General features: G+C 46.2%; 67 protein-coding genes (1 of these 67 cut by a window edge). 3 read left to right on the plus strand and 64 right to left on the minus strand.

From position 1 onward, the window contains the following. Positions 1-96 precede the first annotated feature (96 nt). From FS818_RS10250 to FS818_RS10285, 8 genes are all read right to left on the minus strand, one after another. Positions 97-1,074: a biotin--[acetyl-CoA-carboxylase] ligase gene (locus tag FS818_RS10250; RefSeq protein ID WP_145331717.1), complete on the minus strand. Its 978-nt coding sequence runs from the start codon at positions 1,072-1,074 to the stop codon at positions 97-99. Continuing rightward, positions 1,061-2,362: a CCA tRNA nucleotidyltransferase gene (locus tag FS818_RS10255; protein ID WP_260989824.1), complete on the minus strand. Its 1,302-nt coding sequence runs from the start codon at positions 2,360-2,362 to the stop codon at positions 1,061-1,063. Before FS818_RS10255 ends, FS818_RS10250 begins: the two co-directional genes overlap by 14 nt. 38 nt (positions 2,363-2,400) lie before the next feature. Next, a complete protein-coding gene (bshA, locus tag FS818_RS10260) occupies positions 2,401-3,561 on the minus strand; it encodes an N-acetyl-alpha-D-glucosaminyl L-malate synthase BshA (protein ID WP_145331718.1) in 1,161 nt (386 codons plus the stop codon). Between the two features lie 126 nt (positions 3,562-3,687). Beyond that, positions 3,688-4,377: a bacillithiol biosynthesis deacetylase BshB1 gene (bshB1, locus tag FS818_RS10265; RefSeq protein WP_145331719.1), complete on the minus strand. Its 690-nt coding sequence runs from the start codon at positions 4,375-4,377 to the stop codon at positions 3,688-3,690. Then, entirely contained in the window at positions 4,374-4,814 is a 441-nt protein-coding gene (gene mgsA, locus FS818_RS10270) for a methylglyoxal synthase (protein ID WP_145331720.1), read from the minus strand. The genes bshB1 and mgsA overlap by 4 nt, the downstream gene beginning before the upstream one ends. A gap of 18 nt (positions 4,815-4,832) precedes the next feature. Continuing rightward, the gene (gene dapB / locus FS818_RS10275) at positions 4,833-5,636 is read right to left on the minus strand and encodes a 4-hydroxy-tetrahydrodipicolinate reductase (protein WP_090917170.1); all 804 of its coding nucleotides are present in this window, start codon (positions 5,634-5,636) and stop codon (positions 4,833-4,835) included. Between the two features lie 98 nt (positions 5,637-5,734). Further along, positions 5,735-6,259 (minus strand): tetratricopeptide repeat protein, encoded by a 525-nt coding sequence (locus tag FS818_RS10280; protein WP_145331721.1) that lies wholly within the window; start codon positions 6,257-6,259, stop codon positions 5,735-5,737. 50 nt (positions 6,260-6,309) lie between these two features. Continuing rightward, positions 6,310-6,639: a nucleotide pyrophosphohydrolase gene (locus tag FS818_RS10285; RefSeq protein WP_090917174.1), complete on the minus strand. Its 330-nt coding sequence runs from the start codon at positions 6,637-6,639 to the stop codon at positions 6,310-6,312. A 197-nt stretch (positions 6,640-6,836) separates the two neighbouring features. Here FS818_RS10285 and FS818_RS10290 point away from each other — a divergent pair, with 197 nt between their 5' ends. Next, positions 6,837-7,706, plus strand: coding sequence for a YitT family protein (locus FS818_RS10290; protein ID WP_145331722.1), 870 nt, complete (start codon positions 6,837-6,839; stop codon positions 7,704-7,706). A gap of 136 nt (positions 7,707-7,842) precedes the next feature. On the opposite strand, the gene FS818_RS10295 is transcribed toward FS818_RS10290, so the two are convergent. The 33 genes from FS818_RS10295 to mtrB all read right to left on the minus strand — a co-directional run bounded on the left by FS818_RS10295 (position 7,843) and on the right by mtrB (position 35,823). Further along, positions 7,843-8,712 carry a sporulation protein YpjB gene (locus FS818_RS10295; RefSeq protein WP_186331628.1) on the minus strand — a complete coding sequence of 290 codons (870 nt, stop codon included), beginning with the start codon at positions 8,710-8,712 and terminating at the stop codon, positions 7,843-7,845. 66 nt (positions 8,713-8,778) lie between these two features. After that, on the minus strand, positions 8,779-9,405 hold the full coding sequence (locus tag FS818_RS10300; RefSeq protein WP_145331724.1) for a DUF1405 domain-containing protein: 627 nt from the start codon (positions 9,403-9,405) through the stop codon (positions 8,779-8,781). Between the two features lie 209 nt (positions 9,406-9,614). Next, positions 9,615-10,502, minus strand: coding sequence for a menaquinol-cytochrome c reductase cytochrome b/c subunit (locus FS818_RS10305; protein WP_145331725.1), 888 nt, complete (start codon positions 10,500-10,502; stop codon positions 9,615-9,617). Between the two features lie 22 nt (positions 10,503-10,524). Continuing rightward, complete coding sequence (qcrB, locus tag FS818_RS10310; RefSeq protein ID WP_017687726.1) at positions 10,525-11,196, minus strand: menaquinol-cytochrome c reductase cytochrome b subunit; 672 nt, start codon at positions 11,194-11,196, stop codon at positions 10,525-10,527. Between the two features lie 15 nt (positions 11,197-11,211). Beyond that, positions 11,212-11,754 (minus strand): QcrA and Rieske domain-containing protein, encoded by a 543-nt coding sequence (locus FS818_RS10315; protein ID WP_090917182.1) that lies wholly within the window; start codon positions 11,752-11,754, stop codon positions 11,212-11,214. Positions 11,755-11,947: 193 nt separating this feature from the next. Further along, positions 11,948-12,370 (minus strand): DUF2487 family protein, encoded by a 423-nt coding sequence (locus tag FS818_RS10320; protein ID WP_145331726.1) that lies wholly within the window; start codon positions 12,368-12,370, stop codon positions 11,948-11,950. Positions 12,371-12,544: 174 nt separating this feature from the next. Next, entirely contained in the window at positions 12,545-12,724 is a 180-nt protein-coding gene (locus FS818_RS10325; RefSeq protein WP_090917186.1) for an IDEAL domain-containing protein, read from the minus strand. Between the two features lie 24 nt (positions 12,725-12,748). Beyond that, positions 12,749-13,255: a gamma carbonic anhydrase family protein gene (locus FS818_RS10330; protein ID WP_145331727.1), complete on the minus strand. Its 507-nt coding sequence runs from the start codon at positions 13,253-13,255 to the stop codon at positions 12,749-12,751. A gap of 44 nt (positions 13,256-13,299) precedes the next feature. Continuing rightward, positions 13,300-14,418, minus strand: coding sequence for a hypothetical protein (locus tag FS818_RS10335; protein WP_145331728.1), 1,119 nt, complete (start codon positions 14,416-14,418; stop codon positions 13,300-13,302). Between the two features lie 234 nt (positions 14,419-14,652). Next, entirely contained in the window at positions 14,653-15,255 is a 603-nt protein-coding gene (locus FS818_RS10340; protein WP_145332842.1) for a histidine phosphatase family protein, read from the minus strand. A gap of 44 nt (positions 15,256-15,299) precedes the next feature. Next, the gene (locus FS818_RS10345; protein WP_090917192.1) at positions 15,300-15,935 is read right to left on the minus strand and encodes an anti-sigma factor family protein; all 636 of its coding nucleotides are present in this window, start codon (positions 15,933-15,935) and stop codon (positions 15,300-15,302) included. After that, on the minus strand, positions 15,932-16,525 hold the full coding sequence (locus FS818_RS10350) for an RNA polymerase sigma factor (RefSeq protein ID WP_090917194.1): 594 nt from the start codon (positions 16,523-16,525) through the stop codon (positions 15,932-15,934). Before FS818_RS10350 ends, FS818_RS10345 begins: the two co-directional genes overlap by 4 nt. A gap of 677 nt (positions 16,526-17,202) precedes the next feature. Continuing rightward, the gene (locus FS818_RS10355; RefSeq protein WP_145331729.1) at positions 17,203-18,297 is read right to left on the minus strand and encodes a prephenate dehydrogenase; all 1,095 of its coding nucleotides are present in this window, start codon (positions 18,295-18,297) and stop codon (positions 17,203-17,205) included. A 26-nt stretch (positions 18,298-18,323) separates the two neighbouring features. After that, positions 18,324-19,424, minus strand: a complete 1,101-nt coding sequence (gene hisC, locus FS818_RS10360; RefSeq protein WP_145331730.1) for a histidinol-phosphate transaminase — start codon at positions 19,422-19,424, stop codon at positions 18,324-18,326. A 60-nt stretch (positions 19,425-19,484) separates the two neighbouring features. Continuing rightward, positions 19,485-20,291, minus strand: a complete 807-nt coding sequence (gene trpA / locus FS818_RS10365) for a tryptophan synthase subunit alpha (protein WP_145331731.1) — start codon at positions 20,289-20,291, stop codon at positions 19,485-19,487. Continuing rightward, positions 20,291-21,487, minus strand: coding sequence for a tryptophan synthase subunit beta (gene trpB / locus FS818_RS10370; protein ID WP_145331732.1), 1,197 nt, complete (start codon positions 21,485-21,487; stop codon positions 20,291-20,293). The genes trpA and trpB overlap by 1 nt, the downstream gene beginning before the upstream one ends. Continuing rightward, on the minus strand, positions 21,484-22,167 hold the full coding sequence (locus FS818_RS10375) for a phosphoribosylanthranilate isomerase (protein ID WP_145332843.1): 684 nt from the start codon (positions 22,165-22,167) through the stop codon (positions 21,484-21,486). Before FS818_RS10375 ends, trpB begins: the two co-directional genes overlap by 4 nt. Before the next feature lie 53 nt (positions 22,168-22,220). Next, the gene (gene trpC / locus FS818_RS10380; RefSeq protein WP_145331733.1) at positions 22,221-23,009 is read right to left on the minus strand and encodes an indole-3-glycerol phosphate synthase TrpC; all 789 of its coding nucleotides are present in this window, start codon (positions 23,007-23,009) and stop codon (positions 22,221-22,223) included. Beyond that, positions 22,999-24,039: an anthranilate phosphoribosyltransferase gene (gene trpD / locus FS818_RS10385; RefSeq protein ID WP_145332844.1), complete on the minus strand. Its 1,041-nt coding sequence runs from the start codon at positions 24,037-24,039 to the stop codon at positions 22,999-23,001. Before trpD ends, trpC begins: the two co-directional genes overlap by 11 nt. 67 nt (positions 24,040-24,106) lie before the next feature. Next, positions 24,107-25,675, minus strand: a complete 1,569-nt coding sequence (trpE, locus tag FS818_RS10390) for an anthranilate synthase component I (RefSeq protein ID WP_145331734.1) — start codon at positions 25,673-25,675, stop codon at positions 24,107-24,109. Positions 25,676-26,193: 518 nt separating this feature from the next. Next, on the minus strand, positions 26,194-26,562 hold the full coding sequence (gene aroH / locus FS818_RS10395; RefSeq protein WP_123066021.1) for a chorismate mutase: 369 nt from the start codon (positions 26,560-26,562) through the stop codon (positions 26,194-26,196). A 4-nt stretch (positions 26,563-26,566) separates the two neighbouring features. Further along, on the minus strand, positions 26,567-27,661 hold the full coding sequence (gene aroB / locus FS818_RS10400; protein ID WP_145331735.1) for a 3-dehydroquinate synthase: 1,095 nt from the start codon (positions 27,659-27,661) through the stop codon (positions 26,567-26,569). Position 27,662: 1 nt separating this feature from the next. Continuing rightward, positions 27,663-28,832 carry a chorismate synthase gene (aroC, locus tag FS818_RS10405; RefSeq protein WP_145331736.1) on the minus strand — a complete coding sequence of 390 codons (1,170 nt, stop codon included), beginning with the start codon at positions 28,830-28,832 and terminating at the stop codon, positions 27,663-27,665. A gap of 168 nt (positions 28,833-29,000) precedes the next feature. Then, positions 29,001-29,792 (minus strand): CheR family methyltransferase, encoded by a 792-nt coding sequence (locus FS818_RS10410; protein ID WP_145331737.1) that lies wholly within the window; start codon positions 29,790-29,792, stop codon positions 29,001-29,003. 24 nt (positions 29,793-29,816) lie between these two features. Continuing rightward, the gene (gene ndk, locus FS818_RS10415; protein WP_145331738.1) at positions 29,817-30,260 is read right to left on the minus strand and encodes a nucleoside-diphosphate kinase; all 444 of its coding nucleotides are present in this window, start codon (positions 30,258-30,260) and stop codon (positions 29,817-29,819) included. A 132-nt stretch (positions 30,261-30,392) separates the two neighbouring features. After that, positions 30,393-31,367 (minus strand): polyprenyl synthetase family protein, encoded by a 975-nt coding sequence (locus FS818_RS10420; protein WP_145331739.1) that lies wholly within the window; start codon positions 31,365-31,367, stop codon positions 30,393-30,395. Between the two features lie 142 nt (positions 31,368-31,509). Continuing rightward, positions 31,510-31,713, minus strand: a complete 204-nt coding sequence (locus FS818_RS10425; RefSeq protein ID WP_145331740.1) for a hypothetical protein — start codon at positions 31,711-31,713, stop codon at positions 31,510-31,512. A gap of 5 nt (positions 31,714-31,718) precedes the next feature. Further along, entirely contained in the window at positions 31,719-32,339 is a 621-nt protein-coding gene (locus FS818_RS10430) for a UbiX family flavin prenyltransferase (RefSeq protein ID WP_186331626.1), read from the minus strand. After that, positions 32,339-33,205: a UbiA-like polyprenyltransferase gene (locus FS818_RS10435; protein WP_145331741.1), complete on the minus strand. Its 867-nt coding sequence runs from the start codon at positions 33,203-33,205 to the stop codon at positions 32,339-32,341. The genes FS818_RS10430 and FS818_RS10435 overlap by 1 nt, the downstream gene beginning before the upstream one ends. Beyond that, on the minus strand, positions 33,198-33,926 hold the full coding sequence (locus tag FS818_RS10440; protein ID WP_090917226.1) for a demethylmenaquinone methyltransferase: 729 nt from the start codon (positions 33,924-33,926) through the stop codon (positions 33,198-33,200). The genes FS818_RS10435 and FS818_RS10440 overlap by 8 nt, the downstream gene beginning before the upstream one ends. 15 nt (positions 33,927-33,941) lie before the next feature. Continuing rightward, a complete protein-coding gene (locus tag FS818_RS10445) occupies positions 33,942-34,805 on the minus strand; it encodes a heptaprenyl diphosphate synthase component 1 (RefSeq protein WP_145331742.1) in 864 nt (287 codons plus the stop codon). Between the two features lie 105 nt (positions 34,806-34,910). Beyond that, on the minus strand, positions 34,911-35,456 hold the full coding sequence (locus FS818_RS10450; RefSeq protein WP_186331625.1) for a hypothetical protein: 546 nt from the start codon (positions 35,454-35,456) through the stop codon (positions 34,911-34,913). Between the two features lie 145 nt (positions 35,457-35,601). Beyond that, positions 35,602-35,823: a trp RNA-binding attenuation protein MtrB gene (gene mtrB / locus FS818_RS10455; protein WP_090917232.1), complete on the minus strand. Its 222-nt coding sequence runs from the start codon at positions 35,821-35,823 to the stop codon at positions 35,602-35,604. A 146-nt stretch (positions 35,824-35,969) separates the two neighbouring features. Between mtrB and FS818_RS28750 the strand changes: the two genes are divergently transcribed. Further along, entirely contained in the window at positions 35,970-36,122 is a 153-nt protein-coding gene (locus tag FS818_RS28750) for a hypothetical protein (protein ID WP_186331624.1), read from the plus strand. A 90-nt stretch (positions 36,123-36,212) separates the two neighbouring features. Here the strand turns inward: FS818_RS28750 and FS818_RS10460 are convergent, their stop codons facing one another. The 22 genes from FS818_RS10460 to FS818_RS10565 form a co-directional block, all read right to left on the minus strand. Further along, on the minus strand, positions 36,213-36,485 hold the full coding sequence (locus FS818_RS10460; protein WP_090917341.1) for an HU family DNA-binding protein: 273 nt from the start codon (positions 36,483-36,485) through the stop codon (positions 36,213-36,215). A gap of 216 nt (positions 36,486-36,701) precedes the next feature. Then, positions 36,702-37,688 (minus strand): ABC transporter permease, encoded by a 987-nt coding sequence (locus tag FS818_RS10465; protein WP_145331744.1) that lies wholly within the window; start codon positions 37,686-37,688, stop codon positions 36,702-36,704. Continuing rightward, entirely contained in the window at positions 37,685-39,205 is a 1,521-nt protein-coding gene (locus FS818_RS10470; RefSeq protein ID WP_145331745.1) for a sugar ABC transporter ATP-binding protein, read from the minus strand. The genes FS818_RS10465 and FS818_RS10470 overlap by 4 nt, the downstream gene beginning before the upstream one ends. A gap of 72 nt (positions 39,206-39,277) precedes the next feature. Then, on the minus strand, positions 39,278-40,375 hold the full coding sequence (locus FS818_RS10475) for a sugar ABC transporter substrate-binding protein (protein ID WP_145331746.1): 1,098 nt from the start codon (positions 40,373-40,375) through the stop codon (positions 39,278-39,280). 219 nt (positions 40,376-40,594) lie between these two features. Further along, positions 40,595-42,073: a stage IV sporulation protein A gene (gene spoIVA / locus FS818_RS10480; RefSeq protein WP_090917242.1), complete on the minus strand. Its 1,479-nt coding sequence runs from the start codon at positions 42,071-42,073 to the stop codon at positions 40,595-40,597. Positions 42,074-42,538: 465 nt separating this feature from the next. Then, the gene (locus FS818_RS10485) at positions 42,539-43,348 is read right to left on the minus strand and encodes a hypothetical protein (protein WP_260989825.1); all 810 of its coding nucleotides are present in this window, start codon (positions 43,346-43,348) and stop codon (positions 42,539-42,541) included. Positions 43,349-43,383: 35 nt separating this feature from the next. Then, positions 43,384-43,737: a 2Fe-2S iron-sulfur cluster-binding protein gene (locus FS818_RS10490; protein ID WP_145331747.1), complete on the minus strand. Its 354-nt coding sequence runs from the start codon at positions 43,735-43,737 to the stop codon at positions 43,384-43,386. Then, positions 43,737-44,372, minus strand: a complete 636-nt coding sequence (locus tag FS818_RS10495; RefSeq protein ID WP_145331748.1) for a hypothetical protein — start codon at positions 44,370-44,372, stop codon at positions 43,737-43,739. The genes FS818_RS10490 and FS818_RS10495 overlap by 1 nt, the downstream gene beginning before the upstream one ends. Positions 44,373-44,457: 85 nt before the next feature. Continuing rightward, positions 44,458-44,637 (minus strand): DUF2768 family protein, encoded by a 180-nt coding sequence (locus FS818_RS10500; protein WP_145331749.1) that lies wholly within the window; start codon positions 44,635-44,637, stop codon positions 44,458-44,460. A gap of 170 nt (positions 44,638-44,807) precedes the next feature. Next, the gene (locus tag FS818_RS10505) at positions 44,808-45,083 is read right to left on the minus strand and encodes a stage VI sporulation protein F (protein ID WP_111271427.1); all 276 of its coding nucleotides are present in this window, start codon (positions 45,081-45,083) and stop codon (positions 44,808-44,810) included. 114 nt (positions 45,084-45,197) lie between these two features. After that, positions 45,198-46,238 carry an NAD(P)H-dependent glycerol-3-phosphate dehydrogenase gene (locus FS818_RS10510; protein WP_145331750.1) on the minus strand — a complete coding sequence of 347 codons (1,041 nt, stop codon included), beginning with the start codon at positions 46,236-46,238 and terminating at the stop codon, positions 45,198-45,200. Beyond that, positions 46,231-46,854 carry a glycerol-3-phosphate 1-O-acyltransferase PlsY gene (plsY, locus tag FS818_RS10515; protein ID WP_145331751.1) on the minus strand — a complete coding sequence of 208 codons (624 nt, stop codon included), beginning with the start codon at positions 46,852-46,854 and terminating at the stop codon, positions 46,231-46,233. The genes FS818_RS10510 and plsY overlap by 8 nt, the downstream gene beginning before the upstream one ends. 11 nt (positions 46,855-46,865) lie before the next feature. Then, positions 46,866-48,188 carry a ribosome biogenesis GTPase Der gene (gene der / locus FS818_RS10520; protein ID WP_145331752.1) on the minus strand — a complete coding sequence of 441 codons (1,323 nt, stop codon included), beginning with the start codon at positions 48,186-48,188 and terminating at the stop codon, positions 46,866-46,868. A 194-nt stretch (positions 48,189-48,382) separates the two neighbouring features. Next, positions 48,383-49,597 carry a 30S ribosomal protein S1 gene (gene rpsA / locus FS818_RS10525; protein WP_145331753.1) on the minus strand — a complete coding sequence of 405 codons (1,215 nt, stop codon included), beginning with the start codon at positions 49,595-49,597 and terminating at the stop codon, positions 48,383-48,385. A gap of 136 nt (positions 49,598-49,733) precedes the next feature. Then, complete coding sequence (locus tag FS818_RS10530) at positions 49,734-50,321, minus strand: lysophospholipid acyltransferase family protein (protein ID WP_145331754.1); 588 nt, start codon at positions 50,319-50,321, stop codon at positions 49,734-49,736. Beyond that, positions 50,318-51,022 (minus strand): (d)CMP kinase, encoded by a 705-nt coding sequence (cmk, locus tag FS818_RS10535; protein ID WP_145331755.1) that lies wholly within the window; start codon positions 51,020-51,022, stop codon positions 50,318-50,320. Before cmk ends, FS818_RS10530 begins: the two co-directional genes overlap by 4 nt. A gap of 103 nt (positions 51,023-51,125) precedes the next feature. Beyond that, on the minus strand, positions 51,126-51,350 hold the full coding sequence (locus tag FS818_RS10540) for a hypothetical protein (RefSeq protein ID WP_145331756.1): 225 nt from the start codon (positions 51,348-51,350) through the stop codon (positions 51,126-51,128). A gap of 63 nt (positions 51,351-51,413) precedes the next feature. Continuing rightward, entirely contained in the window at positions 51,414-52,067 is a 654-nt protein-coding gene (locus tag FS818_RS10545; RefSeq protein WP_145331757.1) for a flagellar brake protein, read from the minus strand. 147 nt (positions 52,068-52,214) lie between these two features. Continuing rightward, positions 52,215-53,561, minus strand: coding sequence for a germination protein YpeB (ypeB, locus tag FS818_RS10550; protein WP_145331758.1), 1,347 nt, complete (start codon positions 53,559-53,561; stop codon positions 52,215-52,217). Between the two features lie 456 nt (positions 53,562-54,017). Further along, complete coding sequence (gene prsW, locus FS818_RS10555) at positions 54,018-54,704, minus strand: glutamic-type intramembrane protease PrsW (RefSeq protein WP_145331759.1); 687 nt, start codon at positions 54,702-54,704, stop codon at positions 54,018-54,020. 42 nt (positions 54,705-54,746) lie between these two features. Then, positions 54,747-55,361, minus strand: a complete 615-nt coding sequence (locus FS818_RS10560; protein WP_145331760.1) for a genetic competence negative regulator — start codon at positions 55,359-55,361, stop codon at positions 54,747-54,749. A 188-nt stretch (positions 55,362-55,549) separates the two neighbouring features. Further along, the gene (locus FS818_RS10565) at positions 55,550-55,900 is read right to left on the minus strand and encodes a hypothetical protein (RefSeq protein ID WP_145331761.1); all 351 of its coding nucleotides are present in this window, start codon (positions 55,898-55,900) and stop codon (positions 55,550-55,552) included. A gap of 382 nt (positions 55,901-56,282) precedes the next feature. Between FS818_RS10565 and FS818_RS10570 the strand changes: the two genes are divergently transcribed. Further along, the gene (locus FS818_RS10570; RefSeq protein ID WP_313960464.1) at positions 56,283-56,906 is read left to right on the plus strand and encodes a polysaccharide deacetylase family protein; all 624 of its coding nucleotides are present in this window, start codon (positions 56,283-56,285) and stop codon (positions 56,904-56,906) included. A gap of 68 nt (positions 56,907-56,974) precedes the next feature. Here FS818_RS10570 and FS818_RS10575 read toward each other — a convergent pair whose 3' ends face one another. Further along, positions 56,975-57,671, minus strand: partial view of a metallophosphoesterase gene (locus FS818_RS10575; protein WP_222128813.1) — the 3' portion only. 41 nt of this gene lie beyond the right edge of the window; the window shows 697 of its 738 coding nt (coding positions 42-738); the start codon falls outside the window, past its right edge; the stop codon is at positions 56,975-56,977.

A 57,671-nucleotide genomic window follows, 5' to 3' on the forward strand; every position in this document is an offset into this window, starting at 1 on the left:
TACAGCCCGATACCGCCTCACGAAAACAGTATACCAAAGTTCTGCTCAAAGTTCACGTCTTATGTTCGAGATGATCCAAGAAAATTCGACAAAACATCAGCTTTTCCAAGTCACTTCGCCAGATATGATCAGTTCGCGTACCCCATTCAGCGTCTCAACTACCAGTGCTCCCGAAGAGTCCAGCCCTACAGCTGTTCCCTCGATTACACCATGAGGATTCGTAACAGTCACCTTTCGATTCAACGAAACAGACAATGCTTCCCAGAGTGTAGAAATAACTCCAAATCCCTCTTTTTGATATATAAAATATAGATGTTCCATCTCCGTCAAAATAGCGGCTGCTAGCGCCGTCCGATCAATAGCTTGCCCTGTTTCAATCTGAAGCGAGGTGGCAATCTGTTGCAAGTCTTCTGGATAATCCTGAGAATCAAAGTTTACATCTACGCCAATGCCCGCAATGCAATATCGAACCTGATGATCCTCAACCGCAGATTCAAGTAAAATGCCACATATCTTACGGTCATTGATCAACAAGTCATTCGGCCATTTAATGCCAGCCTCTGCACCAGTATAAGCTCGAATCGCTCGACATACAGCTACTCCAGTCAGAAGGGTAAGCTGGGGCGTATGTTGCAAAGGTATTTCGGGGCGTAGCAGCACGCTCATCCAGATCCCTTTTCCCGGAGGAGAGAACCACTTGCGGCCGAAACGACCTCTGCCTCCCGTCTGTTCTTCCGCGAAGACTACCGCACCCTCACCCTCGCCCTCTTCCGCCAGCTTAAGTACATCGGCCTGTGTGGATGAGGTTGAGGACAGCATGACCGCTTTACGGCCAAATGTCTTGGTCTTCAGATTAAGTTGGAGAGCTGTCTCATCAATACTTTCCGGTCTGGTGACCAGACGGTATCCTTTACGGGAAACGGCTTCAAACTCATACCCCATCTCCCGCAATTTATTGACATGTTTCCATACCGCGGTTCGGCTGATGGACAGCTGCCGGCTAATCTCCTCGCCCGATACAAACTGTCCGTCAGCATGAAGTAACATATGTAATAAGTCCTCATGCTTGGTCATTCGCAGCCACCCGTTTCACTTCAGTACATAGTGCTTCATACTGATTCATTATATTTCCAATCGCCGTTTCCCTGAGCAGATGTTTCATGAGTTGCCCGAGCCAAGGTCCACCTTTGCGCCCCACTAATTGCAACACCTGTTCACCCGTGATTTCGAGTTCTTTTATTGCATGGACTGGCATGGATCGACTCCAGTCCGCCGCGAGAGTTTGAACTTTAACGAGTCGATCGTGTGTCTGTTCAGAACCTTCACGCCACTGTTTCGGTAATTGCTCTTGCAACAACAGCCAGTCGTTAGCCGCCTGAGCACCACAATGGAGTACAGACACAATCCAGTTTTCCCGTAGCCCTTGATCATCTTCACACTGCTCCACAAAATCGGACACGAGTTGCTCCATTTGAAGCACACCCGTAATTCGAACACGTTGCTCATTGGAAAATGTCCACAGCCGCAATAACTTGTCTGCTTCTTCCCGGTTGTATCCACCAGCCAGCAACACACATGACCATCGAAGCAATACATGTTCTCCTGCCAAAAGCTGCAAGCCAGTTAACAAATCTCTATTAAACCTGGAAGAATCCACTGGTGCTTTGACATACTCTAGCGCTCTGCTGCGAAATAACAATTCCAATCCCTTGAGCGGATGAGGACCTGCCATCATTTTTACCATCTCAGTACGGACCCGTTCCATGGCAATATGCTGGAGCAGTTCACGCCGATCTACCAGTCCCTTCCAGGTATTGTACGCAATCCTGAAATCAAAGACGGAAGCAAACCGAACGCAGCGCAACATACGCAAAGCGTCCTCACCAAAGCGTTCAACCGCCAACCCCACACAACGCACAAGCTCTTTCTTAATATCAACTTGCCCGCCAAAAGGGTCGACGATAGCTCCCTTCACATCCATTGCAAGAGCGTTCATGGTGAAATCTCGCCGCTGCAGATCTTCCTTGATATCCTGAACAAACTGCACTGCAGCAGGTCTGCGATTATCCTGATACTCCGACTCTGTCCGAAAGGTCGTCACTTCAAAGTAATGGCCTCCAGAACGCACCGTCACTGTCCCGTGCTGTAATCCCGTAGGAATACAGTCGTCAAACAGACCCATAACTTGCTCGGGAGAAGCAGAGGTCGTAATATCCATGTCGTCCACGGCACGCCCCAGCATTTCGTCACGAACACAACCGCCAACCCAATAGGCCTCGAAGCCATGTTCATTTAATCGAGTAAGGACAGCCTCACTTTGTTTTGCCATTTCATTGTCTGCTTGTGTCCATTGAACCACCACATCTCACCTCTTCTCCTGCCTGCTGTGGCTCCCCAAACTTAACCGCACACGGGATTGAGACTAGGGATTTCTCTTCCAAGCACACGATAATATATCTTTTCATACTCCTGACGAATGGAGTCGTTGCAGAAATCATGATGGGCACGATGAAGGCATGCCTCCCGCATATCCGCAGCCAAACGCTCATTCGTGAGTAGACGAATCGCATTCTCCGCCATAGATTGGGTATCCCCAATCGGAGAGAGAAATCCTGTTTTCCCATGCAAAACAAGTTCCGGAATACCGCCAGCCTGTGAACCAATCGTAGGTACCCCACATGCCATCGCTTCAAGGGCTACCAGACCAAAGCTCTCTTTCTCTGATGGAAGCATCAAAATGTCAGCCATGGATATTACTTGAGCAATATCATCCTGTCTACCCAGGAAATGAACCTTTTCGCTCAAGCCGAGTTCTTTGATTTTACACTGAATTTTGGGCAAGTCCGGTCCTTCACCTACAAACAACAACTTCGCGGGAACCTGCTCCTGAACTTGACGGAATACTTCCACGACGTCTTGTGTTCGCTTGACTGGACGAAAGTTCGAGATATGCATCAGTATTTTTTCATGAGGCGCAGCATAATCACGACGCAGACTCGCGGCATCCCTTGGATAATAGATACGTTTATCTATAAAATTATAGGTCAGATCAATCGGACGCTGGATATCCAGCAGTTCAACCGTTTCACGAATCAAATCCTGAGAAACGGCAGTTACCGCATCACTCTCATTGATGGCAAGACGAATCAGGTCTTTAAGCGATTCATCCTGAGCCAGAACGGTGATATCGGTTCCGTGCAGGGTTGTAACCACTTTCAGGTTGTCTCCAACCATCTGCTTGGCAAGAAATGCACATACCGCATGCGGTACTGCATAATGCACATGCAATAAATCAAGCTGTTGTGCCTTTGCCACCTGAGCCATTTTAGTCGCTAAAGACAAATCGTACGGAGGATATCGAAACACATAATAATCGTTAACCTCTACTTCATGATAAAAAATATTTTTCTGAAACTTTCCCAGTCTGAACGGAATGCTGTTCGCAATAAAATGAACCTGATGTCCCTGTTCGGCCAGCAATTTGCCGAGTTCCGTTGCGACAACCCCGGATCCTCCGAGGGACGGATAACAGGTGATTCCGATTTTTAGCTTTTGATCCATCCGGTTGGACGCTCCTTTGATCTCCCGCATATCGCAGGTTGATATCATGCAACGGAAATTAATTGATGTCATGATTTGTTCAAGTGTAAATGTATGGTTCTATCTATATACAGGTGTGGGCATAGATTAGACGCCAAACTGTTTCACTACATAAGGCGTTATCGTTGCAAATCCTTCTGCAAACGGGATTAAGCTGCGTTGTCCAAGTAAGGAATCACGTGCCCTCACCCGTTCGATATAACCTTGATTCAGCGGTGTAGATACGATGCCCGCACCCTGCTCGAACTGAGATCGATAACAGCGAAGCGAGGCTTCCTTTTGTTCATAGTGTTCCGTAATATCCACAATCAAATCCGTAGGACCGATATCGTTGATAAAGTAAAAATAAGTTTCCTTCACTTGTACAGCTGGCATGTCCGGCATATAATTTCGAAGCTTCGCATTAAATACCGCTTCTTGCACGAGTTTGCTGCACATAATATGATCGGGATGCCGATCCTCCCAGTAAGGTGCAAAAACAATTCGAGGTGCATGTCTGCGAATCTCAGCGGTAACCGCCTCTACATGTTCCGGTGTAACATACAGCCCACGGTCAGGTAATCCGAGATTTGTTCGACACGAAAGACCGAGGACGCGTGAGGCTTGCTCCGCTTCCTCGGTTCTGCGCTCCACGGTGCCATTGGAGGACATCTCGGCACGAGTCAGGTCACATACGCCTACCTTTAACCCAGTAGCCGTATGTTTAGCAATCGTTCCAGCCATGCCGATCTCGGCATCGTCTGCATGTGCACCGAAGATAAGAATATCGAGACTCATTGAGAGTCACCCGTATTCAAAACGCCCTCCGGCTTGTACTTATGTACGAGCTCTCTCCAAGCAAAATCGCCACGGTCGAGAGCTTTAACAAGAATCTCGGCTGTTGCAATATTGGTTGCTAGCGGAATACCCTGAACATCGCACAGGCGAAGCAGCGCATTAATGTCCGGCTCGTGGGGCTGTGCCATTAACGGATCACGAAGGAAAATGATCAGATCCATCTCGTTTTGTGCAACCAATGCTCCAATCTGTTGGTCTCCCCCAAGCGGCCCGGATTCAAAACGATGAATCTGCAGGGATGTACCTTCCATAATACGAAGACCTGTTGTGCCTGTGGAATATAATTGATGATCTGTGAACACAGGCTCATAAGCAGTAACGAAGTTTACCATCTCTTCTTTTTTGCGATCATGGGCAATAAATGCGATTTTCAACATGACAATCTTCAATCTCCTTTAGTCGATAAAGTGGTCAAAGCCGTAAACGAGTCCTGTATATTCCATCACCTTTTGTACGCCGATCTTGACTCCTGGCATATAACCAGCACGCTCGTATGAATCATGACGAATTTTCAGCGACTGTCCGTAATCGCCAAATACAACTTCCTGCTGTGCGAACACACCTGGCAAACGAACGCTGTGAATGCGGAATCCGTTATAATATCCACCACGTGCACCCTCAATCGTTTCTTCTTCGTTCGGATTGCCTTGACGAATTTCTTCACGATTGGCTGCAATCAATTCGGCTGTTTTGATCGCTGTTCCTGAAGGAGCGTCCAGCTTCTGATCACCGTGATATTCAATGATCTCTACGTTAGGCATATGTTTGGCTGCCTGTGCTGCAAAACGCATCATAAGGATAGCCCCAATGGAGAAATTAGGCGCAATCAGCCCGCCAATACCTTTCTCCTGGCATTGCTTGTCCAACTGTTCAATCTGCTCCGGCGTGAAGCCGGTAACACCCATGACAGGTCTTACGCCATGGCGGATTGCAATCTCTGTATGAGCAAAAGCAAATTGAGGCACTGTAAAGTCAACCATGACCTGTGGTTTGGTTTCAGCAAAAGCCATCTCAATATCATCGGTTACCAATACGCCACACTCTGGCAGTCCTACCAGCGTTCCTGCATCCGTGCCTGCTCCGGAGCGGTTAACAGCGGCTGCAAGCTCCAAATCCGGGTCTTGCAGTACCAGTTTTACAACTTCACGGCCCATTCGTCCAGCCGCTCCGATCACGGCAACTCGTATCACTTCACTCATCTTGGTTGCATCTCCTTCACTATGTTAGTTCATCTAATCGTTTTAACCCATGCATCTCATCCAGTTCTATTATTGTAATACTTGACTGTGATGATCACTTATTGCATCGATTTCAAACGTTGCTTCGTTTGTTGTAACATCTGATACAACTGCGCGTTTTGCGGATCAAGCAGAATTGCATCCTGTAACACCTGAAGGGCACTTTGATATTCATTCAGGTCACTGTAAGCCAGAGCCAGCATCACATGTGCCTCCACAGACAGTGGATCCAGCCTAATGGCTTCTTTAAGAAGCTGGGAAGCCTCGACATATGGCTTGCTTGATTCTGTTCCAGCCTGCTCAAGCAGTAATTTGGCTCTAACTATAAGTTGCTTCGCTTCCAGTGTCTGCAGATGAAGCACATATTCTTCGGCACCTTCGGATAGTTCCACCGCCTTGCGGGCATATTCAAGTGCAGGAAGCAAATGTTTGCTCCGGGCGTGCGTTATTGAACAGCGATAATATAACTCGGCATGTTCCGGGTGAGCATCTATAGCCGCTTCGAACCAGCGAATGGCTTGCTCAAAATCATTTTGCAATATACAGCGGTAAGCCTGCTGCATATAATCTTCCGGTTTCATCATCAAGCTGACCCTCCCCGTGCGGGTGATGGTACAGCATATGTAATCTACGCCTAATCGGTGTTTTTTGGAGTCCACCGATTTGCGTCGCGGGTATTAAATTTATGCATAACTTTGTCATGCGCTTCAGCCAAATCAATACCGAGCGAGTTTGCAAAGCAGATGGTGATAAATAAAATGTCACCAAGCTCAAGTTCAATTGAATTGGCAGCTTCGGAAGCTTTCTTCGGTTTTTCTCCGAACTCGTGATTCACTTCACGGGCAAGCTCTCCAACCTCTTCAGACATCCGGGCCAGCATGGCCAGAGGACTGAAATATCCCTCTTTAAATTGAGAAATATAGAGGTCAACCTCACGCTGCATTTCCGCCATACTTTTCTCCATGAGAGCAGGTTCTCCTTCTATTCTGATGTCGTGTTTGTTCCTAATAATATCAGTTATTGATGTTTACTTCCACCATCATACGGTACAAATCATGATTAATGTCTGGCATAAATCATTTTTAAAGACTACAGAAACAGGTATACTAAGATGGGAATGATGACTACTTCATTCTAATTTTAAGTACAGAGAGGGATCTTATGAGCACTACCAAAACGTGGGTTCAGCTAAAACTTGTGCTCCCAATACTGTTGGGTACAGCTTTATACGCCTTTGGGCTTCTTTATTTTATTATCCCCAATCAGTTGATGGAGGGCGGGCTTACCGGGGTTACCGTGTTGATTAACTATGCCTTCGGGGTTTCCCCATCCCTTACCACTCTTATTTTAAATGTTCCGCTATTTCTGATCGGGCTTAAAGTGCTCGGTAGCAGACAGATGATTTATACCGGAATCGGAATCGGCGCGCTGACCGTATTTCTGTGGCTGTTCGAGAAGATGATTCACCGAGGCTGGATCGAGCCGTTACATACCGAAAATGACCTTTTATTGGCCGCACTATATGCCGGGGTTACTTTGGGAGCCGGCCTTGGTATCGTTTTCCGCTGGGGTGGTACTACAGGTGGTTCTGACATTATCGCCCGTATCCTCAACCGAAAATACGGATGGAGTATGGGACGAGTGCTGTTAGGTATCGACTTTGTGATCATTGGTCTTTCTCTCATCTACATTCCCAAGGAAAAAATCCTGTATACCCTGGTCGCTGTGTTTATTGCATCGAAAGTGATCGATTTCATTCAGGAAGGTGCCTATTCAGCCCGTGCATTTATGATCATCAGCGATCATGCTCCCGAGATTGCCGATCAGATCACCAAAGATATGGATCGCGGCGTTACGCTCATTCCAGCCATCGGCGCTTACTCGAAACAAGCAAAACATATGGCCTACTGTGTCATTTCCAGGCAAGAATTTCGCAGGTTACAAACCATCGTACGTTCCATTGATCCCAGGGCATTTGTCATTATCAGTGATGTACACGATGTGCATGGGGAAGGTTTTAAAGAAAGCTGAGACTTTATTTTAACAATAGGAAATATACAAAAAAACCTCTTCCCACAGCAAGACGTCAGTCTGACAGCTGTCTGAGTGGCAAGAGGTTTTCGTTGTTCATTGAATATACATCTATCATGATAAATACGGAAAATGGCTAGCGGCGATATGTAAAAATATCCTGTTGCTCGGCACGATACTTACGGTACCCCGCATAACTCAGCGTAGCAACAATGACAGAACTGATCACTAGCCCTGCTGCCCGGCGGTCTGGCCCTTGTACATAAGGCACAAAGGCACTTTCATCCTTTTCACGTCCAAACAGTTGATTCACTAACTCCTCTCCATGTTCAGTCATGCTACGGAGCTGTGATCGATCAGACTGCTTTGCATGTGTCAGTCCTTTGAGATGGGATAACCAAGCATCCATTTGAGCGATCTGATACGGCTCAAGCCGAATGATCGCCGCTGGACGTATCGTTTCATAGTGCTCTTCAAGAACACTGAAGCGATTAGCCAGAATTGTTGCACTGTTGTTCTGATTAGCTTCCAGTGATAACGCATCCAGATCATTCTTCACAATTTTATAATATTGGAGCCAGAGCGGTTTAGCCGGATTGGCCAGACTGTCCGTAGCAAGTCTGAGTTTGGCTGAAGCCTGCTGAAGCAGACGTCTATCCCCTTTGAATTTAGCTGTAGCCTCCTTGACTTCTACGACCGTTTCGGATAACGCATGAATTCCCTCAACAGAGGTTTGACCCTCGAACGAGACATGAGCCAGACTATTTCCGATTCGCGCAACGCTTGCGCGTACTTCCTCCATATTATTTTCAAGCACCCTGCGATATAGTACAGTAGCCTCTTCATTCAATTGTGCAATGGTAAAAGTTGAGGACACTTCCTGATCCACATTTGGTTTGAGTTCACCACTTTGTGCGTATACCCGGTACGAAGCATTGGTCCAAAGCAGCAGAGCCAAGAGTGATACCGTCAACCATCCCGCTAGACTCCTGAATGTTCTCTTCATGGACATCCCTCCCATCATCAATGTATGGCGAGGGATGACCGGTTAGAACAAGCTACGCTGGTATAATCAGGCTCTTTTGGCCTGCTTTAATGCAAGCCAAGCCGCGAGAATGCTCACGATGGTCAGCGTGACTGTAAAATTACGAACAGCATGTACATGTTGGTACAGCGTTGCAGGCAACCATGGGTAAATATCGTATGTATAATCCATCGTATCATTCAACAATGTCCAGAGACCCGCCACAATTAATGACAACCAGCGGAAGCCGAAGAACCGTACATATATCAGCGCTTCAATTGCCATGGCACTATGGGAAGCGATCAGCATCCAGTCCTGCCAGTGCTGTGCTCCTCCTTGAGACCAGCCAGCAAAAATGATAGATACGGCCCAGACGCCATATTTAACAGAGGTAACTACAGCGAGCGCCTGGATAATATGTCCAATCCGTTGCAGGATTGCAGACTTTACCGGATACAGTACCCACAACAGCGCTAATGTAAAAAACAAGCTTGCTGTCGGGCTATCTGGTACAAATACGATCTGCCACGCTGGCTGGTGGGCAAGAGTCCATTTCATTTGTTCACCATACCAGATGTAGCCATATACCGTACCAAGCGCATTACACCAGAACAAAAGCCACAAGAAATACCGATTGGTTAAAAACTCCCTGCTCCAAAAAAACGATAAAGCCACGACCATTGCACCTTCTTTCTTTACTCATTCTTAACTCTTCATCTATATAAGTTGAACTGAAGATTTTACACAGCCCACTCCGGTGACAGAACAACCTGGAGAGTAAAGGATAGTTCAACTTATATAAGCAACCGAATATCAAGTTTACTCTAAAAAGACTTCAAAAAAACCTGACCGCATAACGATCAGGTTTTTTCATTAATTCGATTTTACTGTTCTGCCTTCTGTTTCGCAAGCCATTCGGCTAGATGAGTGATTTCCTCATCGGTAACACCTTGAGCTATAGCTTGGTCATACATTGCAGGCATTCCATTGTAACCCTCTTTAATAATCGTCACAATCTCTTCTTGACTGTGCTTGTCACCGACGCCACGAAGAGAAGGTGCGTTGCCTTGGCCTTTCATATCGGTTGCGTGGCAGCCAATACATCCAGCCTTTTTGTACGTTTCCATCGCAGAATCGTCCTTGTCAACAATCGCCACTTCCTCCTGCTGCTGTCCCGGTGCATTAGAAGTAGGCAAGCCCTGTTCATGTTTCTCCAGAGCCTCTTCCTCCCGCTGAATATGCTCCGGCTTCTGCCCGGACGCTTCAAGCTCATGCTTGTAGTGTGTCCATGCTACGTTTGTCAGATAGAATACCGAAATAACGGACAGTAGCATTAGGGCCGAAGCAATAGGACGTTTGTAGAAGCGACGCTCTTTGCCCGTATCCAGGAAAGGAGCCAGGAGCAGAGCTCCGAATGCAACACCGCTGACACCCAGTACACCTAGCAGGACATAATCTCCAGATGCATAAGGATATTTCAAGTATTGATACAGGAAAAGAAAGTACCAGTCTGGCATCGGGATAACCGATGCACTTGGATTAGCTGGATAACCGAGAGGTGCAGGTTCCGAGATGGTCAACACGAGAATGCCGACCAGAACAACAACCCCGACCATCCACTCTTTAAGCAAGAAGTTAGGAATAAATGCTTCCGATTTGCCGGGATATGCCGTGTAATCAGGTGGAGTTATGAACCCCGACCCTTTGCGGACGCGTGAATCACCGACAAAGATAACTTTTTCCTCGTCATTGCCCTTGTGCCCGTGAGCCATTACGTTTCCTCCCTTCTTTGTTTTATAGTGGTCCCGAAATGCCCTGTCTGCGGATCATGATAAAGTGTCCGACCAGAAGCACCAGAAGCACCGCAGGGAGGAAGAAGACGTGCAATGCGAAGAATCGTGTCAGTGTCTGCGCACCAACAATCGTTCCCCCTTGCAGGAATTCTTTGATAATTGGTCCAAGCCAAGGTACGGTGTTGGCAATCTCCAGCGTTACTTTTGTTGCGAAATACGCTTTGTTATCCCAAGGCAACAAATACCCTGTCAGACCGAGACCGAGCATAACGAAGAAAATCAACATGCCGACAACCCAGTTCATTTCACGCGGAGCCTTGTATGAGCCTGTAAAGAATACACGCATCGTATGTAGGAACATCATGACGATAACCAAACTGGCCCCCCAATGGTGCATACCGCGTACAATCTGACCAAAAGCTACTTTCGTCTGCAAATACTCAACACTTGCATACGCGTTAATAATATCTGGAACGTAGTACATCGTCAGGAACATACCTGACAGAATCTGAATAACTGTAATAAAGAACGTTAATCCGCCAAAACAGTATACGAATGCGGAAAAGTGATGCGCCGGGTTTACATGCTCTGGCACTTCATGATCCGCAACGTCCCGCCATATTGGCGTGATGTCAAGACGCTCGTCAATCCAGTCATAGACATTTTTAAACATCTGCGTTCACGCCTCCTATTTCACTCGGGTGTTCGGAACAATCTCGCCCAGATAAACCCAGCCTTGTTCCTCCTTAACCACATATTCATCCAATGGTTTCGGGGCTACGGCAAGATTCTTCCCTTCCTTGTCATAGTGCGCGCCGTGGCATGGGCAATGGTACTCATTCGGGTAATTTTTGTCACTGTTCCATCCGACTGTACATCCCAGATGTTTACAGATAGGTGAAAGCGCATAAATTTTCCCTTGTTCGTCCTTGCGAATCCAAGCCACCAACGAAGCATTACTCAAATACCAGCCATCCTGTTGTTTCAGTTCGAACGTAAATTCTTGAGGTTCATTTGTAATTTTGCTGATCTCAGCCACTTTGACAGAGGTTCCTTCTCCCTTGTGTTGCAAAATCGGGTCCACCGCAAAACGGACCATAGGAAGAATTGCACCGGCGGCCATGTAGGCTGTAGCTCCACCAAGCGTATACGTCAAAAACTGCCTGCGCGACATTTCCAATTTGCTTGGCGGTTTCATCGAGGCTTCGTGCTGGTCATGCTCACTGCTCATACTGTCTCCAACCCCCTTTTTCAGCCAACTCTCTCAATCGTTTTCATTATCATAAATTCCACGACTTACTAGAACATACATAATCATATAGTAGCCCTAGAACACCGTCAAGAATTTGTCACACATTTTTAAGGTTCAATTGTAAGCGTTGTTAAAAAACTGTTGGAAATTTGTCACATTTGTCGTCAGAATGTCACCTTTTCCATAGATCTCGAATGCATTCCCCGACATGTCGGGCAATTGTCCCTTCTTCGAGTTGCGCTGCTATATCCTTTTGACTCAAAAGTAAATCCGCGGCTGGAATGTCCATGTCCACAAAAGATCCATCTGCTGACATAATTACCACATACTTAAATCCAGAAGCCTTGAGTTCAGTCGACAAGGTATTTAATGTCATTGACATTTGCGAACTTGCGTAATGATAGGCTGGGTACGTCATAATTCTTCCTTTAAAAGGAATTTCCACCGTATCCAGAAAGTCTCTTAGCCGTTCCAGCGCTTCAGTCGCTTCAACCGGTGACTGTTTGCCGCTCATAGCCGTGAACGGAACAAGGCAGGTATCCAGATAGAGTTGCAGTTCAGCCCAGCTGTCTTGATTCATCTCACTGAATTTCAATTCCCTATATCCCCTTCCTATCCATTTTATTCCCATATTATATATGAGCATATGTTATAAAGCCAGATATTCATTCAATTTTTAAGTTTATATAAAAAATATTAAAAAAAGGAATGCGCCATTGCGCATTCCTTTTAATCCGACTATTCATTTAAATGGTACTATATTCATCCGTTAATTGATCGTCCTCAGTTCATCCGTCAGACTCCGGAAAGCTACTTCGTCTCCGGTAGCTAACGCTTTGTCGATTTCCAAATAAAGCTTTTCACTCTTCTGTTTGCGAAGCGCCTCGTCCCAAACCATCTCAGCCGCCAGCCCCAACATGACTTCATACGTAACTTTCATTTTATCCAATAGGATGCACCTCCAAAACGGAATTTAAGAGCTCCTATATTCTCTTCCTTTGATTACATAACCCAGTGAAGTTCTCGACATCCGCTGCAGATCAGCTTCAGTCAATTCACGTATCACTTTGGCAGGTGTCCCCAAAGCGAGAGTATAGGGCGGAATTTTACTATTTTCAGTGACTACAGAACCGGCTCCAATCAGAGAGTACTCACCGATTTCGCCACCATTAAGTACAATGGCTCCCATACCGATCAATGCCCCTGTTCCGATAGTACAACCATGAACGATTGCAGCATGTCCTACGGAGACATCATCTCCTAGGATAAGAGGTTGATCGGTGTTTACATGTCCTACAGCATTATCTTGAATATTGCAACGCTTTCCAATAATAATAGGTGCCAAATCGGCCCGCAGGACTGCATTGAACCAAACGGTAGAATCTTCGTCCATTTGCAGATCACCTATTAATTTTGAACCCTCGGCCATATATATGGAAGGGTGTAGCACTGGCTTTATACCTTTGTATGGAATTATCATTTGTATCACTCCTTAATTTGGGAGTGATTGTAGCAACTTGTCCTTCACTTGTCAAACAAAACAGGTGTAACATCTGCAGAGATGGAGCGGCAGGACGAGGCGAGCTTTAATCCCCAAGCCGTCATCTGCACAACTCTTCCTTGTTCATGCTTACCTGCACGAACCAAGCCTAGATGCATCATCATTTTAATGATCCGCTTATCATAGATATCTTCAGCAGTGTCGTAATAGAACGGCTGGATAAAAGGCCCGATTTGCTGAAAAAGCGATTCCATCGTGGACCAATTCTCGGCACATTCGCCTGTCCAGTACACAATCGAGGACAGGTTGGGAACAGCACCTTTATAAAGTCTTAACCAAAACCGAAACAGCTGTATCATTTCGGCTGTTTTCTCGGCCTCCAATTTCTCTTCACCAGACCCTGTCAGCCTAAGACACCCCTGCTCTTCACGAATCAATCGGTGATGAAATGCATAATCATACACCAATGCGAATCGATCCGGATAATCCTTAAACGAACGACCGTATCCGAAGCGCCAGCCGGCTTTGCCTACCAGTTCCTCAGAGATGTGCATATGCTCCATAAGTTGCTGCTGTGAGCGTCGGTACATCAACCCTTCGCCATTCACAGCGATCTCATGTTGTTGCACAAATTTCAGGAACAACTTCAAATCTTCTGCCATCAGATGATATTCTTCTCGATACATGGCTGGCTCTGTCGTTTTGATAATACCTGCTCGTAAATGGGCAGATAACACATCTCTGAACCTCAGTTTCAAATCTTTAGGCACTTGATAGAGATATCTGGTCTGTTGTGTAGTCCCATTGAATAGCCAGCCGCTTTTGGTAAAGCGAATAATGAGATCACGCGGACTTGAGCCTGCCTCACTCTCCTTTTTGTCCATCGATTGACGGGCTATGGCGATGAGCTCCTCCATACCATAAAATTGGCGGGGGTCAAATAACAGGTTGTTCAGAAACCGTTGATCGGCCTGGTTCAATTGACGTATCTGTTGCTCAAAGAAAGGTTTACTACCCAATGTTGTGAGGATGCTCTGGATGAGTTCATGTTTGGAATTAGGCTTGCATTCACATTGATAGTAGTCTGCTATTCGATTAAGCTGGCCAATATCAGCAAAAGTCAGCATATCTGCTAGATTCATGGATCCATCGCCTCACCCGTTCACTGCTTTAGGTTGCTGATCTGGCCTTCAACAGTGTGGTTTTGTAAACATGGTTGACGGATTCTCCACAATCTAAACCTCTTCTTGCCATTTTTTTTGTTTTATCTCATCTTATGCCTCAAAACAATCAATCAGAAGAGAAACAGTAGAGTTTATCCGCGGTACTGTTTAATCTCTTAGATGTAGACGGTATAAAAAAACAACCTGAGCTTATCACTCAGGTTGTTTAGCGGTATCCATAGACAGATGCTGTATGCAATTATATAAGAGTGGAGTCCAGTCATCTTCATGTTCTTTCTCCAGAATGGTCAGCGACAGATTACCAATGCGTTCGGTATATTTATCCTGATATAACGCCGTTAACAGGTTAGCAAGAAAAGCACCATGCGTTACAATAAGTACATTTTCTTTCGAGTGAGCAGACCATAAATCGTCCAAAAAAGCCAGCGCACGTACTTGAATATCCTCGATGTGCTCCTGTCCCAGATCAAGTGTATCCCAGGATTTCCCCCAACGCGCAACCCGCTCATCCGAAGTAAGGCCCTCAACCAGACCAAATGCTCGTTCTTTCAATCGTGCGTCCGGTTCAAGCATAGGCACATCCAGCATCCGTGAAAGAATCTCTCCCGTTTCCTGTGCCCTTGATAAACCACTCGTCACAATAAAATCCCACTGGTAGTCTTCAGACTGCAGACGTCTACCAAGACATGTTGCTTGCTTACGTCCTTCCTCATTCAAAGGAATATCCGTCTGCCCCTGTATGCGGCCAGCCGCATTCCAATCTGTCAGACCATGACGAACAAGTCCGATCCGCACATTCATCCCTCATTTCTCCACACAGCGAACGCCAGGTTGGAAACCTACGCACCCACACCTTGTTTACGTTTCGTTGTTGATCGATGCATACGTCCAAGTGAAAACAAAGCCATTCCTATGGCAAGCAGGGACAAAGCCATCCAGTATTGAGGATAAGCAGGCCCCATACTTACAACAAAAGGTTCAATGATACTGCCTTTATTCGCTCCAGGGATGTCATACTTATACAATCCCGAAGATGAAGATGTACTTCCAGCAACCCCAGTCTCAAGGATGCCTGTTGTAATTACATTGGACTTCTCAGCTTCTGAAACCTCTGGCTTGAACATCGCCATGTACAGAAAGCTGCATAAAAAAATAGCCAGGAACGCCGCAATCCACAAAGACATATGTTTACGGATTGCCGCAGAGAATCGATTAACCTTTGCCTCTTCTGGTAATAGCCATGGAGACTCCGCGTAAATCCGGTCCATTACGTTTCGGTTGACCCTCTCTGCCTGTTGCTCTGTCACTGGAACCGGGATGCTATGAAGCAGCATCTGGGCTTCCTCCCAGACTTCAAACTGCTCCGAACAATCTTCACAACCAGCGAGATGTGCTTGAAAAGCAATTCGCTGTGGATGAGATTCCGGTAAGTCCCAGACCAATGCAAACAGTTCCTGGGCTTCATTGCAATTCATCGGTTCTTCATCCCTTCATATGGCTCGTACATCGGCTCGAAGAAATAAGGCTCCAATTGTGTTTTTACGCTTGATCTTGCCCTGAATAACAGCGATTTAACAGAACTAACACTCTGCCCCAAAATACCCGCGATTTCTTGATAATCCAACTGATCATACTCACGAAGTATAATCGCGGAACGTTGCTTTTCTGGCAGATTGTTAATCGCATCTCTAACCAGCATCACCCGCTCGCTACGCAGAACAGCATGCTCAGGAGCATTCTCCATAGGAGCAACAGGAACTACGCCGCTCTCTTCAAGCGGAACATTCCCACTACGCTGTTTACGAAGCTCACTCAATACCGTATTTCTAGCGATGGTATACAGCCAGGTGGAGAATGAAGCATCCACCTCACGGAAAGAGTGTAAACTGCGGAACGCCTTGTAGAATGTCTCAGAACAGAGATCTTCCGCAAGCAACTCCATATTGGAACTTTTCAACATATGATATACGAAAGCCAGTATTTTACGCTGATAACGACTCATCAGCTCGGAATATAACTCAACGTTACCTTCCTTGATCTCTCGAATCAACTGGGAATCCGTCATTTGAGTGCGACCCCTCCTCGCCCATCCATGTGCTTCTCCCCGTTCGACTCTATCCATGTATTACCGAACAGGCGTAAAAAAGTTGCGGTTCAACCGCATAAAAAAAGCGTCCAGCACCGTTTTCGGCCCTTCCGCCAAATTCCCCTATGTAATGGCAATTTCCCCAACGTTTCTACATAACAGTAACATTGTACAACGGTCTGCATCATCCTGGCAAATCCATTGCTATCCACTTTTGTCCGACTTAACATTTATATGCCATCCAATTCGTTGTCATGACTTCTTAATACAGCAACTTGGAAAGCCTTGCATATTATAGACGTAGTATCTTCTAGAAAGGTTACAAAAATGAAATATTTTTTCCGAAAATTTTTTTGGGTCATTCTATCAACATCCTTTTTCGCACCTCACGAATGTTTTTGCTAAGATTAAAAGCCTTGATTGCACGGTTTTTCCTTGAAATCTAAGTTTTACAAATAATTTTGTCCAAAGTGTTGACAAAATGAAAACGTATACATATAATAAAAGTACAGTATGGTTTCTCTCCACTCCTATCCAATAACTGTATTGCTCCACGTGAGCAATGGCCGCTTATGTAAGCGGTCTTTTTTTTGTCTAAAAACGTAGTTCTCACACTGGTTACAAAAAAAAGAGAGCTCTCGCCCTCTTTTGCCACCCTAAATCCACACCTGATAACCTAAAGATGCTAGCAGAGTCTTCGCTCGTTCCATATCCTCTTCCTGACGGAATGATAAACGCATAATCCCCGGCACGTCCACCCGGTTTTCAATAATCTCAAGGTTACTCAAGTTGATATCATTTGTCCCGAGCTCTGTTGCTATTTTACCGATCATACCCGGAGCATCCTGCACATCTGTATACAGATCGAATAAAGGCGATATCATGCCCTTGCGTCGCTCAGGCAATACACTGCGGAATTCCCGCGCCTGACGAAATGCATCCTCAATGCCTTCCCCGTTCTTTTGCTCTAACATCGTTGTAAAGGACGACATTTGACTATTCCAGTCCTTAAGCAACTCCAGCAATACTTCTCGGTTACTCAGCAAAATATCCCTCCAGACAATAGCATCGCTGGACGCAATCCGCGTAATATCCCGAAAACCACCTGCTGCCAGCATTTTATACAGCGGATTGGATTCGTTATATTCACGTACTTGATTCACCAGAGCAACAGCAATAACATGGGGCAGATGACTGATCGCACCCACAATATCATCATGCAACAGAGGTTCTACCCGAACAATCTGTGCACGAGTATACGCTAAAAGCTCGGATAAGCGGCCGTAAGCCTCCTCAGGCACATGCATGGACGGGGTAAGAACATAATAGGCGTTCTCAAATAATACAGCTGACGCCGCGTCCACACCCGCCCGTTCCGATCCTGCCATCGGGTGCCCTCCGATAAAGTAAGCCTCTTTTAACCGGATATGTTCTGCACAAGCTGCAATGGAGGCTTTGGTACTACCAACATCTGTAATGATACAGCCTTTTTTCAGCGGCAGTCTGGACAGTTGTTCAAAATATGATTCAAGCAAACCGACAGGCACACACAAAAAAATGAAGTCGGCATCCTGCACCGCTTCTTCCAGAGAGAGCGTAGCAGCATCCACTACTCCGCTCGCTATGTACTTGTCTTTTAACTCTTCCAAGTGTGCGTATCCCATGACGGTAATCCCTGGCTTGCCTTTAAAGCAAAGCGCAAGTGAACCGCCGATGAGTCCGACACCAATCATTGCAATTTTTATGGTCATGGGTCCTCACTCTTTCATCGCCAGTATTAAGGGCGTGCTGCCACATTCTCCGCCAGTGTGTTCTGCAGCGCCGCTATAAACGCACGATTCTGCTCCGCTGTGCCCACTGATACACGAATGTATGTTGGATAGACGTGAAAGCCCGAGCGAACGATAATGCCCTGTTTCAACAAAGACTGAAACGCTTCGACAGATGGCATGTTCACATCAACCAAAATGAAGTTCCCTTGACTTGGGAAATAAGACAAACCCAGTCGTGAAAATTCATTTTGTAACCATTCCCGATCTTCAGTATTCCGTTTGGAACACTCCTGCACAAAAGTCTGATCCTGAAGTCCGGCCATTGCCGCAACCTGGCCAAGACGTGAAGTGTTAAACGGTTCCCGTACACGGTTAATCAGGTCAATGATCTCCGGACGCGCGATTCCGTAACCTATACGAAGTGATGCCAAACCATAAATTTTGGAGAAGGTCCGCAGAACAACCAAGTTCGGGTAACGATTAATCAGTGAAACGCTTTGCGGATAAGCTTCGTCCGTTACGAATTCGTAATAAGCCTCGTCCAGTACCACCATTACATTCGACGGGACCTGATCCATAAAGCTGATAAGCTCCTTTTCGGAAATGATCGTACCGGTAGGATTATTCGGATTGCACACCCAGACAGCTTTGGTTTTATCGTTGATTTGCGCCAGCATTGCTGGCAAGTCATGAGTTCCATTTTTCAAAGGGACCTCTACGGTCACAGCACCTTCGATGTCCGCATTGCTTTTATATACGGAGAAGGTCTGGTCTGCCATAATGGTCTCATCCCCGGGAAGAAAAAACGCACGTGTAATCAGTGCAATAATTTCATCCGATCCACAGCCAAAAATCAAATTGTCTCGCTCTACTCCCAAATGCTCGGCAAGCACCGCTGTGAGTTCTGCTGCACTTCCGTCGGGATAAATACTTACATTAGCCAATTCTCTCGTAATTGCCTCTAGTACAGCTGGAGAACTGCCATAGGGGTTCTCGTTGGAGGCCAGCTTGATGACGTGCTCCAGCCCCAGCTCACGTTTAACTTCTTCAATCGGTTTGCCCGGTTTATACACAGGCAGATTGACAATCTGGGATTTCGGTTTCAATTCGACCGCCTCCTGTTGCTCAAAATTGAGTAAAGTGGGAAAAAAGTTCAACTTATGCGATTATCCTTTTAATTGTGCCACAAAGTTGCGAATTTGCAACAGTCCGGCCTCACGGGTATTCGCATTTTCGAGTAGCGGGATTGCTTCTTCCACTTGCCGCACAATAGCGCTGCCTACAACGACACCGTCACAGATGCGGGAGAAATGAGCGACCTGCTCATGGCTCGAAATGCCGAAGCCTACTGCGACAGGAAGATCTGTCAGACCTTTTACCGTTTCAATAAAACTTTCTACACCGTTAAAAAAGGATGCACGCTCTCCGGTTACACCAAGTGAAGAAACACAATAGATAAATCCGCGCGCGCCAGTGACAATCCGCTCAATACGAGCATTGGATGTAGGAGCTACAAGCGGAACCAGATGAACCCCGGCCTGATCGGCACGTCGACGCATATCTTCTGCCTCTTCGATCGGTAAATCCGGGATAATCATGCCGCTGATATCATGTTTGATCAATTCGTCAAAGAAAGTATCCAGACCCGTTTGCAACACCGGATTGTAATACGTAAATAACACAAACGGTAACTTTACGCCCGCTTCACGAGCTTTAGCCGCCGTCTTCATCACCGTACGAATCGTGATTTGGCTTTTCAATGCACGCTCGGAAGCACGCTGAATAACAGGACCGTCTGCGAGCGGATCGGAATACGGAACACCAAGCTCCAAGATGTCTGCTCCTGCTTGTTCAAGCTCCTTGATAATGTCAATAGTGGTGTTCACATCCGGATCACCAACGGTAAGAAACGGAATAAGTGCCGTGCGTTTTTGTTCTTTTAATTGCTGGAAGGTTTGGTCCATCAGATTCATTACAAGTTACCTCCCGTATACTTCATAATGGATTCTACGTCTTTATCCCCGCGCCCAGACAGACAGATCACAATGATATCATCAGCAGTCAGTTCCGGCGCCAGCTTCACGACCTGAGCAACCGCATGGGCCGACTCCAGGGCAGGAATAATGCCTTCCGTGCGGCTTAACAATTGCAAAGCATCCAAGGCTTCCTGATCGGTAATTGGAACATATTTAGCCCGTTCAATATCTTTAAGATAAGAGTGTTCCGGTCCAACCCCTGGATAATCCAGACCTGCCGAGATGGAGTGTGCAGGTTGCACTTGCCCATATTCATCTTGTAGCAGATAACTCATCGAGCCCTGGAATACACCATGTGTCCCTTTGCTCATCGTTGCCGCATGGTACTCGGTATCCACACCTTTTCCTGCTGCTTCAACACCAACCAATTTAACATCCTGATCTCCGATAAAAGGGTAGAACATACCGATGGCGTTACTTCCGCCGCCAACAGCCGCTACAATAACATCCGGAAGGCGTCCTTCGATCTCTTGAATCTGACGACGAGTCTCGTCTCCGATCACGCGCTGGAAATTACGTACCATCATTGGATACGGGTGAGGTCCGACAACAGATCCCAGTACATAGAAAGTATCTTCTACATTACTGACCCAATAACGAAGCGCTTCGTTACCAGCATCTTTCAATGTACGTGTGCCAGACGTAACCGGAATGACTTCTGCTCCGAGCAATTTCATGCGGAATACATTTAGCTGTTGACGCTGGGTATCTTCCTCACCCATGAATACTTTGCACTCCAGTCCGAGCAATGCCGCAACGGTTGCTGTCGCAACCCCGTGCTGGCCTGCACCGGTTTCAGCAATGACTTTCTTTTTCCCCATCCGTTTAGCAAGGAGCCCTTGTCCAATCGCATTGTTGATTTTATGTGCACCTGTGTGATTCAGATCTTCACGTTTCAAATAAATTTTGGGACCACCCAGATGACGTGATAATTGCTCCGCGTGATAGAGAGGTGTCTCTCGTCCGGAATATTCACTGAGCAAATAATTCAATTCCTTGTTAAACTCTTCATCCTCAGAGAAGCGGCTGTAGGCTTCTTCTAGTTCAATCAGAGCGTTCATTAGTGTCTCGGGTACAAAACGGCCTCCGAAAAGACCGAAACGCCCATGTTCATCCGGCAATTGGTGTGTCATGCCTGCTTCACCCTTTCTACAAATGCTGTAATTTTGGATATATCTTTAAGACCTTGCGTCTCCACGCCACTTGATACGTCTACGCCATAAGGTCTGTACGTTTGAATTAAATGTTGTACATTATCCGTCTGAAGTCCGCCTGCGACAAACATGGCAATACCACGTTCAGCAGCCCATTCTGCGTATACAGGTATACGTTCCCAAGCAAATGTTTTGCCAGAACCGCCACCATACAATGGATCAAAGGTATCCAGCAAGATCGCGTCAACGAAGCCCACGTAATCATTTAACCGTTGCAAAGCGGCATGATCCGCATCCAGTTCTGTTTCGTCTTTGGGAAAAGAAACGACCTTGAACACATCTGCATGCCAGAGCTCTTTCACTTGTTGACAGAATGCTGCACTTTCCTGCCCATGCAACTGGATTACATCCAAAGACACGGTTTCCATCACATGCGTCAGTTCCTGCATTGACGGATTCACAAAAACACCAGCAAGTTTCGGCCGTTCATGTAAAGGCCATTCAAACAAAACCGATCTCAACTCCGCTGCCTTCTCAGGAGTAATTTGTCGTCGGGACTTGGCAAATACGACACCGATATAGTCCACAGGCAAGTTTATCATCGATTTTAGCACTTCAACGTCCTGAAGTCCACATATTTTTACGGCCGCCGGCAACAAGTCCCCTTGTATACGGGAACCTGCACCTGTATCGTCATATATCGAGTTATTCATTATTTCGGTCCCATCAGATCGTAAACAGCTGCTTCCACATCGTCTTTACGCATCAGATGCTCTCCAACGAGAATACCATGCACGCCAGCTTCAATCAGAGGTTTCGTCGATTCCGCACCGTCGATCCCGCTTTCGCTAATGAGCGTCACACCTGGTGGAATCAGTTCCATCAGATCGAGCGTGGTATTCAGACTGGTTTCGAACGTTTTCAGATTTCGGTTATTAATCCCAATGAGTGTCGCTTCAGGAATGTCTAATACCGTTTCCAGCTCTGCCCGATCATGAACTTCAATCAAAGCGTCCAGTCCAATACTTTTCGCAAACGTAAGAAATTGGCGAATCTGCCCCGGCGTGAGAATGCTGGCAATCAGCAAGATCGCATCTGCTCCCAGAAGTCTAGCTTCTGCAATCTGTGACTCATCGATCATAAAGTCCTTGCGCAAGAGCGGAATATTCACAGCCTGATGAATAGCCTGCAAATACTCGTTACTGCCCTGAAAATAGGAAACATCCGTCAGAACAGAGATACAATCAGCACCCGCACGTTCATAGGCAGAAGCAATCTCTACCGGATGAAAATCCGGACGAATTAATCCTTTGGACGGCGAGGCCTTCTTCACTTCGGCAATAAGCCCCAGCTTACGATTGCGTCTGCTTGACAGCGCCTGTTCAAACCCGCGTGCAGCCGGTAATTGTTCCATCTTTTTCATAGCTTCATCCATGTTAAAAGTCTGTGCAAGGGCCTGCACTTCTTTATGTTTTGTAGCAACGATTCGATCAAGATACATGATTGTACGCCTCCGTTGTATGAATTAACTGTCCAAGCTTACTGGCCGCTTTACCCGAGTCCACTGCTTCTGTAGCGATTTTTACGCCATCTGCAATGCTGTCCGCAAGGCCGGATACATAAATACATGCCCCGGCATTCAGCAGCACAACGTCACGGTAAGCACTGCGTTCACCCTGGAAGATCCGATGTATAATTTCGGCGTTCTGTGCCGCATCTCCTCCAAGCACCGCTTCGAGCGGATGCAAAGACAGCCCCATATCGCGTGGATCAATGTCATACGTGTTTACTACCCCGTTTCGCAACTCCGATACCTGTGTAGGTGCAGAGATACTAATTTCGTCCAAACCGTCGTGGCTGGCAACAACCAGCGCTCTTTTCAAACCGAGACGGTTAAGCACTTCTGCAATCATCGGCGTCCGGGAACGATCATACAATCCGAGCAATTGACGATCTGCACCGGCTGGGTTGGTTAATGGTCCAAGCATATTGAAAATCGTGCGCACACCCAGCTCTTTTCTCGGAGCAGCCGCATGACGCATGGATGGATGGTATACCTGAGCAAAACAGAAACAGATTCCTATCTCATCCAGACATTGTCTGGCCTGTTCTCCATTCAGATGAATATTAACGCCAAGCGCTTCCAACACATCCGCACTGCCTGCTTTGCCAGAAGCTGAACGATTGCCATGTTTGGCTACTCGAACCGAAACGGCCGAAGCAATGATTGCCGATGCGGTGGAGATGTTGAATTTATGAATTCCTGATCCGCCTGTGCCACACGTGTCCAACAAGCCTCTGCCATCCGTCAGAATCCGCCCCCCCTGTCCACGCATTGCCTGAGCAAAACCAGTGATCTCATCCACCGTTTCCCCCTTCATACGAAGAGCCATCAGCAACCCTCCGATTTGAGCCGGAGTAGCTTCACCTCGCATGATCGAATACATCAGTTCACGTGCCTCGTCCTGCTCCAGGTTACTGCCTTCGAGAATTTTAGCGAGCCCTTGCTTCATTCCTTCTTTCCCGGAAATCACTTCCTCGGGTAGCACCTGACTGTCATTCATCAATGGATTCAAGTTCATTTCCAGTCCTCCTCTCTCAGTTCGTTGCCGAAGTTGGTGTAACAAAATAATCAGCGTTAGCCAGGCTTAATTTTGGATCTGCAGCTTTTACCGGGAACATCGCTTCAGCCGTACGAATGGCCTTTAACAGTGCTTTGGCTTTGTTCACGGTCTCTTCATATTCCTTCTCAGGCACAGAATCCCATACAATTCCGGCTCCGGCTTGAACATATGCTTTTCCCTTTTTGAAAATAATCGTACGGATTGTAATACATGCATCCATATTTCCGGAGAATCCAAGGTAACCAATCGCTCCTGCATATGCACCCCGTGCTTCCTTTTCCAATTCCGCAATAATCTCCATCGCACGTAGCTTCGGCGCACCAGATACGGTTCCAGCTGGCAGACAGGAAAGGAACGCATCGAAGAAGTCCTTATCTTCTCTTAACTCGCCTGTAACGTTCGATACCATATGCATAACGTGAGAGTAACGCTCGATCTCCATGAACATGTCACACTTCACACTGCCAAAAGTGGATACTCGCCCCAGATCATTTCTTCCCAGATCCACCAGCATCAGATGCTCCGCGCGCTCCTTCTCATCCTGTAGCAAATCAGCCGCAAGCGCGCGATCTTCTGCCTCTGTCGCTCCTCTTGGACGTGTGCCTGCGATAGGACGTGTTTCTACACGATTGCCGTCAACTTTGACGAGCGCCTCAGGTGAGGTACCTACGATAATCTCATCGTCCATTTTCAAATAATACATATAAGGCGACGGATTCAATGTCCGCAATACGCGATATACATGTAACGGGGAAATTTCCGTATCAATGTGAAAACGTTGCGACAGCACTACCTGGAAAATGTCTCCTGCACGGATATACTCCTTGGCTTGCTCCACGTTGTCGATGAATTGCTCTTTCGTCAGATTGGAACGAATGTCTCCAAGCTCCACATCTCCAGGAATTGAACGCGGGTTCAGGTTTTCCCCTGGCCCTTGCTGTTGCAGACGCTCTGCCGCTTGTTCAAGCTTCTCGGAAGTGGCTGCATACGCCTGACGAATCTCTTCGTCTGTTGCCCCATCTTTAACGTGTACATTGCCAACGAGCAACATGTGCTGCTTCACATGGTCAAAAACAACAATTTGATCACAAAACATAAAGCGAATATCATCCATATTCAGATCATCCAGCGCATGAGCTGGAAGCTTCTCATAATACTGCAACAGGTCATATCCAAAAAATCCAATGGCTCCACCTGTAAAAGGGGGAAGTTCATCCAGCTTAGGGCTCCGATATTTGCGAAGCAATGCTTTCAGTTCTTCAATGGGTTTGCCCGGTAGTTCGCGGGTCTTTCCGGCTTCCTCAACGACAATACGACCTTTCTTCCCCGAAATCATCAGAAACGGATCTGTACCGATGAAGGAATATCTGGCCCATTGAATGCCACCCTCTACACTTTCAAGCAAAAACGCTCGGTCATTGTCCGCATAACGACGGAAGATACGAATTGGCGTCTCCATATCAGCCAAAATCCGTTTAACAACCGGAATCAGATTATATTCATTTGACATTTTCAGTACTTGATTAACGTTTGGCGTTATCATCAGATCACGTCCTTTCAGGTTTAGGTAGAAGAAAGATATTACGACAAAAAACCTCTACCATGAGGTAGAGGTTTGGTTATAAGCTGTATTCAAGTATGTTGCTCCATAAATAACAAGTCCCTATACTTTTGCGAAGGGCGAGTGACAGGCAACTGATCCATGTTAATCCATGTTTCAGATGTATGTAAGATGACATACACTTGGTAACATCTCGTTCGCATCATTTTCATCCATTGTAAAACTTAAATCTCCTCAATGGTAGATGCCGTGAAATGTTTGTCAGATATATGCGAATAAACGATGTCCTCTGACACGTCTACTCTCTTCTCCTGTACTTCTCCTTAGCAAGACGTACCGTGAATGCGTTGACCGATTTCGGATGCATCGGCTACCAAACACTGGACTCTGCTATATACTAGGCTCAACTCAGCTACTCTCAGCTCAATCTAAACTCTACTCAACTGCTTCTCACTATACATCATATTCACCGGTTTGACAACCACGACCATTCAAGAAACTTAACGGCCTGCCAGATCGGGACGTAATGCTTGTGCACCGTTAAGGTACACGTGATGAATTTCATTTTGTGCTTTGGTTGTGTTCACATGTACCATAAAACGAATACACTTCGCCAGAGCGCCTTTAACAGGAACCTCTAGTGCACACATCAAAGGCACAAGCTCCCATCCATCTAACTGACGAATCACTTTTGCTGGAAAAGCCGCATCCAGATCTCCGGTCATCGTAATCCATACGCTACAAATATCTTCCGGTACTATCTTGTTCCGGTCAACAATTTCCTGAAGAAGAACTGCTGTTTCTTTCAAAATCTCTTCTTCACTGTTCTGGGTGACCGTGGTCGCCCCGCGAATTCCCCGTGTAACCATGCTGTTATTCTCCCTTCCTAAGCAGTTCAATGACTTCACGAACAACCGTAACCGGCACATCCTTCACGATTCTGGCAGATCCAATCCGATCAGGAACGATAAAGACCATATGGCCCTCACGGAATTTCTTATCATGCATCATCGCTTCCATCAAAGCATCCGTACTTAGATGTGCAGGCAACGTCACGGGAAGTCGAAGAGAACGCAACATACGAACAGTATCCTCATACAGCCCTGCTGTGGCTCCGAGTTTCTCACCAATTAATGCCGATCCAGCCATGCCGATAGAAATGGCTTCTCCGTGCAGAAATTCACCGTATCCAGCAATCGCTTCAATCGCATGTCCAATCGTATGACCCAGATTCAGGAGTGCACGTTCTCCATTCTCCCTTTCATCGTTCGACACGATTTCGGCTTTGATGCTGCATCCACGTTCCAGTCCGTATCCAAGTTTCTCGGGATCAAGTGAAAGCAACGCTTGCGCATGTTCTTCGCACCAATGGGCAAAAGCTTCATCACGGATCAGTCCGTGCTTCAGCATCTCAGATAAACCGGCCGATACATCTCTTGGCGGTAACGATTGCAGTGTGTCCACATCATACAGTACAAGCTCCGGCTGATGGAAAGCACCAATCATATTTTTCGCAAGAGGATGATTGACCGCCACTTTACCGCCAACGCTACTGTCATGAGCAAGGATGGTTGTCGGGATCTGCACAAACTTCACCCCGCGCATATATGTAGCTGCGACAAAACCAGCCAGATCACCCACGACGCCTCCCCCTAAAGCGAGAATCGCCGAACTGCGGTCCAGTTTGCCTTCAATCGCTACTGTCATCATATCCTGATAAACCGCAAGTGATTTCGAAGTCTCACCTGATGGCACGACTGCGGATACGACGGAATATCCCGCCGCACGCAACGTTTGCTCTAATCCATGCAAGTATATCGGAGCTACATGATCATCTGTAATGATCAGAAGCGGACTTTTTTTAGTTAAACCATATTGTTCAAAATATTGCGGAGCTTGAGCCAGCAGGCCGCTGCCAATCAATATAGGATAAGAGCGCTCTTCAAGCTGTACTGTCAACTGACGCATATTAGTAATTCTCCAATTGGGCTTGGTAGCTGGCAACGTTTGCCCGAATTTCCTCCATGGAATCCCCGCCGAATTTCTCCAGGAATGCCTTGGCAACTTCCCATGCAACAACATGCTCCATAACGACGCTGGCAGCCGGAACCGCACAAGCATCAGAACGTTCAACCTGAGCCGAAAAAGCCTCTTTGGTATCGATATCTACGCTTTGCAACGGCTTGTACAACGTTGGGATAGGTTTCATTACTCCGCGCACCACAACCGGCATACCGTTGGTCATACCTCCCTCAAACCCGCCAAGACGATTGGTTGCACGGTGGTAACCACGATCTTCCGTATACAGGATCTCATCATGTACCTGAGAGCCACGAATCGTACCCGCTTCGAAGCCGATGCCGATCTCTACACCTTTGAACGCATTGATCGACATTACACCTTGAGCGATGCGAGCATCCAACTTGCGATCATACTGTACGTGGCTTCCTAGACCAATAGGAACACCCTCAACGATACATTCTACAATTCCGCCGATGGAGTCGCCTTCTTGCTTGATCTGATCAATGTAGGCTTCCATTTTCTTCTCTGTCTCCGCATCAGTCACACGAACCGAAGATGCTTCCGTCACTGCAATCAGTTCATCAATCGGAAGATCCTTATACGGCGCTTCAATCTCCCCGATGCGAATAACTCGTCCCGCCACTTTAATACCGAATTCAGCCAAGAACTGACGTGCAATGGCACCACATGCTACACGTACCGTTGTCTCACGCGCACTGGAGCGTTCCAGGACATTACGCAAGTCTTTGAGATTGTACTTCAAACCACCGTTCAGATCGGCATGTCCAGGGCGCGGACGATGAACACGACGTTTCTCTTCATCGCTGCCTTCAATCGGCTCAATGTTCATAATATTCTGCCAGTGCTTCCAGTCATTATTTTGAACAACGAGCGCTACCGGAGCACCTGTCGTATATCCATGACGAATTCCGCCAACAAAATTAGCTTGGTCTTTCTCAATCTGCATCCGGCGTCCGCGGCCATACCCTTTCTGACGGCGATGAAGCTGAAAGTTCAATTCTTCAAAATCAATATTCAAATTACTTGGCAGTCCTTCGATAATTGCGGTCAATTGGGGTCCGTGCGTTTCCCCTGCGGTTAAATAACGTAAACTCATAATACGTTCCCCCTTTAAACTGTTAAACTTCACATTGCTAAAATCCCATAATTTCTTTGCTTATTATAGTATAGCTGACCAGCTTTGACAAGAAAGCCGCTTTTTCTTATGCAAACAACCGCCTGAGCACATCTTCATGCACCCCAGGCGGTTGATCTATACACTGATTTATTTTTTCCGATAGAAAAACGTCTCTGCCGTCTCCAGCCCGTATTGTCCGGGGGAGAAAATCTGCTCTGTGCTGCCTACGAACAACATCCCACCTGGACGCAGACTGGCTGCGAATTTGTGATACAACAGGTTTTTCGCTTCCTCTGTAAAATAAATCATGACATTCCGGCATACGATCAGATCATATCCATCATCAAAACGGTCAACCAGCAAATTTTGCTTCTTGAAGTTGATCGAGCTTTTTAATTTCTCATCAATGCGATACATCATACCGTCTTGCTTGAAATATCGACTCGCCGTTTCTGGAGGCACGTCTTTCAGCGAACGTTCCATATAACGGCCTTCCTTCGCCTTGGCGAGCGCACCTTCATCCAGGTCACTTGCCGTAATGGAACTTTCTTTCAAAATACCTAGCGTATCCAAAATCATGGCAATCGTGTATGGCTCCTCACCAGTCGAACAAGCAGCACTCCATACCTTGACCTTGCGTTTGGAACCCACGAGCTCAGGCAGAATCTCATCACGCAACACTTCCCAGCGATTCGGGTTGCGCCAAAATTCCGATACGTTAATGGTCATGCGATCCAGAAACTCGTAAAATAACGACTTCTCCTTCTGCATCGCATCAAAAAAGAGTGAAAATGTATTAAACCCGTTTTTGTTACGTAGTGTGGTCAGCCTTCTTTTCATCTGGCCTTCCTTGTACTGAGCAAGATCAATGCCTGTGCTCTCTTTAATTTTACGAATGAATCCGGCATAATCCGGGTCTAGTTGTTCTTGCTCCAGCATCGTACATCACCCTTTGGCTAATAATTACAACCAGGCTGCGATGCTCTTCTCATAGGTTACCAGCTCGTCGGGACTAAAGAAATTGGCAGCTTCACGAGTAGCACTTTCCGGCGAATCTGCCCCGTGAATGAGATTATGCGGTGTATGGCTAGCGAAATCTCCGCGGATTGTACCTGGAGCCGCTTCCTTCACATTCGTTTTACCAATGACCATACGTGCAAGTGTCACAATATCGTCGCCCTCCCACACCATGGCAAATACAGGGCCAGAAGTGATAAAACGAACCAGATCATCAAAGAACGGCTTGCCCTCATGTTCAGCATAATGGCGCCTCGCCTGTTCTTCCGACATCTGCACCAGTTTCCCTGCTACCAGCTTAAATCCTTTGTCTTCCAGACGGCTGATAATACGGCCGATCAAACCACGCTGCACACCATCCGGTTTCACCATCAAAAATGTACGATCCATTACCAGTTCACTCCTCACTCACGGTTCAAAGTTAATCACTATGTAAACGCAATCCCTTTGATTGTAACATACAAGTCCAAATCCTCCCAATGAGGAATTTCACATCCGTGTAGAGCATTAAACCACACAAGCTTAATGTGTACGTTTAACGACAAAGTGAGCAATGTCTCGCAGATTTTTAGTGGTCTTGATATTAGGCAGCTGATCGAGAGCATCGAGCGCTTTCTTCATATATCGGTCAGCAAGGGCTTCTGCTTTAGCAATTCCTTGACTTTGGCGAATCATTCCAATTGCATCCGATGCACTTGCACGTCCTTCTTCCTGATGCACACGCGAAATTTCCTTGAGCAACGGTTCACGTAATTGCTCTTCTTCCAGAGCATACAGAACAGGGAGCGTGATGTTGCCTTGTTTCATATCACTTCCTGGAGGCTTGCCAAGTTGTTTCTCCGTACCTACCAAGTCCAGAACATCATCCTGAATCTGAAAAGCCATGCCCACATTGTATCCATAGGTATACAACAAAGATGAAATGTGCTCAGGTGCACGAGTAGCGAGCGCTCCGAGCTGGCAGCTCACTGCAATCAAAAGCGCAGTTTTGCGACGAATACGTAGCAGATAGTTACGCACACTCTGACCTGTATTAAAAAAGTCCCGAATCTGTTCCATCTCACCAATGGACATCTGTACCATCGCTTTGGCAAGGATTCGGTGAATAGCGGGATCAGAAAGTCCTGCCGTCATCTCTAGCGCTTTGCCGTAGATATAGTCACCTGTATACATCGCAATCCGATTGTCCCATTTAGACTTGACGGTAGGTTTGCCCCGGCGAGTCTCCGCATTATCAATGACATCATCATGAACGAGGGAAGCAGAATGAATAAGTTCCAATGGAACGGCTACGAGCTTCAAACGCTCGATATCGTATGTACCAAATTTGCCACCTAAAAGCACAAAAACAGGCCGCAGTCGTTTTCCACCTGCCTTAAGCAGATGAAGCGAAGTTTCACTCAGTAACTTTTGTTCGCCTTTTACGCTGCGATACAACTCTTTTTCAACGTAATCCATGTCCTTTTTTAACAATCCGAAAATGTCCAGTAGTTTCATTCGTTCACCCGTGTCAGCGTATTGTCAGTCCAAAATTCCATGCTTACCTTCCCCTCCAGCAAGCCCGAGCCTACAGGCAAAAAGCGTTCGCCCTAAGCTTGCCGTTCCTGCTTGTGTTCTTCTACAGCGCCCGTCATGATGCCTATTCGAATGCCAGTACCGACATTCGGGATTTAAACGCTGCGACCAATTCTGAATCAATCCAAAGCACAGAAGTTGCCGGAGCATGGGTCAAGACTGTGGGCACTCTTATATCGCCATCAGCACTCACCAATACCCCGGGAGTCAGGGGATATGTCCATAAGCTGTACTTTTCTGATCCGGTTACCAGAAAAGTATGGCTCATTTACATTATCCCCTTTCATCCGGTTCTCCCCATCTTGTAAACAGTTGATGCGGGATGCGCAAGCTATCCAGCACTTTACCTACTAAAAATAAAATTAAATCCTCCATACTTTGAGGTTTGTAATAAAAGGCAGGCATCGCGGGGATCATTCGCACACCAAGACGTGAAAGCTTTAACATATTTTCCAGATGAATGGCATGCAAAGGCGTCTCACGCGGCACAAGAATTAACGTTCTGCCTTCTTTCATCATCACATCTGCCGCACGCGACATCAGATTGTCTGAAGATCCGTTGGCAATCGATGAAAGAGTGCCCATGGAGCAAGGCATGATAATCATGCCTTCAGCCAGATAAGAACCGCTGGCAATTGATGCCCCAATGTCACTAACGGGATGATAGATTAACGATCCACCGCGATGACCGAATTTTTCTTGAAGCAGGCTCTCCCGGTTCGTTACATCCCAGTCCATTTCTTCTTTTAGTACGCGCCAGCCCGCATTGGAGATTACCAAGTGAACGGAATATCCCAGGTCAAGCAACGTTTCAATCAATCGGATACCATATATGCTGCCACTCGCTCCGGTGATTCCGACAACAAGTCGTTTATTCTCCGGTTGCTGCATCATTATTTCACCGCCAGATCAATAAGTGTAAACGTAAATACGACCAGACTCAGTACACTATTCATCGTAAAGAATGCCGTTTGTACCCGGCTCATATCATTAGGTGACACTATATAGTGCTCATAAAGAAGGATACCATACGTAATCAGCATACCTGCGCCATACCACCAGCTCAGATCGGTCATTAGCAACAAGGCAAGGAAACCAATCGCTGTAATGATATGAAAGAACTTGGCAATCTGCAATGATTTCACAAGTCCGAAGCGGGACGGAATGGAATGCAAACCTTCTCCCTGATCAAACTCCAGATCCTGACATGCATAAATAATGTCAAAACCGGCAGTCCAGAATACAATCGTAACGTACAGCACAATCGCTGTCCAATCCATGGTACCTGTTACAGCCACCCATCCTCCCAAAGGAGCAAGGCCAATGGTCATCCCCAATACGACATGACAAAGCCATGTGAACCGTTTGGTGTACGAATAAAGCACTAACATGAAGACCGCAATCGGCAACAACTGCATGGATAATACATTAAGATTGGATGATGCCCAGAATAATAAAATAAACGAGACGATGATAAAAATAATAACCTCGCCATTCTTCAGCAAGCCTGCTGGAATAGCTCTCATCGCCGTACGTGGGTTTTTTGCGTCAATCGCCTGGTCAATAATCCGGTTCAAACCAAATGCGGCACTCCGTGCACCAACCATAGCAAGCAGTACCCACATAATCTGCATCCAGCTCGGGAACGTGTTGTTAACAACCATCGATCCTAGGATGGCGCCCATAAAAGCAAAAGGTAAAGCAAAAAGCGTATGTTCAATCTTGATCATTTCTAAAAAGATGCGAATTTTCCTAAACATTCTGATTCTCCTTGGTTCCAATATGCAGTGCCGCGATGCCTCCGGTTAGGGGGTAGGCCTGCACCTGTTGCAATCCAGTTTCAACAAAAATGTCTGCCAGTTCCTTTCTACCCGGGAAAAGCGCCAGAGAGTCCGGCAGCCATTTATACTGCTCATAACGTTTGGCAAACAATTTCGCCATGTTTGGCAGCATATGCTCAAAATAAAAATAATAAATCCCTTTAAACGGCTGCCAAGTCGGTTTGGACAATTCCAGACAAACCACCATACCGCCGGGTTTTACAACACGTTTCATTTCAGACAAAACCTGTCTTAGATCAGGCACGTTACGTAGACCGAATCCAATCGTTACATAATCGAACGTATTGTCTTCAAAAGGCAACGACATCGCGTTCCCCTGAACGAGCGTAATCTGTTTTGAACGGTTTACCGCATCAATTTTCGTCTGGCCCACTTCCAGCATATTGCTACTGAAATCCAGTCCGTGCATGTGCCCCGTTTCACTTGCCTGTGCCATAGCGAGCGTCCAGTCGCATGTGCCGCAGCACAAATCCAGTCCAGTGTCTCCCTTAGACATATTCATCTTCTTCATCGTGAATTTGCGCCAAGCTTTATGCCTGCGGAAACTCAGAATATCATTCATAACGTCATACTTGCCGGCTATACTCTGAAAAACCGAATGGACAAATTCTTCTTTCGGTTTGGTCTCTCCGCTACCCATTCGTCTGTCTCCCCCTCAATCTTCCCTTACTGCCGCATGTGAAGGCTGCACATAGGACAGGTAAGGCTCAAGAATTGCATCGAACTCATGCATGCCTTGAAGACCTTCCTCATCTTGCAGCAAAAGCTGAATGCGGTGTGTGCACTCGCGAAGCTTGTCCAGCAACACCTCGCTTACGCTGTATTTAAGCACCATGGAACTCCATATACGTGGTTCGAGCTCCATCCGAGACAAATGACTGCGTTCCTCGTCATTGCCGTTCTCATACACATGCCAGAACGCATAGCTATGAAGCATCTGTTGCTCGTCATGCAGTCGCTTCATCTCTTCTGCGATGGTTTCGCAAGTGCTGAACTCCATCAGCAAGCTGTTCCATAACGGCTTATCCTCAACAGCCATCATGTCTGTAAATGAAAGAAACAGCTGCATTCTCAGCTGTACCGTTTCACGCAAATATTCATCAGCCGAAACGAGAAGTTTTTTCATCCGTTCATACAGCGTCATCTTGCGTGCGTTTACTTCGGAAACAGCACCGCTAAGCTTACCGATCATTTCTATTTTGCCTGCATGAGCAAGCAACTGATAGAAACGGCTACTCAGATAATCTCCAGCGAGAACATTTAATTGGCGTGAACGCATCTCCAGTTCTCCCCGATCACCGGAAATCGTATCGATTCGATCATGCGTATCCATAGCCAACTGAACGAGCGAGGTCGCAAGAGCGTAAAGTTCCTGATGACCCTTTTCGTCTGTTCGGCCCACAAATACCTGTAACAGACGCGCCCGGCTATCCGGAAATGACGGGATTTCCGTATGTTGTCGAATCATGTCGTAATCCGTATATTTCTTTGCAAGTTGGGGTACGCGATATGAATTCATTCTCATCCTCCGAGGCTTTGCTTTATCAAACCATTTCTGCACTACAATCTTATATATTATAGCATATGTTTATTCGGCACGCACTGAATCCTGCTATTGATTACCCTAACTTGTCTTTTCGAACTGCTTCTTCCACAGTTCTGTCTGCATCAGATTGAACCAGTCTTTTAAATCCTCCGAAAATGCCGCGCTGTTCCACGTCCGAAGCATGTCAATGGCGTACATCGGCCATTCTCCTCGCCGAATATCTGCCGCAAGTAGCAGATGGCGTCTATGCACCCATTCATCCTCGGCCATGACGCGAAGTAACACCTGCTCTACGTTGTCTACACTGCGAAAACTCAGATCGACGACTGCCGCCATATTTTCATAAATTTCAGTATAACTCGTATCCGTTCCTTTTACTTTGAGGTCGAGTGTCAAAATAGACTGCTTCCACTCCACTCTGGCAATCGGCGTAGACATATGCAGTGAACTCAGTACATCAACCAGATTATCATTGGTCAACTGAATCGTTTGATGAGAAGCGGTTACAGGCTCTGCCCGGTCCCCGCCCCATGTACGTGTATGTAAGCTTTGAAAAACCACGAGCACGATGACTGCCGCAATCGTTGACAGCATGGACGCAGTCACAATCATTCCCGGTTTCATAAGCGCCTCCCTGCCTTTACCTGTTAGTGTAGTCTGTCCGGTAAAGGCCCATACCTCATTGTACAATCAAAAAAAGCAGGCTATGCCTGCAATTTTCATCTAACCCATTCAACCTTTTAATGTACCTAGTCAAACTCTTTCAAGACTATTCCGATTCAATCTCTCCATGCTTCGTAATCAGCGTAGCTTTTCCCCGGATTTTAATGGCCGAAGTATGTGTTGTAAATTGAGCAATCATCACTTCGCCTTTGTCCAGCTTCTCCGTGTGATGAAAACGTGTGTCCTGCCCCCGGGTCAAGCCAATCACCTGTACACCGTTTTCTTCTGCTTTAATTACGATAAAGTCATTGCCCGTAGAGTGATCCATCGCTGCACGTCCCCTTTTCTAATTTCATAGCGTTAATGATGATCAAGATTGTTTCATTTGTCAACAAGTCCTGGAGGGAATATACCGCAAGAAACCATAATTACCGGGTCATACTATAACGGATCAGCCAGGAAAGGAGAGTTCGCATGAAGTACACCCCAGCTGTGCTCAAGGAAGAGCATGTGCAGCAGTTACAGGAGATTGAGCATCATCTGTCTGCTGTTACGGGCAAAGATCTGATTCTAATCGCTTACAGCGAACAACCGGAACTTTCAGAAAAAAGTAAGGAGCTTGAGTAGCAGATTACGAAAATTTCCCGTTTACAGGCAAAAGAAAAGGCCGTGAACAAGTCACGGTCTTTTTGTTGACATATGGAATATGTAGAAATCTTATTTAATTCCGTCTTTGAGCGCTTTACCTGGTTTGAACGCAGGAATTTTGCTCGCAGGAATTTCGATTTCTTCACCTGTTTGCGGGTTGCGTCCTTTACGTGCAGAGCGCTCGCGAACTTCGAAGTTCCCAAAACCAACCAATTGTACTTTGTCTCCGTTTTGAAGAGCCTCAGAGATCGCTTCGAATACGGCATCAACCGCTTTCGTTACATCTTTTTTGGACAGTTCAGTAGCCTCGGATACATGTGTAATCAAGTCTGATTTGTTCATTTGTTTTTCACCTCCTGAATCAATGTCCTGAATGTTATACTGTGTTTCCGTTTTATTAGGAAATATACGTTCATTCACAAAAAAACGTTGACCATTTTGAGCGATGAACATTCATCTCCGCCTGCGGCCCACAGTCATTTCTGGCAAAAGCCGCCAGAAACCACGCGTGTTTCTGACGCCGAACAAATTTTATACTAATACAGACAGCACACAATTTCAAGTGCGGCTACGGTTTAAAACGTAAAATGTAACTGCCAGAGCAAGCACAAGCACTCCACCTTTGACAATATCATGGGTAAAATACTGAACGTTCATCATCGTTAATCCATTGACCAGGACACCAATCAGAACTGAACCGATAAAGGTTCCGATCACATTCGGCTTCCCAGCCCCGAAGACAGAGAAACCAACAAATACCGCAGCTACGGATTCCATTAACAATGGAGATCCGGCATCAATCTGTCCCGACCCCACTTTGGATGCATAGATGATTCCTCCAATAGCCGCAAAGACTCCAGCTGCCACATAAGCAAGTGTTCGTACCTTTTTCACCTTGATCCCGGACAACCTTGCCGCCTCTTCATTTCCGCCTGTAATATACATTTGCCGGCCATATTTGGTGTATGTCAAAAAGATATGAACACCGATGACAGCAATAAGCAGCAGAATAACCGAGATCGGCATGCCCAGCCATTTTCCTTGTCCAATCAGCAGAAATGTCGGGTCCATCTCTCCGGCAGCTTTGCTTCCATCCGGGAACTGCATGTGATTGTAGATGGTATATCCCTGCGCATACGTTTTGTGGATACCTCCGATGATGTACATTGTTGCAAGCGTCGCAAGCAGATCCGGAATACGTAGCTTAACAATCAGCAGTGCGTTCAGCAGACCAATGACAGCCCCGATAACCAATGGCACGATAATAACGACAGCCAAAGGCTGCTGGTACCAGATCATTAGTGATGCTGTAACAACGGTTGTCAACGAGACGGTCGCTCCCACAGAGAGATCGAATCCATCGACAATAAGAGATAATGTTACACCAATCGCCACAAAGGTTACGATCGAGATCGAACCCAAAATATCCGTCAAATTGCTATACGTGAAGAAATAGGGCAGTTTTATGCCGAAAAAAGCAATAACGCCTATAATGACTATAATCGCTCCATACCGGAACGCAAAATCGAGTGATTTATCCTTCATGCTTCCACCTCTTGTCCACCGCTTGCATAGTAAAGCAGCTGTTCTTGGTTCGTCTCGCCACGCTGGAACTCTTTTACGATAACCCCTTCACACATGACCGCAATCCGATCTCCGATGCCCAGTCCTTCATCTAGTTCACATGTAAAATAGATGACCGCTTTACCGGCCAGCGCCAACTCATTAATGATGCGGAAAATGTCACTTTTCGCCCCGATATCCACACCTTTTGTCGGTTCGTCAAAAATAAATACATCTGCATCCGTACGCAACCATTTTCCTATGGCTACCTTTTGCTGATTACCACCGCTCAAATACTTCACTTCCTGTTTCACGGACGAAGTCTTGATGCCGAGTTGTTCTACTAGTGACTCTGCATGCTGACGCTCACGTTTGCGGTTAACAAAGCCCAGTCGACTAAGATTGGCTAGCAAGGGCAGGCTCAGATTACGTTCCACGTTCTCTTGAATGAGAATGCCTTGTTTACGCCGCTCCTCCGGCACAGATACAATGCCCAGAGCCGCTGCATCAGCAGGTTGAGACAGACGGATGTTCCGTCCGAGTAACCTTATCTCGCCTGCCTGCAATTGATCGGCACCAATCAGCAGACGAGAGCATTCCGTTTTTCCAGCACCCACGAGCCCGACCACAGCTAGCACTTCACCGCGGCGAACCTCAAGGTCCACTCCTTTTACCTTCAATCCGCGCCTAAGACCTCTTGCTTGCAGAAGCAGCTCTCCCACAGGTGCTTCGGTCTTGGGAAACTCTTCTTCGAACGGTTTACCTAACATTTGCGTAACCAGATCATTGATCGTCAGTCCATTTGTTTCACCGGTAAACACATGACGACCGTCCCTCATCACAGTAACCCGGTCACAGTGACTCGTTACTTCGGCAAGGCGATGGGTAATAAAGATGCAGGCTACCCCTCGATCCTTCAGCACATGTACAATACGAAAAAATGCATCGGTTTCCTCTTGACTGAGCGGTGCGGTTGGTTCATCGAAAATAATGACCTTGGCATCTTGAATCAGGATGCGTGCAAGCAGAATCATCTGTTTCTCCGCCAGCGTTAGCTCAGCCACTTTACGGTGAATCGATATTTGATCCGCACCCAACTGCTTCAGAGCGTCCTTGGCTCGTTGCTGTAGCGTTCTTGGACTTTTCCACCAACCTCCGGCAGATGAAGCTAACTGATCCAGCATAATGTTCTCGGCAGCAGTCAGCTGTGGCACAAGCGCAGCATCCACCTCCTGATACACGCAGTGAATGCCGCTGGCCTTCGCCTCTCGGGGTGAGCCAAGCTGGAGCTTATAACCATTCAGACGAATAGCCCCTTCATCCAGTTGATACGCTCCCGACAATATTTTCATTAACGTGCTTTTGCCAGCTCCGTTAGCTCCCAGCAACGCATGAATCTCTCCACCTCGGACAGAGAAATGTACGTCCTTCAACGCAGGTACGCCTGAAAACTGTTTAGAAATATGCTCCATGTCCAGCGATATCGGGTCCTTTGTCATGATGTTGCCTCCCATCTGCTGTAATACCTTTGTACTGAAAAAGCGCACCTTGCGGCGCGCCCGTAACGCAACTTACTTTGCAGTAATGCCGTATTCGCTCATCCAGTCCTTGATGCCTTGTGTACTGCCTCCCCAGCCTTTAACATACTCGGACAACTCTGACGTAGAGATTTGTTTATCAGGTAAAGCTTCGCGTTGTACATATACCGGATTAAGAACAACCGCATCTTCGGTTTGGTCACCATGCAACTTCTGATATGCATATCGAACTTGTACACGTCCAATGTCCGTTGGATCTACAGCGGCTGAAGCGACCCAAGGGTTTTTCGGGTCCTGAATCATTTGCAGATCCTCGTCACTCATATCAATTCCGTATACCTTGATCTCATCACGTCCAGCTTGCTGAATGGCACGCGCTGCCCCTTTGGCAAACTCGTCCCAGGCTGCCCAAACTGCTGTGATCTCACCTTTTGGATATTGCTTCAGAATTGCTTCCATTTTCGCTTGCGTATCCAGTGCCGGATTCTGAGCAGAACCAAATGTTGCAATTTCCTTGATATCTGGATTGGCTTTCAAAAATTCTCCATAGGCAATCTGACGACGTTCCATTGGAGCAAAGCCAGCCACCCAGACTTTCACGATGTTACCTTGACCATTGATATCTTTTTTCATCTGTTCCAGTGTGAGTTCAGCCATCTTCTGGTCATCTTGTGACAACACCGTAGCGCCTGGCACACTGATCGCAGCATCAAATACAACGACTGGTATCTTTTGCTCAACTGCTTTTTTCACCCCTGGTTCCAAGAGCGAATCCCCGTGGTCTGTCAAAATGACATCGAATTTCTGGTTGATTGCACTGTCGAGCAACGATACCATTTTTGCTTTATCATTATCTGCAACAAAGGTGGTGAGTTCACCGCCGAATTTGGCGATTTCCTCTTTTACACCTTGTACATACTGTTGTGAAAATGTCCCTGTATTAAATTCCATAATTAGCGCAACGCGTTTACCGCTCAAAGGTCCTGTAACGGCCTCCGTCTTCGGTGTTTCACCTGCTGATCCTGATGCAGAAGAGGCGGCTGGTTCTTTTTTAATTCCGCAAGCTGACAACGCCAGTACGAATACAAGTAAAACGCTTAATCCAACCCATTTGAAATTTCTTTTCTTCATCTCGTTCTCCCCCTGTTTCACTCGCTGTGACTTCAATCACAATATTTGTTTATTAATATAACGGCTAATTCCTAGTATGTAAATATGTTTTAGTGATTTAAAGCTGAAACTTACTACATTTTTCGAAAATAAATCATTCACACATCCATTTCATCCATATTCAAGAAATAAACTCAAAGAAAAAGACCATGAGATCAAGCCTCACGGTCTTTTGAATAGTTAAAGTATGATGGCGATCAATCCGCCTGAGCCTTCGTTAATGATTCTACCCAGTGTCTCTTGCAGTTTATATCTTGCATTATCCGGCATCATCGCGATTTTACCCTGAATGCCTTCACGCACAATGGAGTGTAACGAGCGACCAAACATATCTGAATCCCATACCTTGATCGGATCGTTTTCGAAATCCTGCATCAGATATCTCACCAGTTCCTCACTCTGTTTCTCCGTACCGATAATCGGTGCGAACTCCGACTCCACATCGACGCGAATCATGTGGATGGACGGTGCCGTCGCTTTCAGGCGAACGCCGAATTTCGTACCCTGACGAATCAGCTCCGGTTCATCCAGCGCCATCTCGGCAAGTGAAGGAGCAGCAATGCCATAACCTGTTGTTTTGACCATTTCGAGTGCCTCTGCGAAGCGGTCATATTCTCTCTTCGCATGGGAGAACTCCTGCATCAGTTGCAAGAGATGATCCTTGCCCCTGATTTCAATACCCACAACTTCCACGAGAATCTGGTCGTATAACTCATCCGGCGCGTAGAGATCGATCTCTGCTACACCTTGCCCCATATTCATGCCACTAAGACCCGCACGGTCGATAAACTCATATTCCATGAATTGTGACACGACACGATCCACGTCGCGCAACCTGCGAATATCTTTTACTGTATCCCGTACCGAATTCTCATAGTTGTTACGAAGCCAGTGTGTGTCATTCAGCACCATAACCCAGCTCGGGAGGTTCACATTGACTTCATGCACAGGGAATTCATACAATACTTCACGGAGTACACCAGTGACATCATCTTCCGTCATCGTGGCAGCACTTAGCGTCATGACCGGAATATCATACTTGGCAGCCAGCTCGCTACGAAGTTGCAACGCTTCTTCACTACGAGGCCGGGTGGAGTTGATGACCAGAACGAACGGTTTACCCACTTCTTTCAGCTCTGCAATCACTCGCTCTTCTGATTCCACATAGGAGCTGCGAGCGATTTCGGCAATGGTTCCGTCTGTTGTGACCACGACACCAAGCGTGGAGTGCTCCTGTATGACTTTACGGGTACCAATCTCGGCTGCTTCCTGGAATGGAATCGGCTCCTCGAACCAAGGTGTGGAGATCATACGCGGACCATTTTCATCCTCGTATCCCTTTGCGCCTTCCACGGCGTAACCCACACAATCCACCAAACGTACATTGACGTCCAGTCCTTCAGCCACTTTGATCTGAACTGCATTATTCGGTACAAATTTGGGCTCGGTTGTCATGATCGTTTTACCTGCAGCACTTTGTGGAAGTTCATCCACTGCACGGGCGCGATCAGCCTCACTTGCGATGTTAGGCAATACGATCGTTTCCATGAATCGTTTAATAAATGTTGATTTCCCCGTCCGGACTGCGCCGACAACCCCGAGATAAATATCCCCTCCGGTCCGCTCAGCTATGTCCTTAAAAATGTCCACTTTCTCCAATGAAATCCCCTCCTTAAATTACTCCGAAGGAAAAATGCTAAAGAGCATCCGCTTCGTTTTTTCAATCAGAAGACTGAAATCCCTGCAACGGTAGAGCCGCCTTTGTGAGTGCCCGGAAGTCGTCCGCCGCCGAACGTTGCATTCTGATGAAACCGGCGAGAGCGGCGTTAACTCGTACATGCAATTGGACTAGTATCATCTTATGTACCTGTATGCGGCAATATGACGTGTTTTTTTGTTTTTTTATCTCATGATGGTGACATGAAGAGCATCCTCCGATCCCGGACTGCGCGTCTTTATTTCAATCTACTTTATGAGAACCTCTCTCTGTTTATGACACCTCTCACATTTTGAATCCTATTCTTTTCAGAAAAAAAGAGATACACCACGGAACGCGGTATATCTCTTTCGGAGTCTATAGAGCCTTGAAATTGTACATTACTTCATAGTATGTCTGTTCTTCACTTACTTACTTTGGTTTTGAACGATCTGTGCGACAGGTGTGTTATTCTCCAGCGTATATGGAACAGATTTTACAGGTACGAAATAGGAGTGTGTCAGCAAATGATTACGTAAATCCGGGCCATCAGATACAGCATCCTCATCACCGGATGAACCATCTGTTTTTTCCAAAGCCTGCATGATATCAAAAGCATAGTCCACATACACCGTACCCTGTTCATCCAATATAAAAGGTAGTTCCTGACCCGAATATACACTTTTTAGCGTAATTGAAGGAGATCCTGCCTGTGCAGCCAAATTCATGTCCACCGCATGGAAGCCAGGGTACAACTCTTCACCCGCGGGCAATTGTTGGTTATGTACAGATTTGTACTGGTTCACCATGCGTTGCACATCATTTACTTTCTGCACCGTCTCCAGATCCATCACTTTCACTGTCGGTTTCACTTCCTCATTTTGTATCAAAAAGTAAGCGCTACCACCACTCTCAAAGGCCGTTCCAGGTATATCATCAAGATAACCAAGCTGCTTCAGTTTAGGTAGGTCTACTCTAAACTTTTCATACTTCGGCGTATCCGCGTCAGCGTTCAGAATTGGCAGTATACCCTCGTCCTTTTGAAACGCTTCAATCGCACTCTGAATACGGTTTACACTTTCGCGATAAGCTGTTTTGGGATCAGAATTACTCTGAGAAGGATACAAGCAACCACTCATTGTAAGCATGAGCAGAAGAAGCAAAGACAGACACTTCATCTGCTGTAACAAACCCAAAGGATGTCTTCCATCCGCGGTTTTATTCTTCTTTTTATTCATTCGCACCCTCCTAAACTCTATTTCTCTTCTTGGTATTATGCGAACCAATCATCATCTTGCTGCTGACGCTCAAGCTGTTTCCTTATGGCGGCTTTCAGCGGATCTTCCGGAACCTGCACGCTCAGTTGTCCGCATACTTTCGCCTGACACGAGAGTCTCGTTCCATCTTCAAGCATTAGTCCGAGCTTCCGTCTCTCCGCATCCGTAGGTGAAAGCAATGCATGCCGCTCCTCCGGCGCCACGTTAACTTTGCACATCAGACATGCCGCTTTGCCATCGCACCGGGTTGATATTCGAACGCCAGCCCGACGCGCAGCTTGTAAAAGGGTTGTGCCAGGTTGCACTTTGATGGATTTATTCATCGGTAAAAAAGTAACCATCTCTTGCATCATCGTTCCTCCCCAGCTTGATCCGACCAAGAAAACCCGACCAGTTCTTCCACTTCTGATCTGAAACGAGATCCCCATATGTTACGTTGACTTAATGCAATCATCGCAGGTCGGTGAGTCTCAGGTTCTTGACGAATTCGCGCTGCAATGGGTACATAGCGGTCTTCACGTCCGCGAAGCAGGTTGAAAAGCAATTCATGCGCAAGCGGCATTAGTCGCAATCGGTATGCATCCACCTGAGCTTCAGGAGCATAAAGAGCTAGCACATATTCGATCTGGATGCGATACCAACTTTCACGCGCCCAGACTTCAAATCCGCCTACCAATTCCAGTGAACATGCACCCACTTGGTAATGACTCAGAAGGGAAGCATAAGGCCCCGTCTTGTCTATTGCAGGCTCGTCCATCTTGTCCCCTGGAGCACAGATATGTAGCTTTTTGGCATCAGCGATATCAGCATACACATCAATATCTCTTGGTGCTTGCTGCAACTCCACCCCTTGAAGCAGTAAACCGCAACTGCCTCCCAGTAACCAGGTATGAGGCTGGCGATCCCAGGCTTTTGCCGTATCCAGCAAAGCTTTGTGTAATTCCGGATATCGCGCAGTCCAATCCTCCGTCTCATGCGGTTCCATAGCTACACACTCCTCCCATCCGTCTTTTCATTGTGTCCGTTCTTATGATGCGCTTATGCGGATGTTCTCTCTCCCTTGAGGAAATCTAAGTTAGAGAAGCGATTCCACCAAAAAATCCGATGAGCATAATTAAAAATGCTAAGATCGAAAGAATCCCCCGCACAAATCCTTTTGTCTTGGCACGAGCAAATGTAATCAAAAATACTGATAATCCCATAATGAGAATGGCAACTAATGATAGCCACATCTTGTCCATTGCGCTCATAAACCAGCAGTCTCCCCTTCAATCCGATATTCATCACGAAATTGTGACAATTGCAATTATTATAACATGAAATCGAACGTATTTTTCCTATAAAAAGACAAAAAAGCAAGCCAGCTTCTGCTGGCTTGCTTTCGTAATGCTCGATTCCTGTGTGAGCAGGCAACGAACTATTATTTTTTCATCATCATCTTCATTAACGATTCCATATTGCTTGGATTCAGCCCACTCTTCTTGACTGCACTCACAATATCCTGAACCGTATCCTCAGATACCGGTATTTTCGCCATGGCGGATACTTGTTTAATCAACTGGCGCAGCTGAGCCTCATTCTGCATCGTCGTTGGTTTCACTGTGCTTGCCAGCTTTTTGACAGCTCCTTCAGTGATCGTTTTGCCCGTCTTTTTGTTGATGGCTTTCAGCGCTTCTTTCGAAATGTTGTTACCCATTCGTCTCCCCTCCTCCGGCAATACTCATGTGTATAGTATGAGCGTGCCTGGGAAAAGGTGATTACGCTGCAGCATTTTAAACTAGGCCATTGAAACGATATTTAAACGATCAACTCAGGAATGCCATTGCTCCCAAGTTTCCAGCTTCATCACTTCCATCTCCGTCTTCGGATCACGTCCCATCAAAGCTTCAACGGCATCACGTGGCTGCCGATTCTGAAATAACACATGGTACAATTGATCCGCAATTGGCATCTGAACACCGTATTTTTGGGATATAAAATAGGCTGCCTGAGTCGTTCGAATACCTTCGACCACCATGCCCATGGATTGAAGCACATCTTCCAGCTTCTGTCCTTGTCCAAGCATGGACCCGGCTCTCCAGTTCCGACTGTGCTGACTTGTAGCTGTGACAACCAGGTCACCGATTCCCGCTAGTCCGGAAAACGTTAATGGATTAGCTCCCATCTCAACTCCGATTCGAGTAATCTCGGCAAGTCCACGGGTTAACAACGCCGCCTTGGCATTATCTCCAAACTGCAGACCATCCGACATGCCTGCACCGAGCGCGATGATATTTTTGAAAGCCCCCGCTAATTCAACTCCGAGCATATCCCGGTTGGTATACACACGAAAATAGGCATTCATAAACAATCCCTGAACTGCCTCCGCAGATGTTTTATCCAATGAAGCCACAACCACGGTGGTTGGACAGCGCTTCACCACTTCCTCAGCATGACTTGGACCAGACAATACAACAATCTGTCCTTCTTCACATTCAAGCTCTTCAGAGATCACGGTAGACATCCGTTTCAGACTTTCCGTTTCAAAGCCCTTCGTTGCATGAATAATCAGCATATCGGGTGTATAGAAAGGTTTAAACTGATGCGTAACCGCACGCATCGCAGACGAAGGCGCCACAATTAACACAGCTGCCGCATCTGCAACCGCAGCTTCCATATCGCTGGTTGCGCGAATACGAGGAGACAGCTCTGTACCCGGTAGATAACGTGTATTCGTGTGCTGGGTATTAATCTCCGTTGCTTGTTCTTCGCTACGTGTCCACATTACCACATCCAGTTCGTTCGCGGCGAGGACACTGGCCAAGGCAGTTCCCCAACTGCCTGCGACCAGTACGGCAACTTTTTTAGACAACGCGTTCCCCCCCTCCAGGGTTCTTTGATCCCAATTTATTTTCCTGTCCTTTGGCGAGCTTCGCAATGTTCGTACGATGTCTCCAGAATGCAAACAGACAAATAATCAGACTGCCCCAGAAAATACTCATCGAATACCCAGGCAGGATCAAGATGAAAACAGGAGTCAGTGCTACAAAAATTAAAGAGCCGAGCGAAACGTAACGTGTCAGAACGATGGACAGAATGGCGATGATTCCCGCATAGAGCGCAGGAAGAAAGGCTAAGCTTACCAACACTCCAATCGCAGTAGCGATACCTTTACCTCCGCGAAAATTGAAATAAAGTGGCCAGTTATGACCTGCGATGGCAGCTATACCGCTGAATGCAGCAATCCATGGAGACCCGTTACTTAACCATATGCCAATCCATACTGCAGCAATACCTTTGATTACATCAAGTAGCAGAACTGCGATAGCCGGCCCTTTACCCAGAATACGCAACGTATTCGTCGCCCCGGCATTACCGCTTCCGTGTTGACGTATATCAATCCCCCGTATTGCTTTTGCAAGAAGAACACTAAAACTGATCGAACCAAGCAGGTAGCTCAGTACAATCGCTGCGATGGATAAAATCACAAACTTCTCCCCTAACCTTCGTCGGACTTCCTCCGAGTAAATATGCGAATTGGTGTGCCTTCAAAATCAAACGCTGCACGGATTTTATTCTCCAGGTAACGCTCATACGAGAAGTGCATCAATTCAGGGTCGTTCACAAAAATAACCATGGTGGGCGGTTTGACCGCAACCTGAGTCACATAGTTAATTCTCATTCTTCGCCCTTTATCGGTTGGCGGTGGATTAATTGCTACAGCATCCGATACCACATCATTAAGCAGATGTGTCTGAACACGCAAAGAATGCTGTTCTGCTACACGCTGTACCACTGGCAACAATTTTTGTAAGCGTTGTTTTGTCAGTGCGGACAAAAAGACAACCGGAGCGTAGGTCATAAAGAGGAAATGATCCCGAATCTTCGTCTCGAATTCCTTCATCGTTTTATCCGTTTTCTCCACAACATCCCATTTGTTTACCACGAACAATGAAGATTTACCCGCTTCATACGCATAACCGGCTATGTGCTTGTCCTGCTCGATAATGCCTTCTTGACCGTTAATAACAATCAGAACAACGTCCGCACGCTCAATGGCACGCATCGCACGCATTACGCTGTACTTCTCCGTCGTTTCATATACTTTACCGCGCTTCCGCATACCCGCCGTATCAATCAGCACGTAACGTTGCCCGTCTTTTTCAAAAGGAGTGTCAATCGCATCACGTGTTGTACCGGCTACATCACTCACAATAACACGTTCCTCACCGAGGATGGCATTCACAAGTGAAGATTTACCCACATTAGGTCGGCCGATCAGAGCTACACGAATCACATCCTCGTCGTATGTCTCTTCCTCAAGTTCAGGCAATTTCTCCACAATCGCATCAAGCAAGTCACCAATTCCCGTACCGTGACTGCCGGATACCCCGATCGGATCACCAAAACCGAAGCCATAAAACTCATAAATCAGCTCACTGCGCCCAATGTTATCTACTTTGTTTACGGCTACCACGATCGGTTTCCCTGAGCGATAAAGCATCTCAGCAACTTCTTCGTCGGATTGCGTAATGCCCGCCTTGGCATCACACATAAATACGATTACATCTGCTTCTTCAATCGCAAGCTCCGCCTGCATGCGAATGGATTTCATAATGACGTCTTCGCCGTCAATTTCGATACCGCCTGTATCAATAATACTAAATGCTTTTCCGTTCCATTCACCGATTCCATAAATCCGGTCACGGGTAATGCCCGGCTTATCTTCCACAATGGCCAGTCTGTCGCCGATAATCCGATTGAAAATGGTGGATTTACCCACGTTTGGTCGGCCGACAATTGCCACAACTGGTCTTGCCATACATTCCACTCCTCCTGTCCATACTTACGTTACTCATCATAGCAAAAAAGCTATGGCTTGGCTAACGTTTCGTAACGAATCGAAACGATATTCTCGCAATAACAACAATCGGCGAACCCGCTGGGGCTCGCCGATCTTGCTTTTATTGTTCAGCAAAATATGCAGTATATAACTTAGAACCATGCATCTATAACTTATTTGAATTTGCTGAGTTTGTCACCAAACAGTTCGCCGAGCGTAGTGCTCATACCTTGATTGTTCAAGGAAACGTTCGGGTTGTTGATTTCTTCACGCGGAGCGTTGTTTCTTGCTGGACGCTCTGATTTTTGTGGTTGAGCAGGAGCTTCTTCTGTTTCTTTGATGCTCAAGCTTACACGTTGTTCAGCAGGGTTCATGTCCAAGATTTTCACTTGAACTTCTTGACCTTCTTTCAGCACTTCATGTGGAGTGCCGATGTGTTTGTGGGAAATTTGTGAAATATGCACAAGACCCTCAACACCAGGAGCGATTTCAACAAATGCACCGAAATCAACCAGACGTTTTACAACACCTGTTACGATATCACCTGTGTTGAATTTGTCGCCAGCTGTTTCCCAAGGACCTGGTTGAACAGCTTTCATGCTCAGGCTGATTTTACCTTTTTCAGGATCAACTTTCAGCACTTTAACATTTACTTTGTCGCCTTCGGACAATACATCGGATGGTTTTTCAACGTGAGTCCAAGCCAGCTCGGATACGTGTACCAAACCGTCAACTCCGCCTACATCAACGAAAGCACCGAATTGAGTCAAGCGTTGAACTGTACCTTCGATGACTTGACCTTCTTGCAAACCAGCCATTACTTGAACTTTGTTTGCTTCGAATTCTTGCTCCAGAACGTCTTTTTGGGAAAGGATCACTTTGTTGTTCTCACGATCGATCTCTTTCACTTTAACGCGCAGTGTGCGGCCTTTGTAGTCGCTGAAGTCTTCAACGAAATGACGCTCAACCATGGAAGCCGGGATAAATCCACGAACGCCCACGTCTGCAACCAAACCGCCTTTAACCACGTCACCTACAACAACTTCGAACACGTCTTGGTCTTCAAAATGCTTTTGCAGTTGCTCCCAAGCGTTCTCACTGTCGATCGCACGTTTGGACAGAACGAGTTTTTCTTTCTCGTCGTCGATGCTAAGAACCTTAGCTTCAACTTCTTGTCCAACTTCTACTGCTTCAGACGCGCTGTCTACGTGAAGCGAAGACAGTTCACGAACTGGAATAACACCGTCATATTTATATCCAATGCTTACATAAGCTTGGTTATCTTCCAATTTGACGATGGTTCCTTTTACAGTATCTCCTTTTTTCAAGGAAACGAATTGATCCAACTCATCTTGGGTTGCTTCTTGATTTTTCATTTCTTCCGACATGTCAAATACCCTCCTCAATTCAAAAACCCCATTATATTCAAACCTGCCTTGGCAGAGTTCAAAACACTTTCATGCAAATGCACTTCACATAGCATTCCTCAAAAATATGGAAACATGCACTCACAGTAGACCTGCCTTATTTACTAGGCTCGCCTGTTTTCACCATTTCGTTAATTTTGGACATGATTTTCTCGGTAGCTCTTTCCAAAGCATCTCCGGAAGTATCTTCCTTGAACTCGTCCAAATTGACCGGTGCGCCATATACTACTTTCATCTTATGAAAAAGCTTGTAGTTGCCGATAATAGCAGTAGGGATTACAGTGGCACCGCTGCGAAGAGCAAAACTCGCTGCTCCTTTTTTACCAATTCCACCATCATTGTGACGGCTTCCCGCTGGGAAAATGCCAAGCACTTCACCACCACGCAAAATATTGAGTGAGGTTTTGATGGATTCTTTGCTGACGCCTCCTCGCTTTACAGGGAAGGCACCGACAGCCTTGATAATCGGCCCTAGCACCGGAACATCAAACAGTTCGCTTTTAGCCATAAATCTCACTTGACGGCGAATTTTGATGCCAACGGTTGGCGGATCAAAGTTACTGATATGATTGGAGCATAAAAGTACACCGCCGTCTTTCGGGATATTTTCCCGTCCAACTGCCTCCAGGCGAAAAAGAATGGTATACATGATCCGCAGTACAGTCTTGCAAAATGTGTAAATCATAGACTGCTCTCTCCTCTGACCATTGTGCAATAAGATACGATTTTGTCAACCACTTCATGGATATTCATCTTCGTTGTGTCCAGGACAATCGCGTCCTCTGCACACCGCAGCGGGGAAACTTCCCGGTTCTCATCCAGTTTATCACGGGTTGCAATGTCTCGTTCTAGTTGCTCCAACGTCAGCCCATCGGATGGTTCCAGTTCTTTGAAGCGGCGAAGTGCGCGCTCCTGCACACTGGCAGTCATAAAAATTTTCACTTCCGCATCGGGCAATACAGTCGTTCCGATATCGCGCCCATCCATGACGACGCCCTTGCGCAAAGCCATTTGCCGCTGAGTATCCACTAATTGTGTACGCAGCCCCTCGATTTGCGCATATCGAGACACGATTCCCGTTACTTCACGGGAGCGGATTTCCGAGGTAACATCCTCGCCATTACAGAACACTTTCTGTCCACCCCGATCCGGTTGTAAATCAATAACCAAATCTTGAGCTTCCTGAAGTACCTGAGTCATATCTTCCGGAGAAATATCTTTCCGAAGCATGTGCAAGGATACTGCACGGTACATAGCGCCTGTATCAACGTAAATGTATCCGAGTTCCTCTGCAACCAAGCGGGCCACCGTGCTTTTTCCGGCACCAGCAGGTCCGTCAATTGCAACGTTCATCTTCCCGTCTTCTGATGTGTTCTGGCTAGCCAACGGGGCATTCCTCCTCAAACGATAAACCTCAATAAAAAAACAGGCATTGCCTGCATCGTGAAAATTATACCACACTCTACACATGGATGCAAAAACAGACAAATCAGCCAATCCGGTCTTTGCTGTTAATCTGCATATGAACCGGGGTACCTTCTAGCCTGTCAATCGTTGTCATTATTTTCTTCAAATCGGGGTTAAGCAGTAACAACTGATAGAGGATAACGAGAACCAGGAGCACGCCAATGAATAGCAGCGCTCTCCGTTCCAACCGTTTTGACATCATACAATAAATGTGTTCGATTCTCCGTGCATCAGAGCGTTTGTTCATAGCCACATTCTCCGTTTTTGCCTTACATTGCCCCGTACAGTACTGTTTTATGCATGCACACATCTACTTCATACGATAATCCAGTTGCCGTTCAAAACAAAATTTAATGACCTTCTGGCGTTCTGAATCCGTAATCTGTGAAAATTTTAGCATACCTAGCTCACGGCCCGATTCCAGCTTTTTAATGCGCACTACCTCGGCTTCGAATTGAACATGGTCAATTGACCCATTGCGATAAGGAACCAATAACCAGCATTTCAGCTTTTGTTCTTCCTGCACTTTGACATCAGGCTCGATGTATATGGACAGTCCACCACCTCCGATGTCTTCAGTCAGCACGACTGAACGTGTAAGGTCTTCACATTGAATCGCCAATTCAAGACTAGCGTGAACGCGAAGAAAGCTACGTCGCTGAATTTTGGAAATCTCATCGGGAAGCGGTTTTCGAATGCGAACCAGACGAACGACATCTTCCTCAAACCCTGTCACGTAAGTATTAAAATAATGGCGGACTCCACTCTCGTTCATATACGATATGGACAATTCTTCTCCGAAAAAGAGTCTTTTCAAACGACTGTTCCCCTGTTGCATCGGAACTTCAATTAAAAAACTGTCATCATCGGTATCTGCGATACGCGATTTGTATTCTTTATGTTCCTCTTTTTCGTCAGCCGATGCGATCTGGATATACAACACTTCATTTATTTTAGGAAACAATCGATTCACCGCCACTTATGTATTTATCTTTGATCTGCAAGGATTATTATACCATGACCTTTCTCACTTGGAACAAGAAAAAACAGACCATTGCAATGGTCTGTTTTGCATAATCACTTTCGAGAATACATATTCTTCCAAACATTTCTAGGAGGTTGCATTCACCGGCTTAATCTCCTCAACCGCTTCTTCCATTCCCGTATCGGCATTAATGTAGATCCGGTAACGCGAACCGTTGATTCGTCCCCCGAATTCATAACAAAGCACTTCTTTGCTGTATTCATTCTCTATCAACGATTTGCGAACATAATTTTCTTTGAAATCTGAATTCAGTTTTTGGCGTGCCTGATTGGCTGTGAGCTTTGCTTTTGGAATCTGTCGTTTGTCGTTATGCTCATAAACATAGTCGCTTGCCTGAAAGCCGGTGACTTCCCCCGTATCCAGACCTACACGTACAGACATTTTTTCTGGATAAATCAATGTATCCCCTTGCTTACGCACATACGTGAGGTTCGCCAGATTCCCGAACTCATCGTAGTTGACAGCTTTCATATCCTTATATCCTTTATTGGCAAGAAACTGATCCGCTTGTTCCATTGCCTCTTGACGGGACACTTTTTTAGTTCCAACCGTTCTCGTATCACTATACGAGATAAGCTTACCACCGTTGCGTGTGAAATCCATCATCAGCTTCCCGTTTCTGGCATGCTCGATGGTGGCGGTATACGATTCCCAATCCGTCCCTTTGCCGTTCTCTTGAACTTGAATCTTGCCGCTCTCCACATTCGAGAATTTGGCGGCCTTCTCCTGGATCTGCTCTTTGGAAACAGGCATTCCGCCGAGCTTCTTCACAGAGCGTTTGGTAAACATACTGGAGACGGAAGGGCCCCAATCCAGCTCCGGGTAATCTTTTACCTTTTTATTTACAGTCCGGAAACCGTCCACGATGGAATTATCGTTTGTCTGCTCCTGAGTTGCCATAACGGTTTCAGCGTCCATCCAGCGCAAACGATCAGTTAATACTTTCTGTTGCACTTCCTTCAGACTATTTTTAATCTCCGAAGAATTTTGATACAGCGTCTTTAAATTGCCCATTTCCTTCTGACTCAGCGGCTCATTTGTCAGGTCACGCATGGATGCCTGATAGGCAAATTTCGAGATACGCGAGAGGAACTCCTCGGTCTCATTGAAGGGAAGCATGCCGAGCGGCAGTTGATTGATTTCATTCTGGGCTTCGCTAGTGAGCCTCCACACATTCATCAAACCTTTGCGATGCATCCCCTGTGAACTTGAATGTACAGCAAGCGTGTTCCCAATCTCCGAATGTAATTTATCCATATGGAATGAGAGATCGTGAAATGCACGCTGATATTGATTTTCCGCCTTGATCAGTATCGCATTCTTCTCCTGATTCTCCTGATAACCCCACACAAGCGCGCCGATCAGGAGTACTGCAAATATCGGAAACATGACTGAACTTAATCGTTTATACACGGTAGATTCTCCTTTCTTCTAATCACTGCCTTTATTGTGGATCGAAGAAAGTCCTCTTATGCATGCGATTTCCAGCCGGAACGAAATTTGCCTTTAACGGATGAAACTCAATCTTTTTTTGTATGGCTTTAAGAAATCATTTTAATTGAGCATATCGGCCGATTAGTGCAACATATAGCTCGTCGCCATGCCCTCTTCCTCAATGTCAAATTGATCCTTGTTATCACAAAGACACTGCTTGAACCCAGTATCAATCCGCCCCCGTTCTTTTTTTCCTCTTAAAGTAAAACGCTCACCACATTGTTTGCATCTAATTTTAATCTTGATTCTTGTCATTTTATATCCCCGTTTCATATCGTCGTACCCTTGTTTTCTAGAACACAAAAAAGACACACCAGGGTCTGCGTTTTAAACGCTTTATGTCCACCAGTGTGTCCGTATTTTTATAATTTAATCTCATCCCTCTCGTTTCACGAAACGAAAAGGAGAACGGTTGTTAGCCCGTGTAATCTTGCCTATTGCTCCATACCACAGACCCGCCATCAGAGGCGCGATGAACCACAACCAGTGATTCACCATCATATTCATAATGACATCATACAATGCGTGCCAGAAAAACGGAAGAATCAGAGACAGACTAAGATACCACCGTTTCTTCTTCGTATCATCAATGAATTTGGCTTTGCCCATGTAATATCCCATAATAACGGCAAACATCGCATGACCTGATACAGGCAGAAGGGCCCTTAGAAACATACCTGACACGGAGGCATTGCCTGCAAATGCGTACAGCACATTTTCCACTGTAGCGAAGCCCAATGATACAGCAACGGAATATAAGATTCCGTCATATGGCTCGTCAAATTCGGTGTGATTATAGATAATGTGGTAGATCACAAACCATTTAACAAACTCCTCGACCCCGCCCGAGATTAGAATGGATTCGAGAAGGGGGCTATCTCCAAGCCACAACATCATGCCTCGCTGAATAATCATCACGGGCAGAACGATCAGAATACCCATGAGAAATACTCTCAGAACCATGTGAAGGGGTTCATAATCATACCGGTCTTTAAGATAAAAGTATGTTAACAAGGCGAGACCCGGAGCAACTGCTGCAGCTAGAAGCGAAAACAAAAGCACCGAAATTCCCTCCCCTGAATAGTGACGCGATGATAACGATGTTTAATCCTGACGTTTGAAGTGTGTGCAGATGACATCAATCGCTTGTTCAGGAATAACGACCTTTCCATACTCCTCCATAACAGCTGGAGTGACCGAAGAACCTTCTCCAAATTCAGCCAGCAAAGCAATCAATGCGGAGTGTTTGGTGCTGTCTACGTCATCCGGTTCAAAATGTAAGAACCATTTATTTTTATAAGAATACAGTTTCCCCGCATCCGTAACATGTTGACGTAACATATGGGCAGCTTCAATCAGCACCTCAAAATCCTTAAACGCGTATACGATGGAGTCACTTTGCTCCAGTGTAACTTCCATTTCATATACTTCTTCAGGAAGATCATCTTCATGACCTGAACCATATTGTTGCGGATCATATTTTCCACGAGTAACGATGACAACCATCCCTTGAGCGGGAAGTGCGAATACTTCAACAGCCAGCGGACCTGTAGCATCAAAGCCAAGTTCAGAATAAGCCTGGTCCATCATTTCAGTGAACAGTTCATGTACCTTCGGTAATTCCTGCCACATATCTTCTTTTTGTATTCCGCGCTCGCTCAGATCGTCAAAGGTCAGGAAAATCCGTATCTTATCGTGACTTAGTCGTTCTATTTTCATACAGGATCTCCCCTTTATAAGCAAGTCTTATAACAGATTATGAAGCACAAAACAATATGTGCTGAAAATAAATCTATGTAGTTATGTTATCATTTTATACCTATAAATGCACGCAGTAAAATCAACAAAAAAAAGAATCAATCCACATCAAATCAAGACTGTGGATGATTCTTAATGGATGCTACGGGTTACAAACCCGGTACGGTTGTATTTGTTTGACTTAAAATCTGCTCAACTTCGTGTTTAACATCCGGGTTCGTCCGAATAAAATCTTTAAGCATATTCATGTTTTCTTCTTTTTCTTTTGGTGAGATCACTCTGCTGGTTTTTGTTGCCGACTTGTGCGGTTCTCCATGATGATCCGATTTGGTACTGAAGCTATCCATGCCTGGGAAAGTCATTTCCATCATTTTATGTTTGGCCTGATCAACCATGTTTCGAGATGAACCTGAAGACAACATGGGCATTCTGCCTTTAGCCAACCAAGAACTGGCTGCAACACCAACGACTATACCCCAGAAAAAGGATGACGCCTTCATTACACCAACCTCCTTTAAGTGTTAAAATCAACATTAGTGTTTGCTGTAGAAGACAATCTCATTCCGCATAAATACAGGAAAGTGAGCTGAGAAAATGTTAAAACACGCCACCTCGCTGCTGCTCATAACCAGCATTTTACTATCTGCATGCAGTGCTCAAAATCAATCTGCATCTGATGCAAAGGATACTAAAGACGATACTGCTGTCATTCTTTCAGAGAAAACAAAAGAAGCAACCCCGCGCACCGAACCCCAGATTGAAAATAAGAACACAGATTCAGTAATTCATTCTGAAACAGACATAGATACAACTGGCAAAAAGCCAGAAGTCCCATCCACTGACACAACTTCAAGTGAAGTGCCCATTAAGAAGACGTATCATATGAATTCGAGTTATGTTATCAAACCTAATGATGAATCCACCCCTGCTAAAGTGGTCTTGTTAACCTTTGACGATGGGCCAAAGGATGAAAAGATGATTAATTCACTTATGGATACTTTGGATAAACATCATGCAAAAGCCATATTTTTTGTAAATGGAAACCGTGTCAAACGTCAACCGAAGTTGTTGAAAATGATCCATGACCGGGATCAGATCATCGGTAACCACGCTTGGGATCATGAAGATTTGCAGAAAATGTCAAGTTCAGAAGCCAAAAAACAGGTCACTGACGTTCAACAGATTGTGAAAGACATCATCGGGGAAAAACCTCAGTTTTTCAGACCCCCTTTTGGCTCCGGGAATGAAGCATTAAAAGATGCCGTCAAAGAAGAGGGAATGCTGTATATGACATGGTCAAACGGGTCACTGGACTGGGATAAGAGCACTAAAAACAGACCAGACAAAGTGATCCAGAATGTCCTGGATCAGCTCCACCCTGGAAGTAATATTCTGATGCATGAATTACCTTGGACGGTCGATGCTCTGGACGAGTTGTTAACATTGCTTGAGAAGAAGGGTTATTCCTTTGTTGATCCACGCGCGATCGAATTGCAGTCCCGATAATAGATGTCAATGCTAGGGCTACTGCACCACTGCGAGAAAAATGTAATGTTGGGCAAACAGCCCTGATCTTATTGATCAGGGCTGTTTGTTGCAGGAACACGTAAAGTGATGAGATGTATCTCTGCGGGACAACCTAACCTGAAGGGAAGATGGTTTGTACCAAATCCCCGGCTTACAAGCAATTTTCCTGAACGAGTATCTTCATTGCTACGTTTCAAGGAAAACCAGCCGCTCTTTAAAGCCCGGTAAGCCTTACTCAGTAATACAGGTCCTAACAACGGAACAACGATTTGACCTCCATGGGTATGTCCACTAAGTATCAGATCTACATCGAAGTCTAACCGCAATACTTCCAAGGGATCGTGAACTAATACGATTGTGGAGCAGCCATCCTTCGTATTTCGCAACAATTTCTCTGCCTGCTTTGAACTATAATCTAATCCGACCAACCGGACATGCTCTGTTCCTTTTTTCAAGTATACATCCTGATCTTGAAGGAGCTGCACGCTCGAATCATCCAAAAGTCTAGATAAATGAGTCACGCCTGCTTTTTTGTCATGATTTCCATAAACGGTATATGTTGGAGCCAAACTCGACAAAAGCCTCATATTTTGTCTGACAATCGACCAGGATATTCCCTCTTCAGCTATATCGCCCCCGACGAGTACCCAATCGGCTTTCCCCTTCAACTGCTCGACTTCTTTTGTTTTCAACAATCGTGCATGGGTATCTGATAAAAAAATAATCCTCGCTCCGTTGAAAGAG

This window comes from Paenibacillus xylanexedens (genome assembly GCF_007680605.1).
Lineage (GTDB): Bacteria > Bacillota > Bacilli > Paenibacillales > Paenibacillaceae > Paenibacillus > Paenibacillus xylanexedens_B.

Coding starts and splice junctions, on each gene's coding strand:
- FS818_RS10250 (WP_145331717.1), bottom strand. CDS start 1,074: ATGACCAAGCATGAGGACTTATTACATATGTTACTTCATGCTGACGGA.
- bshA (WP_145331718.1), bottom strand. CDS start 3,561: ATGGATCAAAAGCTAAAAATCGGAATCACCTGTTATCCGTCCCTCGGA.
- bshB1 (WP_145331719.1), bottom strand. CDS start 4,377: ATGAGTCTCGATATTCTTATCTTCGGTGCACATGCAGACGATGCCGAG.
- mgsA (WP_145331720.1), bottom strand. CDS start 4,814: ATGTTGAAAATCGCATTTATTGCCCATGATCGCAAAAAAGAAGAGATG.
- dapB (WP_090917170.1), bottom strand. CDS start 5,636: ATGAGTGAAGTGATACGAGTTGCCGTGATCGGAGCGGCTGGACGAATG.
- FS818_RS10280 (WP_145331721.1), bottom strand. CDS start 6,259: ATGATGAAACCGGAAGATTATATGCAGCAGGCTTACCGCTGTATATTG.
- FS818_RS10285 (WP_090917174.1), bottom strand. CDS start 6,639: ATGGAGAAAAGTATGGCGGAAATGCAGCGTGAGGTTGACCTCTATATT.
- FS818_RS10290 (WP_145331722.1), top strand. CDS start 6,837: ATGAGCACTACCAAAACGTGGGTTCAGCTAAAACTTGTGCTCCCAATA.
- FS818_RS10295 (WP_186331628.1), bottom strand. CDS start 8,712: ATGAAGAGAACATTCAGGAGTCTAGCGGGATGGTTGACGGTATCACTC.
- FS818_RS10305 (WP_145331725.1), bottom strand. CDS start 10,502: ATGGCTCACGGGCACAAGGGCAATGACGAGGAAAAAGTTATCTTTGTC.
- qcrB (WP_017687726.1), bottom strand. CDS start 11,196: ATGTTTAAAAATGTCTATGACTGGATTGACGAGCGTCTTGACATCACG.
- FS818_RS10315 (WP_090917182.1), bottom strand. CDS start 11,754: ATGAGCAGTGAGCATGACCAGCACGAAGCCTCGATGAAACCGCCAAGC.
- FS818_RS10330 (WP_145331727.1), bottom strand. CDS start 13,255: ATGATAATTCCATACAAAGGTATAAAGCCAGTGCTACACCCTTCCATA.
- FS818_RS10335 (WP_145331728.1), bottom strand. CDS start 14,418: ATGAATCTAGCAGATATGCTGACTTTTGCTGATATTGGCCAGCTTAAT.
- FS818_RS10345 (WP_090917192.1), bottom strand. CDS start 15,935: ATGAATTGCAATGAAGCCCAGGAACTGTTTGCATTGGTCTGGGACTTA.
- FS818_RS10350 (WP_090917194.1), bottom strand. CDS start 16,525: ATGACGGATTCCCAGTTGATTCGAGAGATCAAGGAAGGTAACGTTGAG.
- FS818_RS10355 (WP_145331729.1), bottom strand. CDS start 18,297: ATGACCATAAAAATTGCAATGATTGGTGTCGGACTCATCGGCGGTTCA.
- trpA (WP_145331731.1), bottom strand. CDS start 20,291: ATGAATCTGATGGACCAAACCTTCCAGCAATTAAAAGAACAAAAACGC.
- trpB (WP_145331732.1), bottom strand. CDS start 21,487: ATGACACACCAATTGCCGGATGAACATGGGCGTTTCGGTCTTTTCGGA.
- trpC (WP_145331733.1), bottom strand. CDS start 23,009: ATGTATCTTGATCGAATCGTTGCTACAAAACATAAAGAAGTGCAGGCC.
- trpE (WP_145331734.1), bottom strand. CDS start 25,675: ATGATAACGCCAAACGTTAATCAAGTACTGAAAATGTCAAATGAATAT.
- aroH (WP_123066021.1), bottom strand. CDS start 26,562: ATGGTTACACGGGGAATTCGCGGGGCGACCACGGTCACCCAGAACAGT.
- aroB (WP_145331735.1), bottom strand. CDS start 27,661: ATGCGTCAGTTGACAGTACAGCTTGAAGAGCGCTCTTATCCTATATTG.
- aroC (WP_145331736.1), bottom strand. CDS start 28,832: ATGAGTTTACGTTATTTAACCGCAGGGGAAACGCACGGACCCCAATTG.
- FS818_RS10410 (WP_145331737.1), bottom strand. CDS start 29,792: ATGCTGGAGCAAGAACAACTAGACCCGGATTATGCCGGATTCATTCGT.
- ndk (WP_145331738.1), bottom strand. CDS start 30,260: ATGGATCGTACATTTTTGATGGTGAAACCGGATGGTGTGCAGCGTGGT.
- FS818_RS10420 (WP_145331739.1), bottom strand. CDS start 31,367: ATGAAACTACTGGACATTTTCGGATTGTTAAAAAAGGACATGGATTAC.
- FS818_RS10425 (WP_145331740.1), bottom strand. CDS start 31,713: ATGAGCCATACTTTTCTGGTAACCGGATCAGAAAAGTACAGCTTATGG.
- FS818_RS10430 (WP_186331626.1), bottom strand. CDS start 32,339: ATGATGCAGCAACCGGAGAATAAACGACTTGTTGTCGGAATCACCGGA.
- FS818_RS10435 (WP_145331741.1), bottom strand. CDS start 33,205: ATGTTTAGGAAAATTCGCATCTTTTTAGAAATGATCAAGATTGAACAT.
- FS818_RS10440 (WP_090917226.1), bottom strand. CDS start 33,926: ATGGGTAGCGGAGAGACCAAACCGAAAGAAGAATTTGTCCATTCGGTT.
- FS818_RS10445 (WP_145331742.1), bottom strand. CDS start 34,805: ATGAATTCATATCGCGTACCCCAACTTGCAAAGAAATATACGGATTAC.
- FS818_RS10450 (WP_186331625.1), bottom strand. CDS start 35,456: ATGAAACCGGGAATGATTGTGACTGCGTCCATGCTGTCAACGATTGCG.
- mtrB (WP_090917232.1), bottom strand. CDS start 35,823: ATGGATCACTCTACGGGCAATGACTTTATCGTAATTAAAGCAGAAGAA.
- FS818_RS28750 (WP_186331624.1), top strand. CDS start 35,970: ATGAAGTACACCCCAGCTGTGCTCAAGGAAGAGCATGTGCAGCAGTTA.
- FS818_RS10460 (WP_090917341.1), bottom strand. CDS start 36,485: ATGAACAAATCAGACTTGATTACACATGTATCCGAGGCTACTGAACTG.
- FS818_RS10465 (WP_145331744.1), bottom strand. CDS start 37,688: ATGAAGGATAAATCACTCGATTTTGCGTTCCGGTATGGAGCGATTATA.
- FS818_RS10470 (WP_145331745.1), bottom strand. CDS start 39,205: ATGACAAAGGACCCGATATCGCTGGACATGGAGCATATTTCTAAACAG.
- FS818_RS10475 (WP_145331746.1), bottom strand. CDS start 40,375: ATGAAGAAAAGAAATTTCAAATGGGTTGGATTAAGCGTTTTACTTGTA.
- FS818_RS10485 (WP_260989825.1), bottom strand. CDS start 43,348: ATGAATAAAAAGAAGAATAAAACCGCGGATGGAAGACATCCTTTGGGT.
- FS818_RS10490 (WP_145331747.1), bottom strand. CDS start 43,737: ATGCAAGAGATGGTTACTTTTTTACCGATGAATAAATCCATCAAAGTG.
- FS818_RS10495 (WP_145331748.1), bottom strand. CDS start 44,372: ATGGAACCGCATGAGACGGAGGATTGGACTGCGCGATATCCGGAATTA.
- FS818_RS10500 (WP_145331749.1), bottom strand. CDS start 44,637: ATGAGCGCAATGGACAAGATGTGGCTATCATTAGTTGCCATTCTCATT.
- FS818_RS10505 (WP_111271427.1), bottom strand. CDS start 45,083: ATGGGTAACAACATTTCGAAAGAAGCGCTGAAAGCCATCAACAAAAAG.
- der (WP_145331752.1), bottom strand. CDS start 48,188: ATGGCAAGACCAGTTGTGGCAATTGTCGGCCGACCAAACGTGGGTAAA.
- rpsA (WP_145331753.1), bottom strand. CDS start 49,597: ATGTCGGAAGAAATGAAAAATCAAGAAGCAACCCAAGATGAGTTGGAT.
- FS818_RS10530 (WP_145331754.1), bottom strand. CDS start 50,321: ATGATTTACACATTTTGCAAGACTGTACTGCGGATCATGTATACCATT.
- FS818_RS10540 (WP_145331756.1), bottom strand. CDS start 51,350: ATGAACAAACGCTCTGATGCACGGAGAATCGAACACATTTATTGTATG.
- FS818_RS10560 (WP_145331760.1), bottom strand. CDS start 55,361: ATGAAAATAGAACGACTAAGTCACGATAAGATACGGATTTTCCTGACC.
- FS818_RS10565 (WP_145331761.1), bottom strand. CDS start 55,900: ATGAAGGCGTCATCCTTTTTCTGGGGTATAGTCGTTGGTGTTGCAGCC.
- FS818_RS10570 (WP_313960464.1), top strand. CDS start 56,283: ATGAATTCGAGTTATGTTATCAAACCTAATGATGAATCCACCCCTGCT.